The following is a 57,671-nucleotide window of genomic DNA, read 5'->3' as shown; positions in this document are numbered from 1 at the left end:
CGACAGCAGCGCCACCAGCGTCGTCGCTGCGGCGACGACAACCCGTATCTTCACGTAATCCCCTTCGGAGGCCCGACAATTCGGGCAATCGGTTATCGGGGGAGAACGCTAGCCGACATCCGGCTCCGGTCGTCAGTCCTTGTCGTCCACCTTGGCCATGGACAGCACGTCCAGGCGGCGGTCGAGTTCCTCGAGGGAGAGCTTGTCGCCGATCAGGCCGCGATCGATGACCGTCTGCCGAATCGTCTTGTGCTCCTTGAGCGCTTCCTTGGCCACCGCGGCGGCCTCCTCGTACCCGATGGCCGAGTTCAGCGGCGTCACGATGGACGGCGAGGACTCGGCGAGGCGGCGCAGCCGCTCCACATCGGCGACCAGGCCCACAATGCACTTGTCGGCGAACAGCCGGGAGACATTGGCCAGCAGGCGAATCGACTCCAGCACATTGCGCGCCATCACCGGAATGTAGACATTCAGCTCGAAATGACCATTCGCACCGCTCCAGGCAATGGTCGCGTCATTGCCGATGACCTGCGCCGCGACCTGCGTGACCGCCTCGGGCAGGACCGGATTCACCTTGCCCGGCATGATCGAGGAGCCGGGCTGCAGATCGGGCAGGTGCAGTTCGCCGAGGCCGGTGAGCGGGCCGGACCCCATCCAGCGAATATCGTTGGCGATCTTGGTGAGGCTGATGGCCACCGTGCGCAGCGCACCGGAGACCTCGACCAGGCCGTCGCGGGCGCTCTGCGCCTCGAAGTGGTTCTCCGCCTCGGCGAGCGCGTCCAAACCGGTCGACTTCTTCAGTTCCGCAACGACCTTCGCGCCGAATCCGTCGGGCGCGTTCAGGCCGGTGCCGACGGCGGTGCCGCCGATGGCCAGCTCGCCGAGGCGCGGCAGCGTGACCAGCAGTCGCTCGATGCCCGCGCTCACCTGCCGGGTGTACCCGCTGAACTCCTGACCGAGCGTGACCGGCACCGCGTCCATGAGATGCGTGCGCCCGGACTTCACCACATCCCGCCACTCGACCGACTTGTCCAGCAGCGCCAGCCGCAGATGCTCCAGCGCCGGAACCAGATCCTTCACCACGGCCTCGGTGGCCGCGAGATGCGTTGCGGTGGGGAAGGTGTCATTGGAGGACTGCGACATGTTCACGTCGTCATTGGGATGCACGGTGACGCCGTCCCGCGCGGCAATGCTCGCGATCACCTCATTGGCGTTCATATTCGAGCTGGTGCCGGAGCCGGTCTGGAACACATCGATCGGGAACTGGTCGTCATGCTGCCCGTCGGCGATCTCGCCCGCCGCCGCGATGATGGCATCCGCCTTGGTCTTGTCCAGCAGCCCCAGATCCCGGTTCACGGCCGCGGTGGCCGCCTTCAACAGCCCCAGCGCGCGAATCTGCGCCCGCTCCAGGCCCCGTCCACTGATCGGGAAGTTCTCCACCGCCCGCTGAGTCTGCGCCCGCCACAAAGCGTCGACGGGAACGCGGACCTCGCCCATGGTGTCGTGTTCGATGCGGTACTCGGTCTCGGTCATGAATTCGACCCTATGCCCGCCCGCGCCCCGAGTGGGCAGACACCCCTGAGCGAAAAACCACACGGCGCATCGGGAATACCCGATGCGCCGTGCAGGATTCGCGTGTGCCCGAGGATCAGGGCAGGGGCGGGGTGGCGTGCTCGTCGCCCACGAAATCGACCGAGGCGTACTCGCGGAGCTTGGTCAGGCGGTGGTAGGCGTCGACCATGCGGACGGTGCCGGACTTGGCGCGCATGACGATCGACTGGGTGGAGGCGCCGCCGCCGTAGTAGCGGACGCCGCGGAGGAGGTCGCCGTCGGTGACGCCGGTGGCGCAGAAGAAGACGTCCTCACCGGAGACCAGGTCCTCGGTGGACAGGACGCGGTCCAGGTCGTGGCCCGCGTCGATGGCCTTCTGGCGCTCTTCGGCGTCCTTCGGGGCCAGCTTGCCCTGCATGGCGCCACCCATGCAGCGCATGGCGGCCGCGGCGATGATGCCCTCGGGGGTGCCGCCGATGCCGATCAGCATGTCCACACCGGACTCGGGGCGGGCGGTGGCGATGGCACCCGCGACGTCACCGTCGGAGATGAGGCGGATGCGGGCGCCGGCGTCGCGGACGTCCTGCATGTACTGGGCGTGGCGCGGGCGGTCCAGGATGCACACGGTCAGGTCGGAGACCGAGGAGTTCTTGGTCTTGGCGACGCGGCGCAGGTTCTCCGCGATCGGGGCGGACAGGTCGATCACATCGGCGGCGTCGGGGCCGACGGCGATCTTCTCCATGTAGAAGACGGCCGACGGGTCGAACATGGCGCCGCGCTCGGCGACCGCGAGGACGGAGATCGCGCCGGGGGAGCCCTTGGCCATCAGGGTGGTGCCGTCGATCGGGTCGACCGCGAAGTCGAGTTCCGCGCCGGTGCCGTCGCCGACCAGCTCACCGTTGTAGAGCATGGGCGCTTCGTCCTTCTCGCCCTCGCCGATCACCACGATGCCGCGCATGGACACCGTCGCGACGAGCTGCCGCATCGCGTCCACGGCCGCGCCGTCGCCACCCTCCTTGTCGCCGCGGCCGACCCAGCGGCCCGCGGCCATCGCACCGGCCTCGGTGACCCGGACCAACTCCAGCGCGAGGTTACGGTCGGGTGCCTCGCGGCGGCTGGATGCGGGCGTGGGGGTCATTGTGGTGCCTCCTTGGTTGTCTACTGCTGCGTAAATTGTCGCATTGCGGTTGGACGGCCTAGGCAAGTACTAACGTTTCACTTCCGTGCTGGTCGCGGGCCTTTACGCCGAGCGTGCCGTGGCCGCGCCGCGCGACACGAGAGTGTGAGCAGGGTCGCAGCGCCCGCCCGTGGATACTTGGTCGCGTGTCGTACCAAAAGCCCCGGAGCCAGAACGACTACAAGGACCTCTTCTGGTCGTTGCTGCCGCTGGTGCTGATCTGCCTCGTCATCGCCGGCATCGCCAGCCAGTGCACCTTCACGGCCAAGGGCCCCACCCAGGGTCAGATTCCGCACCTGGACGTGAGCAGCGCGCTCGCCGAGGACGCACACAATATGCACTTCCCCATCCGCAATCCGGCGGTGCCCGGCGACTGGAAACCCAACTCGGGCAGCCGCGACACCATCACCGGCACCGGTGGCGGCGCGGTGAGCACCGTCGGCTACATCACGCCGCAGGGCACCTATATGCAGCTCACCCAGACCAATGCCACCGAGGACGCCCTCGCCAAGAAGATCGTCGGCACCCGGTACGCCACCGGCACCGAACAGATCGGCGACCGCAAATGGGTCGTCTACGGCGAACCCGGCACCGAACCCGCCTGGATCACCGACTTCGGCGACACCCGGGTGCTGATCAAGGGCGCGGGCAACAATGCCGCCTTCACCACCCTCGCCACCGCCGTCGGCACCGCACAGCCGCTGCCCGCCAAGTAATCAGCTCTCCTGATCCCGGTGCGCCAGCGCGTCTTCCACGCGCTTGCGGGCACCGGCGAGGTGTTCCTCACAGCGATTGGCCAGGGCTTCGCCACGCTCCCAGAGGGTGAGCGACTCGTCCAGATCGAGACCGCCCTGTTCGAGCATCTTGACGACATTGACGAGTTCGTCGCGGGCGCGTTCGTAGCCGAAGGCGGAGATCTCGGTGACGTTGGGGTCAGTCATTCGGGGTGGAATCCTTTCGGGGGCCTAGGGGTTGGGCCGCCAGCGCGGCGGCGGTGATCGCGCCGTCGGCGACGCGAATACGGAGCTGGGTGCCGGGCGGGGAATCCTCGATGGCCCGGACCACCTCGCGGTCCTTGCCCTGGACCCGTTGCACCACCGCGTAACCGCGGGCCAGGGTGGCGGCCGGGCCCAGGGCGGAGAGCTTTTCGCGGAGATGACGGGTGGCGGTGGACTCACCGGCGAGGAAGTAGTCGATGGTGCGTCGGGCCGAGGCGCGGTGGCGCTCGACCTCGTCGTGGCGCTGATCCAGCAGGCGCAGCGGGTCCGAGAGCACCGGGCGGGAACGGATCTGGGCGAGGGCGCGGGATTCGCGATCCACCCAGCCGCGCAGGGCCGCCGCCGCGCGGGCCCGGAGTTCTTGCAGCAGGGCGGCTTCGGCGGCGGCATCGGGGACTATGCGCTTGGCGGCATCGGTGGGGGTGGCGGCGCGCAGGTCGGAGACGTAGTCCGAGAGTGGGTTGTCGGGCTCGTGGCCGATCGCGCTCACAATCGGGGTCTTGGCGGCGACGATTGCGCGGCAGAGGGTTTCATCGGAGAACGGGAGCAGGTCCTCGACGCTGCCGCCGCCGCGGGCCAGCACGATCACATCCACGTCGGGATGGGCGTCGAGGGCGGCAATGGCGTCCAGGATCTGCGGGACGGCGGTGGGGCCCTGCACGGCGGTATTGCGGATCTCGAAACGCACGGCGGGCCAACGCGTGGTCGCGACCGTCACCACATCGTGCTCGGCGGCGCTGGCGCGGCCGGTGATCAGGCCGATGCGATTGGGCAGGAACGGAATCGGGCGCTTCAGGCGCGGGTCGAACAGGCCCTCGGCATCCAGCAGGGCCTTCAGCCGCGCGATGCGGGCGAGCAGTTCGCCGATACCGACGGGGCGAATCTCAGTGACGCGCAAGGAAATCGTGCCCCGGCCGGTGAAGAACGACAATTTGCCGTAAACGACCACCCGGCTGCCTTCTTGCAGCGGGACTTCCGATTTGCGTAGCAGGTCCGGATCGCATGTCACCGAAAGCGACATATCGGCGGCCGTATCGCGCAGCACCAGGAAGGCGGTGCGGGTGCCGGGGCGCAGATTCATCTGCGTGATCTGACCCTCGACCCAGACCGCGCCCAGCCGATCGATCCACTGCGACACCTTCACCGCGATGCTGCGGACGGGGTAGGGGTGCTCGGCGGAATTCGACGGGCGCTCCGCTTTCTCTGCGCCGGGGGGCTCGGTGCTCACCGAACCGATTCTGTCAGTGCCCACCGACGTTGTTCGTCAGGTGCCCCGGAAAACGCTCGGGTCCCTTGAAACGACAAGAGCCGACCATCCGGGTGTGTCACCCGACGGTCGGCGTCATTGAAGTTTCGGTTACTTGGCCTGAACGGTGGCGATGCGGTTGGTCAGCATGGTGACGAACGGGGCGCGGTCGCGGGTGCCCTGCTCGTACTCCAGCAGCGAGGCCAGATCGTCCACCGACAGCTGGCGCAGGCGGGCGCGCAGCTGGGCGATGGTCATATTGGTGTAGTCGAAGCGGGTGGCCACCTCGGGCTCGGTCACCGCGGCGCTGCCGTTGTGGCCATTGGTGGCAGCCTTCGCGGAGGCCACGGATTCCGTCGCGGGAGCCTCCGGTTCGGCAGCCTCCTGCGCGGCCGACTCGGGTTCGGCCGCAACCGGTTCGGCAATCGCCTCTTCCGGCTCGGATTCGGTGACAATCGGTTCGGCGACGGCCGGAGCCGGCTCCTCGACGACAGATTCGGGCTCGTCGAAGAGGTCGAAACGGCTCTTGCGTACCGATTCGGGGGCGGCGCTCGGAGTTTGCTCGTCGGCCTCATCCTCATCGAATGTGGCCCACTCCGGCTGCTCTTCCGGCTGGTTGACGAGCCGGTCGAAAACCGCGTCGCCCTTGAGAGCGAGGCTGGTCACGAACTGCTGGAAGTGCATGGTGGTCTGCAACATCTGGCTGATCGCGGTGATCGGGAAATTGATGGCGTTGGTCGGTAGCCGTCGGGTTTCCTCGAGGGCATAGACGGCAGCCCCGGCGGCGACCCGGGCCAGGAACGGAGGTCGGAACATGGTCCTAGCCTGCCCGAAACGCCGTGTGATGCAAAGGTGAGAACTCACGAAATGTGATTCTGCTGCCAACCTCCGGACGAATGCACGTCACCCCGCACCCGTATTCTGTGAAGCATGTCCTCGGCTATCCCTTTGAACGTCGGAATCGTACGGTCAGCGGCGGGTACTGCCGACGCTCCGAAGCGAGTACTCCTGGCTGAACCCCGCGGCTACTGCGCCGGTGTCGATCGCGCGGTGGAAACGGTGGAGAAGGCTCTCGAAAAGCACGGTGCGCCGATCTATGTGCGCAAGGAAATCGTGCATAACCGGCACGTGGTGGAAACGCTACGGGAGCGCGGCGTGATCTTCGTGGACGAGACCGACGAGGTGCCCAATGGCGCGCTCGTGGTGTTCTCCGCGCACGGCGTCTCCCCGGCCGTGCACGAATCCGCCGCCGAGCGGAATCTGCACACCATCGACGCCACCTGCCCCTTGGTGACCAAGGTGCATCAGGAAGCCAAGCGCTTCGCCCGCGACGATTTCGACATTCTGCTCATCGGTCACGAGGGGCACGAAGAGGTCGAGGGCACCGCCGGTGAGGCTCCCGAGCACGTGCAGTTGGTGGACGGCCCGGACGGGGTGGACAAGGTCACCGTCCGCGATGAGAACAAGGTGATCTGGCTCTCGCAGACCACGCTGTCGGTGGACGAGACCATGGAGACCGTGCACCGGCTGCGCGAACGGTTCCCGCTGCTGCAGGATCCGCCGAGCGATGACATCTGCTACGCCACCTCCAACCGCCAGACCGCGGTGAAGGCCATGGCCCCCGAATGCGATCTGGTGATCGTGGTCGGCTCGCGCAACTCCTCCAACTCGGTGCGCCTGGTCGAGGTCGCGCTCACCGCGGGTGCTCGCGCCGCGTATCTGGTCGACTACGCGCGCGAGGTGGATCCGGCCTGGCTCGAGGGTGTGCGCACGGTCGGCGTCACCTCGGGTGCCTCGGTGCCGGAGATTCTGGTGGAGGGCGTGCTGGATCTGCTGGCCGAGCACGAATTCGGTGAGGTCATGCCGGTCACCACGGCCAATGAGACGCTGGTCTTCTCGCTCCCGCGCGAACTCCGCACGGCTCGTTCGTAATTCGACTCGAATCACCGTACCCGCCGCGAAAACTCGCATGGGGTGCGGGGATTCGTGCTGTCCGGCTCGATTCCGGCCGCGAAAACGCGACGACCGGGAACCCTTCGCAGGATTTCTCGGTCGTCGGTATTTCGGCTCAGCGTTCGATGCGGCCGGAATCGCGTTCGCGGTAGCGCACATTCGGGCGCGGGTGCGGGGGCACCTCGGAGTTCGGGTTGCGTCGGCGGCGGCCCTCGGTCGGGGGATTGGCCGCGGCCTGGCGGTCGGGCGGGGGCTTGCGCTCCGCGCCGGGCTTGCGGTCGGCGGGCGGGGTGCGGTCGGCGGGGGGCTTGCGGTTGGCGGTGCGGCCCTCCGCGGGGGTGGCGCGATTGCCCGCGGCGCGGGTGCGGTCCGCCGCGGGCTGGCGGGCGGCGCGAGTGCGATCCGGGGCGGCCTGGCGATTGTCCGCGCCCACACGGGGCGGGCCATCGGCGGTCCGGCCGGACGGGCGGCGGGACCGGCGGGCATTGGCGGCCGGTTCGGCGGCGTCGGCCGCGGTGTCAGGGGAGACCCGGGAGCGTCGTCTGGCAGGGTCCTTGGGGTCTGTCGGCCGGGTGCGCTGGGCGCGGGCGGCGCCTGCGGCACGGGCGGTGCGAGCGCGGGCCTTGGCCTTGGCCAGGCCGCCGCTCTTGCCGCTGCCGGACGCACCCTCATGCTCGCGGCGGTGCAGCGCCACCCGGACCGCGCCGACGATCAGCACCAGCACCGTGGCCAGGGCCATGGTCGGGAAGCGATTCACCAGCGGGATGGCCAGATTCAGCAGGATTTCCTTGACCTTCAGGCTGCTCGCACTGCCCAGCAGCTGCTGATAGGCCAACGGCACCGCGATGAACAGCAGCAGCGGCGGCAACACCATGGTGGTGAACAGGCCCTTGTATCGGACCACCAGCGCGGCCAGCACGCAGCCCACCACATACAAAGTCGCGAAGGTACCGGTCAGGTCATCGCCACCGCCGCTCGCATCGATGAAGAATCCGATGAAGGCGCATGTCACCGCGATCAATACCGCGGCCCAGGCCGGGACGCCGGGAACCGACGGCAGGATCGACCGGTGCGAGGAAGGCACCTCGGTTCGCTCGCGCTCAGTAACTGCCACGTCAAGCACACTAAGGCATCAGACTGTTTCGCGAGGCAGACGGCACTGTGTCTGGATTGTCGGGCACTGTGTTTAATTTGCCCTCCGTTTCGCTCCGGGCTGTTCACGGCCCCCTATGTCTCGGTCCTTTCCCTCCTCCGCTCCTCCAAGGCGCAGGGAGGTGGAGCCGTTCCCTCCCCGCTCCAAGCGCGGGGAGGCGGAGCGCAGTCCAGAACCAAGACGGGCCGCGAACCCTGAGTGTTCAGCCGACGTTGTCGGTCGCTTCGGCGAAACCGACTGCGCGTGGCCAGGAGTCCACGGGGCGGATTTCGGGGACCTCGGCGTCGGCTACCTCCAGGTCATGTAGCTTTCGGGCGGTCACCATGACTCGGGACTCGACTGCGGCGACTGTGTGGTTGAAGGCGTCGACGGCCTTGCCGAGTTGGGAGCCGAGGCGGTCCAGGTGGCGGCCGGTGGTGCCCAGGCGGGTGTAGAGCTCACGGCCGAGTTGCTGGATTACGGCCATATCGGCGGTCATGGCTTCCTGTCGCCAGCCCAGGGCGACCGTGCGGAGCAGGGCCATCAAAGTGGTTGGTGTCGCGAGCACCACATTGCGGCCGAAGGCGTACTCGAGGAGGCCGGAGTCGGTGGTGAGGGCGGCATCCAGGAAGGGATCGCCGGGGACGAAGAGCACCACGAACTCGGGGGTCGGGTCGAAGGCTGCCCAGTACTCCTTGGCGGCCAGTTGGTCGATGTGATTGCGGAGGTGGCGGGCGTGCCGGGCCATATGGCCGTCGCGCTCGCGCGGGTCCTCGGTGCCCGCGGCATCCAGGTAGGCGGTGCACGGCACCTTGGCGTCCACCACGATGTGGCGGCCGCCGGAGAGGCGCACCACCAGATCGGGGCGGACCACGGTGTCGCCGCGGCGGGTGACCTGGGTGTCGAAATCGCAGTGCTTGGTCATGCCTGCCAATTCCACGACGCGCTCCAGTTGGATCTCGCCCCAGCGGCCGCGCACCTGGGGGGCGCGCAGGGCGGCCACCAGATGGCTGGTCTGCGTGGACAACTGGTGGGACATGCGCTGCATGCCCGCAACCTGTTCGCGCAGGCCGGAATACGCGTTGATGCGATTGTGCTCGGTTTCCTGAATGTGGCGGTTCAGGGTTCCTACCGCTTCGCGAAGCGGTTCCACCAATGCGCCGATGGCATGTGATTGGCGTCGTGCCGCATCCTCACTGGCCGCGCCGAGTGACTGCCTTAACAAGCGCTCGTTGTCGTGCATGGCAGACAGGCGGGCTTCGGCGACGGCCGCGCGCTGTCCCGCGCGCGCGGAGTGACCGAGCCAGCCCAGGGCCAACCCGGAAGCGAATACCAACAACAACGCAAACAGCATCGGTGCGGTCATGGGTGCAGATAGTGCCCTACGCCACCGACAAGTGGGTGAATCCGGCAACCGCTTGGCATCTTTCGTCCGAAATCTGGTCGAGATCTGCGGCGACCGATGGGCAATGCATCCGCGCAATTCAGACAACCCGCCCGGGTACCGATGTAGTTGTCGGAGGCATCGCCTACCGTTTTGCGACATGCGAATCCTGCACACCTCCGACTGGCATATCGGGCGCACCTTTCACGGTGTCGATCTGCTCGTCGATCAGGAGTCTTCGCTGATGGCCATTGCCGAATTGGTGGCGGCCGAGCGGGTGGATGTGGTCGTGCTACCGGGGGACGTGTACGACCGGTCGATTCCCAGCGCCGATGCGATCGCGGTCTGCAATCGGGGGTTCGAAGCGATCCGCGCGGCGGGGGCGACCATTGTCGCCACCTCCGGCAATCACGATTCGCCGACGCGGTTGGGGGCGCTGGGGAGTTTCGCGGCGGCGGGCGGGCTGCATCTGCGGTGTGGGATCTCCGAGGTGGCGCGGCCGATCCTGGTGTCCGACGGGCACGGAGAGGTGGCGTTCTACGGCATCCCGTATCTGGAGCCGGAGATCACCCGCGTGGAACTGGGCGTGCCGCAGGCGCGTTCGCATGCCGAGATTCTGGATGCGGCCATGGGGTTGATCCGTGCCGATCTGGGTGGGCGTGCCGGGGTCCGGTCGGTGGTGCTGGCGCACGCGTTCGTGGTCGGCGGGGAGGCGACCGGGTCGGAGCGGTCTATTTCGGTGGGCGGGGTGGAGACGGTGCCGCTGTCGGCCTTCGACGGCATCGACTATGTGGCGCTCGGGCATTTGCATTCGCCGCAGACATTGTCGGAATCGGTGCGGTATTCCGGTTCGCCGCTGCCGTATTCGTTCGGGGAGCGGTCGCATCGCAAGGCCGTGTGGATTGTGGAGCTGGATGCCGCCGGATTGACGTCGGTGGAGCGCAGGGAGCTGCCTGTGGTGCGGGGGCTGAGTCAGCTCAGCGGCACGCTCGAGGAACTACTCGGCGCGCCCGAGTATGCCGGGGCCGAAGCGGATTACGTCTCAGCCACTTTGACCGATACCGCGCGACCGGTGGATGCGTTGCGGAGGTTGCGTGATCGGTTCCCGCATGCCGTACACGTGGAATGGGTTCGGCCCGAAGGGAATCCGGAACTGCGCTATCGCGAGCGGGTGCACGGCCGCCGGGACACCGAGATCGCGCAGAGCTTCCTCACCGATGTGCGGGGCGAGCCGACGGCCGGGGAGATGACCTGGCTGGAGCGGGCGCTGGCCGCCGCCGTGCGGGAGAAGGACGGGCCGGTACGTATGGCGAATCGTGCCGCCGAAATCGAGGCGGCCGTGCGCGCGTCCTTGGACCCCAAGACTGATTCGGCTCCCGGCGTGGAGTTGGATGCCGAAACCGAAAGGGCCGCACGGGGGTTGGCTGCGGCCGAAGCCGGGCAGGCGGTGCGCGGCGCAGCCGATGAGGCACCGGGACTGTTCGATACCGGGGAAGACGGCGGCACCGCAGAGCTATCCGCGTGAGTGAGCGTAGCGAGCGAATCGAAGACACAGCGCGCATCGCGCATGCCGGAGCCGAGCGTCAGCGAGGTGGAGGCATGAGCTACATCGATCGCGGCGCGGTGAGGTGCTCGCGGGGTTCGCGCGTGCGCGGAGTTGTTCGGATGGCGGCTGTTTCGGCGTGTCCCACGGCCGGTGGCGGGCGTCGAGTTGTTGGATGGTGCGTAGCGGAGATGGGAAGGGGCGGCGCGTGCGGCTGCATCGACTGGAACTGACCGCCTTCGGGCCGTTCGCCGAAACCGCTGCGGTGGATTTCGATGAGCTCGGGGCCGACGGTTTGTTCCTGCTGCACGGGCAGACCGGGGCGGGTAAGACCACCGTGCTCGACGGGATTGCCTTCGCGCTGTACGGGAGTGTGCCCGGGGCGCGGGATGAGAAGCGGCTGCACTCCGATCACGCCGATGAGCAGACGCCGCCGCGCGTCATGCTGGAGGCGACACTCGGTGGTCGGCGACTGCGTTTGACGCGGTCCCCGGAATTCCAGCGCCCCAGCAAACGCGCGAAAACCGGTTGGGTGAAAGAGAACGCGTCCGCGACTCTGGAATGGCTCGATGGTCGCGGCCAGAACCTCTCCAGAATTCCGGATATCGGCGATGAGGTGCTGCGCCTGCTCGGCATGAGCGCCGACCAGTTCTTCCAGGTGGTCCTGCTCCCACAAGGCGATTTCGCCCGTTTCCTTCGCGCCGACAATGAGGAACGCGAAAAGCTCCTCGAAAAGCTTTTCGACACCGAACGTTTCGGCACCGCCGAACAATGGCTCACCGACAATCGCCGAGCCAGCTCCGCCGACCTGGAATCCCGCAAACAAACCATCGACCGCCTGATCGCCCAGGTGGGCACCGCCGCGGGCCTCCCCGCCACCGAAACCTCCGGCCCCCTCGAATCCGTCGACTGGTCCCGGCACCTCCTGACCACCGCCCGCGCTGATCTCACCGCGGCCACCACCGAACTCACCGAGCGCCAACGGGATTCATCCCGAGCCCAAGCCGCCCGCGAAGACCAGAGCCGCCTGCACGACCTGCACCGCCGCCGCACCGCCGCCCACACCCAGCTCATGGACTACACGGCCGCAGCCCCGCACCGCGAACAACTCCAAACCGAACTCGACAACGCCCGCCGCGCCGAACCGGTCGCCGAGGCGCTCAAAGAAGCCCGCGCCGCAGCCGTAACCCTGCGCCGCCGCCAGGACGACGCCACCCGCGCCGCCGAACAACTCGCCGACCGCCTACTGGAACCCGCCAGCGCCGAACTCCCCGGAACCGCTTGGGCCGCAGTTGATCTTGCTACGGAAGAACTCGTGGGCAGCGAGCTCGCGACCGACCTTGCGGACATCGAGTCGGTCGACGCAGGTGACGCGATTGTTGGCGACACGTACACCGGCTTGGTGTCGGTCGCACCTCCCGAATGGCAGGCCGCACCGGCGCAAGGTGCCGCAAGGGACCCTCAACTGGCCGATTTCGCGGACGATGCGGCCGAGGGACTCGCCCCCGCGCAAGGCGGCATCCTTCCGGGCACGCCGGGCACGCCGGGTAGCGATGACAGTTCGTTTGGGCGGGGGCGTGCGAGCGGGCTCGAGGCTGCTGTGCAGCGGTGGAGCGCGCAGGTTGGAGCGCTCGATGAAGTGCGGGCGGATGCGGAGTCGGCCACTCGGTTGACTCGGGAGTTGGCCGGGCTGCGGGAGGAGCAGCGGAAGTTGTCCGAGCGGGCGACCGGGTTGGCTCGTAAGCGGGGGGAGTTGCCGGAAGCTATTGCGGGGGCGCAGGTTCGGTTGCGGGGGGCCACGGATGCGGCGGCGGGGTTGCCGGTGTTGGAGGCCGAGTGTGAGCGGTTGCGGGGTGCCGCTACGGCGGCGGTGGAGTTGGATCGGCGGCGAAAGGAGTTGGGGGAGGCCAATTCCGGGTTCGAGGCGGCGCGGACGGCGCATTTGGATGCGCGGGAGCGGACGTTGACGCTGCGGGAGCAGCGGTTGGTGGGGATGGCGGCCGAATTGGCGGCGGGGCTGGTGGACGGGCAGCCGTGTGGGGTGTGCGGGTCGGCGGAGCATCCGGAGCCTGCTCGGGCTACGGCGCATGCGGTGTCGAAAGAGGCTGAGGAAGCGGCGGTTTCGGCGGAGCGGAAGGCAGAAGCCGCGCGGGATAAGGCCGGGCAGCGGGTATCGGAGCTGGAACGGGCCATTGAAGTGCTCGTGGAACGCGGTGGTGATGGGGACCGGGCGGAGCTTGCCGCCGGGCTGAATGCCGCCACCACCCGGTACACCGAGGCGCGGGGGCTCGCGGACCTGGTCGATAAGCTCACCGCCGAACTGGATCGGCTGCGTGCCGAGGAGACACGGCTTCAGGATGAGTTGCGGGAGTGCGAGAGCCGAACGAGCGCCACCGTTGAACGCATTGTGGCGACGGACCGCCGTCTTGCCGAACTGACCGAGCGGCTGCGCGTCGCCGCCGGTCTGGACGGCACGGTCGATCGTCGCCGCGCCCGGTTGGACGCACTGGTCGCCGATGCCACGGCGGTGCGCACCGCGCGCACCGAAGCCGCCACCGCCCGCGAACAGGTCGCCGCACTTGCCGTGCGGGTCGAAAAGCTTTCGTACGAAGCGGGTCTCGTCGATACCGTGCCACCCGTCATGGGGGAGTCGGGGCCGGATTACGCGGTGCTCGGGGAGTACGCCCGCGCCGTGGACGCCGCCTCCCGAACGGCAGCGCGGCAGGCCGAGATCGACGCGAGCCTCGTCGATGCCGATCGCCTGCGCGCCCATGCTGAAACGGTGCTCGCCGAACCCGAGATCCAGGCGGTCGCCGGTGTCGAGCTCGGTGATCTGACGGAGCTGGAAACCGCTGTGGCGCAGGCCCAAACCGAGTTGAACCGGGTCGTGGCGGCGCAATCCGGAGCCGCCCGCAGGGTCGAGCAGCTGGAAGAGCTCTGCTCGCAACTGTGGGCCGCCGTGGACCGCATCGCCCCCGTGCAGCGCGCCCACGACGAACTCGCCCGCCTCGCCGAGGTGGTCGCGGGCCGAGGCGAGAACAACCGCCGCATGTCCCTGCGCTCCTACGTCCTGGCCGCCCGCCTGGAGGAAGTGGCCCTGGCCGGTTCGGTCCGTCTGCGCCGAATGTCCGGTGGCCGCTACGAATTCGTGCACACCGACGCCGCAGGCCCGCGCGGCCGCCGAGGCGGTCTCGGCCTCGACATCCGAGACGACTACACCGGCAATATCCGCCCCGCCAAAACCCTCTCCGGCGGCGAAACCTTCATGGCCTCACTGGCTTTGGCCCTAGGCCTGGCCGACGTGGTAGCCGCCGAATCCGGCGGTCTGGTCCTGGACACCCTCTTCATAGACGAGGGCTTCGGCAGCCTCGACGCCGACACCCTCGACGCCGTCATGGGCGTCCTCGACGACCTCCGCTCCAACGGCCGAGTGGTAGGCGTAGTCAGCCACGTAGACGAAATGCGCCAACGCATCCCCAGCCGCCTCCACGTAATCCGCGGAAGGTCCGGCTCCCACTTGGAAACCAGCGTGGCCTGACGTGATCCCAAACGCCTCGACCGGCACACGGCGCGACGGATTCTGACCGCCGTGGTTCGGCCAGTTCGACGCGGATTTCCCCCGGGCTCGAACCTTGGTGGTGACCTCTGCGGCCGTGGCCGCGGAGAGTTCAGGCCGGGCGAGTGACGGGTGAGTAGCGGATTTGGGCTCGGGCTCGGGCCTTGGCGGCTTCCGCTTCGCGGTCCTTCGGCGGGGCGTTGGTGGTGAGGCCTGCGAGGAGGCGGGAGGTGGCGGCTGCTACCTCGGCTACGGCCTGGTCGAAGGCTGCCTGGTTGGCTTGGGAGGGCTTGGTGGAGCCGCTGATTTTGCGGACGTATTGGAGGGCTGCCGCCTCGACCTCGTCTTCGGTGGCCGGGGGCTCGAAGTTGTGGAGAGTGTGGATGTTGCGGCACATGGGTTCGAGGCTACGCCCGGGGGGTGACATTCAGGATGGTTGGTTTGCTTCGTGATCGAGGAGCCAGCGCTTGATGGGGAGGCCCCAGCGGAAGCCGCCGAGGGTGCCGTCGGTGCGGAAGACGCGGTGGCAGGGGACGAAGAGGGCAGCCGCATTGCGGGCGCAGGCATTGGCTGCCGCGCGGGTGGCGGCGGGACGGCCGGAGAGCCCGGCGTAGTCGGTGTAGGTGATGGGTTCCCCGGCGGGGACCTTGCGGAGGGTTTCCCAGGCGTGCATGAGGAAGGGGCCGGAGACCTGGCGGACCGTGATCGCGTCGATGACGGTGAGGTCGCCCTCGTGGTAGGCCTCGATGGCTTCGGAGACCGGGCCGAGGGAATCGCGCCACTGGAGAGTCGTGGGACGCAGGGTCGAGTGGATGACGCCGCGGAGGTCTTCGGGGTCGGCGGTCCAGCCGGAGGCCAGCACGGCATTGTCGGCGTCGACAATGGCCGTGAAGGGTCCGGCGGGCGTGGTGAGCGTGGTGAAGGTGGCGGTCGCGGTGGCGGATTCGGTGCTCATAGTGCGGTTCTCGCTTTCCGGGCGCCGGGAGCGCCTTCGGGGGCGGGTGCCGGATTGGCCAGGGCGTGCTTCCACATGTGCATGGTCAGGTAGGAGCGCCAGGGGGACCAGCGGGCGGTGTCGGTGAGGTCGATGCCGAGCAGGTTTGCGCCGCGGCGAACCACCAGGTCGGTATGCAGCAGGATGTCCGGATCGGCAAGCAGGCGCATGGTCACGTAGTCGGCGGTCCAGGGGCCGACGCCGTCCAGTGCGAGGAGGTCGCGGCGGAGTTCGGCGGACGTGCGCCCGGCGTGCAGGATCAGATCGCCGTCGGCGATGGCGCGGGCCGCGCCCACGATCGCCTCGATGCGGCGGGTGGGACCGGTGAGGACCTCGGCCCCGTGCTCGGCAATGGCCGCGGGCGTGGGAAACAGGTGCGGGATCGGGCCCGGAATGGATTCGCCGAGGGTCCGCACCAGTCGCGCGGTGTGGGTATTCGCCGCCGCGACCGAGATCTGCTGGCCGATCATGGTGCGCAACAGGAGTTCCGGACCGTCCATGCTGCCCGGCACCCGGATTCCCGGCGATAGCGGTGTGCTCCCGGCCATTCCGCCGTCCAGGGCCTCGTCGATGCCGACCGGATCCGCGTCCAGGTCCAGGAAGTGCCGGAGCCGGGCCACGGTGGGGGCGAGATCGCGCATGTCCTGTAGCGAGAGCGTGGCCCGGACGTGCCCGGGCTGCACGGACATGCGAATCGTGGTGTACCCGTGCGGGGTTCGCAGGCTGCGCGTGTAGGCATCGTTCTCCCACAGTTCCAGTCCGGGCACGGCGTGCGAGGAGAGGAACCACTCCAGCCAGGCCTTGTCGAATGGCTCCCGGTACGGAAGTCGCAGCGTGAGCAGGCCATTGGTGGTGGGCAGGGTGTCGCCATTGCGGCGGCGGGATTCCTCCCGCAGTGTCGTCGGGCTGACCACGAAAACCTCTCGCACGGTGTCATTGAACTGCCGGATGCTGGCGAATCCCGCCGCGAAGGCGATATCCGACATGGGCAGCCGGGTGGTCTGAATGAGCAGCCGGGCCGTATGCGCCCGGTGTGCGCGGGCCAGAGCCAGCGGTCCGGCCCCGAGTTCGCTGGTGAGCACCCGGGTGAGCTGGCGCTGCGAATAGCCGAGGGCATCGGCCAGGGCGGGCACGCCACCGCGTTCGATGACGCCGTCCGAGATCAGTCGCATGGCCCGTGAGGCCAGGTCGGCCCGGGTATTCCACAGCGGCGACCCGGGTGCCGCATCGGGCAGGCAGCGGCGGCAGGCCCGATAGCCGGACTGCTGCGCGGCCGCGGCGGTGGGTAGGAAGTTGACATTGGTTCGTTTCGGCGTAATGGCCGGACACGAAGGGCGGCAATAGATTCCAGTAGTGCGCACCGCAGTCACGAATTGCCCGTCGAACCGGGCATCCCGGGTTGCCACGGCGCGGTAGCAACGCTCGAAATCCAGATCGTTCGCACTCACACAAACCACCATCGCAGCCCGCCGCGAACTTCGCTAGCGGAAATCTGCCATGACCCTTCGGCGGAAATCCGACAGGGTGGGCCGCGGGCTCAGCAGCAGCGGTTTCCTGGATTGCGGCCCGCGGCGTCGTGCCGATCTTTCCAGTATTGCCGCTCGGTGGGGATGTCCGCGCCGGGATGGTGCATGCGCAGGTGTTCGGCGTAGCGGGCGTAGTCATTGCCGCCCAGGATCGAGTTGAACCACCAGAGGAACCCGCGCAGGGCCCGGAGCAGGGTGCGCCCCGCCGACCGCAGGAGGCCTGCGGTCGACGGGGCGTCGGGGCTGGTCATATCCGGATCAGTGCACCGAGGCCGCGCCCGGGGCCCGGATCTTGCCGGAGGCGATGAGGTCGTCCCATTCCTTCTGCACTTCCTTCTCCGCCTTGGAGGCGAGGAAGCCCTTGGGGCCGTAGATCTTCGACGGCTCCTCCGGGGATTCGGTGGTCTCCACGACCTCGCCCTCGACCGGTGCGGTGCCATTGCGCAGGATGCGCAGGCACACCACCGCGCCGACAATGGCGACGATCAGCACCAGCACCGCGAAGATGATCGAGAGCGTGCCCTGGATGAAGGTGTTCCGGACGATCTTGTCCATATCGTCCGCGGTCTTCGCGCTGGAGCACAGCTTTCCGGCGTCACGCGCCGTCGAGCAGATCTCGTGCAGCTTCCAGTACCCGATCTTCGGATCGGCGGAGAAGATCTTCTGCCAGGAGGCCGTCATGGTGACGATGAGGTCCCACACCAGCGGAATCGCCGGAATCCAAGCCCATTTCAGCAGGCCCTTCTTCACCACGATCACCAGCACCACGGTCAGCGCGACCGCCGCCAGCAGCTGGTTGGAGATGCCGAACAGCGGGTACAGCGTGTAGATGCCGCCCAGCGGATCGGTGACGCCCATGAGCAGCACCGAACCCCAGGCCGCCACCACGATGGCCGAGCAGATCCAGGCGCCGGGCCGCCACGACGGATCCTTGAACTTCTTCATCGGACCGCCCAGGTTGCCCAGCGAATCCGACATCATGAACCGCGCCACGCGGGTGCCGGCGTCGATCGTGGTGAGGATGAACAGCGCCTCGAACATGATCGCGAAGTGGTACCAGAACGCCTTCAGGCTGGAGCCGCCCGGGAACCCTTGCAGCACATGGGACATGCCGACCGCCAGGGTGGGCGCGCCGCCGGTCTTGGACAGCAGGGTGCCCTCGCCGATCGCGCTGGCCTCGTCCATGAGTTGCGTGCCCGTCACCGGATCACCGCTCAGGCCCATGCCATTGACCTTCTTGGCGGCCGCGTCGGCGGTGGCCTGTGCGATCTGCTGCGCGGTGGCGTCCGCGGCCAGATCCTTGGGCGCCGCGGTCAGACCGCCGGTGTTCATGGCGAAGTACAGGTGCTGGTCGATGACGCTGGCGGCGATGATCGCCATGACCGCCACGAACGACTCCATGAGCATGCCGCCGTAGCCGATCATCCGTGCCTGCGACTGCTTTTCGAGCAGCTTCGGCGTGGTGCCGGAGGACACCAGGGAGTGGAAGCCGGACAGCGCGCCACACGCGATGGTGATGAACAGGAACGGGAACAGGCTGCCCGCGAACGACGGGCCATTGCTATTGCTCGCGAACTGCGACACGGCCGGGGCCTCGAGCACCGGCCTGGTGATCAGCACGGCCGCCGCCAGCAGCGTGATGGTGCCGATCTTCATGAAGGTGGACAGGTAGTCGCGCGGGGCGAGCAGCATCCACACCGGCAGCACCGAGGCGATGAAGCCGTAGATGATCAGCATCCAGGCGATGGTGGTGCCGGACAGCATGAACAGGTCACGGCCCCAACCGGATCCGGCCACCCAGTTGCCGGAGATGATGGCCAGCATGAGCAAGGCGAAGCCGATGATCGACACCTCGCCGACCTTGCCGGGCCGGATGAAGCGCAGGTAGACGCCCATGAACAGGGCGATCGGAATGGTCATCGAAATCGAGAACACACCCCACGGGCTGCCGCCGTGCAGCGTCCCGTCCGCGCCCTTCGTACCGGCGAGGGCGTTCACCACGACGATGCCGAGCACCGCGAGCAGGATCATCATGATCACCAGCACGGCCACGATGGCGGCCACGCCGCCGACCACGCCCAGCTCATCGCGGGCCATCTGCCCGAGGCTGCGGCCTCGGCGTTTCACCGAGGCCCACAAGACCAGATAGTCCTGCACCGCACCGGCGAAGACCACGCCGACAATGATCCAGATGGTGCCCGGCAGGTAGCCCATTTGTGCCGCGAGAACCGGTCCGACCAGCGGCCCGGCGCCGGCGATGGCGGCGAAGTGATGGCCGAACAGGACGCGGCGGTCCATCGGCATGTAGTCGGTGCCGTTCTCCATGGCCTCGGCCGGAGTGGCGACATCGTCGCGCGGCTTGGTGATGTTCCATTCGATGATGCGCGCGTAGAACTGATACGCCAGCACATAGGTACAGACGGCCGCGATCACGATCCAGACGGCGTTCACGTTCTCGCCGCGCATGAACGCGAGGATCGCCCAGGCGATCGCGCCGAGCACGGCGATGGCGAGGAAGATGCCCTTTTTCTTGGGCGTCATGGGCGTCCGGTCGACGACCCCTACCGGAGGTAGGTCGGGATCCGTCCGGAGGTATTCGATGGTCGCCATGCGACAAACTCTCCCGTGGGGTACAGCGGTTCTAACTAGGAATGAGGACAACGTAGCGGAACCGATGCCCGTTTCGACCGGGTTTGAGCAGTCGTTGATCGGGAGGCGAATCGGTGTTGTTCCACCGTTCATCGGGTCTCGTGCCGGATATGGGTGGTCCGGGACGCGATGCTGGAGAGCGGGGTTACGCGGTCCGGCGTGGCGCAGTGCGAGTCGGCGTGTTCGCCTCATCCGCGTTGGTTGCCAAACGTATGCTGCCATGCCGGGTGGGATCTGCGTCACTCGGTCCCGGTCATTTGTCCGAGTTGGACAACGTCCGAAATGAGCAACTTCTGTATCGGCGACAGAGGAGTGCGGCCCCTGTACGAAGGACTGGAAACCCGTACCCACGGGCGGCGCACCATGCTCCGATCCGCCGCCCTGCTGCCACTGCTCGCCGCCGCGCCCGCGCTGAACGCCTGCGCCGGAGGCGATGACGACGCCGTCACCTTCTTCTTCCAGGCGCGGCCGGAGGAGGCGAAGGCGCGACTGTTCATCATCGACGAATTCCGCAGGCGGCGACCGGATATCAAGATTCGCACCATCATGTCCGGGCCGGACCCGCTCCAGCAGATGCTCACCTACTGCGCGGGCGGCAAATGCCCCGACGTGCTCATGGCGTGGGAACTGCTCTACGCCGGTCTCGCCGATCGCGGGGTGCTGGTCGACCTGCGCGAATTCCTGGACCGTGACCCGAAATACGCGGCCCGGCTGCGCGCCGACGGGTACGCGACATTGCGGGACACATTCCTATGGAAGGGCGGGCAGTACGCCCTGCCCGAGCAGTGGTCCGGGGTATTCCTGTACTACAACCGGAAACACTTCGCCGAAGCCGGAATTCGGCCGCCCACGAGCTGGTCCGACGCCTGGACCTGCGACGAATTCCTCACCGCCGCTCAGGCGCTCACTCGACGCGAGGACGACGGCCGCACCGGCCGCTGGGGTTTCGTCGACGCGTGGGTGCCGTACTACTCCGCCGCCCTGTTCGGCATGAACAATGGCGCGGAATGGTTCACGCCGCCCGTCCAGCCCACCCGCACCAATCTCGGCGATCCCCGATTCGCCGAGGGTCTCCAGTTCTACGCCGACCTGGCCGTCCGGCACCGCGTCGCCCCCAGCGTCGGTGACCGCCAATCGGTTTCGGCCCAGGACCTGTTCCGCAGCGGCCGCGCCTCGATGCTCATGGGCGGACACTGGCTCTACTCCGAATTCACCGGCCGCGACGACCTCGACTTCGATGTGACGGTCCTGCCCGTGGGACCGCACGGCGGCCCCGGCGCGATCACCGATGTCGGCAGCACCGGCCTGGCCATTGCCGCCGCCAGCCCCCGCCGCGAACAGGCCTGGGAATTCGTGAAATTCGCGACCGGGCCCGAAGGTCAATCCCTCATCGCCGCCTCGGGCCTGTTCGTCCCCGTGCTGAAATCCGCCATGAACTCTCTCGGATTCGCCGAGGCTCACAGCGAAATCCGCAATCTCGACGTCTTCACCGAAGGTCCCCTGCACTCCCGCCAACTCGCCGTCACCCCTCTCTGGGGCAAGGTCGAATCCCTCCTCGAACGAGGCTGCAACCGAGTACTGCGCGGTGCGGCCCAAGCTGATTCGCTCGCGGGCCAAACCGCCACCGACATTGACGAACTGTTGCGGGCCGCGACATGAGTGGACGTTCGGCGCTGGGGCGGCGGCGGGCCCGGGACGGGGTGGTGTTCGTCGCGCCGAATCTGATTGCGGTGGCGGTGTTTCTGCTGTTCCCGCTCGGGTTTTCGCTGTACTTGAGTTTTCAGTCGTGGGATTTGTTCAGTGCGCCACGGTTTGTGGGGCTGGAGAACTATCGGCGGCTGGTGTCGGAGGATCCGCTGTTCTATATCGCCTTGCGGAATACAGCGGTGTTCACGGTGCTGACGCTGGTGCCGACGGTGGGGATCAGCTTGGGGGTGGCGGGGTTGCTGAATCGGAAGTTGAAGGGGGTTGGGGTGTTTCGGACTCTGACGTTCCTGCCGCTGGTGGCCTCGACGGTGGCGATGGCGGTGGTGTTCCGGTTCCTGTTCGCCAGTGATGACGGCTTGATCAATGTGGCGCTGGGGTGGGTGGGGGTCGGGGCGGTGCCCTGGTTGACGGATCCGGATTGGGCGCTGGTGTCGCTGAGCGTGGTGACGGTGTGGAAGAGCGTGCCGTTCGCGACCGTCATTCTGCTGGCTGCCATGCAAGGGGTGCCGGAAAACCTTTATGAGGCAGCGCGAATCGACGGTGCGGGGGCGTGGCGGCGCTTCCGGTCGATCACGGTGCCGCTGATCCGGGGGGCGCTGTCGTTCGTCTTCGTGATCACGATCATCAATTCTGTGCAGGCCTTCGATCAGGCGTATGCGCTGACCGGCGGGAACGGGGGACCGGAGACCGGGACCTACGTGCTGGGGATCATGTTGTTCCAGAACGCCTTCCGGTTCTACGAGGTGGGGTATGCGGCGGCGCTGGCGTGGGTGGTGTTCGCGATCCTGCTGGCCTTGACCCTCGTGCAGCAGTGGCTGGCGCGGCGGGCGGAGGCGGAGCTGTGAAAGGCAGGCGGATCGGCGCGATCGTGCTGATCTACCTCGCATTGATCGTCGTCGCGTGGTGTGCGCTGGCTCCGATTCTGTGGGCGGTCTCGGCCTCGCTGAAGTCGGACGGTGACATCACCGATCCGTCGCCCCTGCCCGCGCATCCCCAATGGTCCAACTACAGCGAGGTTTTCGAGCTGATCCCCTTGGGGCGCATGCTGTTCAATACCGTCGTCTACGCCGCCTGCGTCACCGCCGGGCAGGTCTTCTTCTGCTCGCTGGCCGGATATGCCTTCGCCCGCTTGCGATTTCCGGGTCGCGAGGCCCTGTTCGTCGGCTATCTCGCCACCCTCATGGTTCCGCTGACCGTCACGGTCATCCCGCAATTCCTGCTCATGCGGGCCTTCGGCTGGATGGACACCCCGTGGGCCATGATCGTCCCCGGCCTGTTCGGCAGCGCCTTCGGCACGTATCTCATGCGCCAGTTCTTCGCCACGCTCCCCGCCGAATTGGAGGAGGCCGCGATCCTGGACGGCTGCACCACCTGGCAGGTCTACTGGCGAGTCCTGCTCCCGCACACCCGCCCCGCCGTCATGGTGCTCGCGGTCCTCACCTGGATCACCGTCTGGAACGACTTCCTCTGGCCGCTGATCATGATCCAGCGCAATGAATACGCGACCGCCACCCTGGGCCTGATCCGTCTGCAAGGCCAGTACAACACCGACTGGCCCCTCCTGATGGCCGCGGCCACCATCCTCCTGCTGCCCCTGCTACTCATCTACGCCCTGGCCCAGCGCGCCTTCGTGCGCGGCATCGCCATGTCCGGACTCGGCGGGCGCTGAGGGCGATACACCGGAGGTGACCCGGCTCCGGTTCCTCCCTGTGGCCACAGCGCAGTCGGTCATCCATGCTGGATGTGACTCGAAGGCGCTGCGGCCCCGACCTCGACCTGGCTCGCCACGTTCGCCAGCGCATTCAGCTCGAAATGAATTGAGAGGCAACTCGAATGACAGACCCGCGAACCCCCGCCGCCGCACTCGCCCCGGTATGGCGGGACGTGCTGGCTGACTCCCATCAAGCACTCATCGACACGGTGGAAGGCGTGGGCATGGACCAGTGGGAACTGCCCACGCCATGTGCGGAATGGTCGGTCACCCAGGTGGTCCAGCATGCCGCCGGTGATCAACTCGCCTACGCGAAGGCCCTCGGAGTCGGTGACGGACCCGACTACAACCCGTTCGAACCCTCCGGCACCATCGACGGCAGCCCGGCTGAATTCGTCGCCGCCGCAATCGGACAGACCGCCGCCGCCTGGACGATCGTCGGCGACGCCACCGAAACCGTCCCCACCCCTTTGCCGTTCGGCGACCTCCCAACCCCCGTCGCCGCCGTCATGTGCGCCCTCGACGCCGCCGTGCACGCCTGGGACATCGCCGTCGCCACGAAACAGCCCTCCCCACTGACCGAAAATCTCGCCGCCCACCTACTCACCGCAGCCCGCCGCTTGGTCGACCCCCTCCGCCAGTACGGCGTCTACGCCGCGATCATCGAAACCGACGGCGCGACCCCCACCCCCGTGGCCGACGAGTTGCTCGGCTACCTCGGCCGCAACCCCCGCGTCTGATCCCTCGGTACTTGCAGGGCTTCTCGACAGTTGCAGGGGTTGTATGGCCTGCAGCTGTCGAGAAGCCCTGCAACCTCCGGGGCGGACCGGGACGGCCGGAAGTGCGCAGGTAGACTCCTGTGCTCGTGAGTCTCACCCTTGGAATCGTCGGCCTGCCCAACGTCGGAAAGTCGACGCTTTTCAATGCGCTGACCCGCAATGACGTGCTGGCCGCGAACTATCCGTTCGCCACCATCGAGCCGAATGTCGGCGTGGTGCCGCTGCCGGATCCGCGGTTGGGCAAGCTCGCCGAAATCTTCGGCTCCGAGCGCGAACTGCCTGCCGTGGTGTCCTTCGTGGATATCGCGGGCATCGTCAAGGGCGCCTCCGAAGGTGAAGGCCTGGGCAATAAGTTCCTCGCCAATATTCGTGAGGCCGACGCCATCTGCCAGGTCGTGCGCGTGTTCGCCGACGACAATGTGATCCACGTCGACGGCAAGGTGGACCCGCTCTCCGATATCGAGGTCATCGAGACCGAGCTCATCCTGGCCGATCTGCAAACCCTCGAGAAGGCGATCGTCCGCCTCGAGAAGGAAGCCCGGATCAAGAAGGACCGCAAGCCGGTCGCCGAGGCCGCCCTCAAGGCGCAGGAAATCCTCAATGCCGGGCGGACGCTGTTCGCCGCGCAGAAGGAGATCGACACCGAGCTCCTCAAGGAGCTGTCGCTGCTCACCATCAAGCCCTTCCTCTATGTCTTCAATGCCGACGAGTCGGTGCTCACCGATGAGGCCAAGAAGGCCGAGCTGAAGGCCGCCGTCGCCCCCGCCGACGCCGTGTTCCTGGACGCCAAGGTCGAATTCGAACTCCTCGAACTGGATGACGAATCCGCGCTCGAGCTGCTGGAATCCATCGGCCAGACCGAGCCGGGCCTGCACGCCCTGGCCCGCGCCGGTTTCCACACCCTTGGCCTGCAGACCTATCTGACGGCCGGTCCGAAGGAATCCCGCGCCTGGACCATCCACCAGGGCGATACCGCCCCGAAGGCCGCCGGCGTCATCCACACCGACTTCGAACGCGGCTTCATCAAGGCCGAGATCGTCGCCTTCGACGATCTGGTCGCGGCCGGTTCCATGGCCGCCGCGAAAGCGGCTGGCAAGGTCCGGATCGAAGGCAAGGATTACGTCATGAACGACGGCGATGTAGTCGAGTTCAGATTCAACGTCTGACCCGGAGCTAGAGGCGCCGGCGGGACGCGAAGAACCGCCGGTGCGACACGCGGTGGCGGCAAAGTAAATTTGCGCGCCGCCTTCCTTGCTGTGCGCTGGTGTTCCGCTATCGTTCATCCCACTATTCGATGCTGCTACTGGCGCGCCAGGGCTGGTTCGTCGACTCCGGCCCAGAGCCAGGGTGAGTGGTGACCGTCGGTGGCGTAGTTGACCGTGACGGCTAGTGCGGTCGAGTGCCGCTGCGCCTGTGGTTGGTGCGATGACTGTGTTGCGACCGAGCCTGCCATGGCTTTGCCTTCCGCCCCCGCCAGGGCCGGCGCCTGCTGGCCTGATAGCGCATAAGCCTAGAACCGTGGCGCAGGGTGTGCAGCTGTTCTATGGTGCTGGCGTTCAGGCTTGCGGAATGCGTTGAGTGGTCATAGACGTTATTTCGTTTCGGAACTCGACGGGGGCTGGCGTCGCGTGACGGTGCTGGAGGCTGTTCTGACTGGAAGTGTTTGTGCGGCAGGCTGTTCGGCGGGATCGGTTTCTTGGTTCAGGATTCCGGCAGGCTCGACTGCATGGCTACTGCGGGATGTCAACGGGGTCGAATTCCGCAGCAGATGAGGCTCATTCGCACTACTTCGCCGCTGTGATAGATCAGCGCTCCAAGCGATTTCGTTTCGCAGGGTTCTGGCAGCGTTAGGATGTAGCCGTCGGTGGGAGGGGATCGGATGGCGCAACCAGACTCTGTGGCACCGCAGTCGGAAGTGGGACCCGGATCGCTGCTGTGGCGTTACGCAGGGGATTGGCGGTCGATACTCGAAGGGACTGCGGCTGGGGTGTTGCAGTTGATGTATCCGCCGCTGGGAACAGCAGTGGCGGAGCAATCAGAGTTCTTCGATGATCCGTTTGGACGCATCTATCGGTCGATACCGCAAATCTGGGCGACGATCTTCGCTGATGACCACGCTCTGCGGGGACTGCAGATCCGGGATCTGCATCGAGGTATCAAGGGCACGGTGGCAACCGGGGGGCGCTATCACGCGTTGGATCCCGAGACGTTCTGGTGGGCGCATGCGACATTCACCTGGCTGATCTTTCGTTCCGTCGAACTATATTACCCGCCAGGGGAACTGGATGACGACGGGCGCGAACAGTTGTATACCGAGACGGTCGCCTGGTATCGGCGATATGGCGTGAGTATGCGCGCGGTCCCGGTCAGCTATGCCGAATTCCAGTCAGAATTCAAACGATTCTGCGTCGAGAAGCTCGAGCTCACTGTCGCAGCGCGGCGTTCGCTCGATATCGCGGCCCTCAGTGAACCGAATGCCGTACCGGTGCTACCCGCCGCCCTGGTGCGGGCGATGCGGTGGCCGCTGCGACCGTGGTCGCGCGGCGCTGTAGTCGGCGGTTTGCCACCCGAGATCAGAGAACGCTTTGGATTGTCGTGGACCCTCGCCGATGTCCGGCGGGATCGGTTCACGACGGCGGTGATCCGGACTACCCTCCGGCTGCTACCCTACCGACTCAATCGAGTCAGCTTCTTCTGGGCAATCCGATTGCTCGGTGTCCGCACTCGGGCGCAGCGATTCACTCCGTGACCTCGTCAATTACCCGGACAATGACCAGCCTCTTCCTGGTGGGGTCCTCGGGCCGAGTTCGCCTATCGATGTCGGGATGCACACGACATTCGGCAAATTGTGTGTTCGGTGCTGTAGCTGAGCCGCGAACGCTTGTGGGCGACGTCCGCGTTGCCGTACAACCTCTGACAAGGAATGTTCCTCTCCCACGCCGTGACAGGTTGTTGAGATGGAATCGGTTGCACGGCAGGTACTTTTGAGGTTGAATCCGGTTCCTTGTGGGTCGTCGCTCGGCGAGTTGGGCGTGGGTCAGAAGCCGGATGTCAAGGGGGTCGAGTTCCGATTCAACGTCTGACCCGGAGATAGAGGCCCCGGCGGGACGCAAAGAACCGCCGGTGCGACACGCGGTGGCGGCAAAGTAAATTTGCGCGCCGCCTTCCTTGCTGTGCGCTGGTGTTCCGCTATCGTTCATCCCACTATTCGATGCTGCTACTGGCGCGCCAGGGCTGGTTCGTCGACTCCGGAGTGGGTGGCCGGCGCGGCACACTACCCGACGCGGGCCCCCGACCGCTTCCGAAAGATCGAGGGAACGTGCCTGTACCCCTTACTCTGACCGGCCGCCTGGTGCGGCTGGAACCCCTTGCGCCGCAGCATGCTTCGGGTCTTGCGGAGGCGGCCGCGGGGAATCGTGACGACTATGGGTTCACACCTGTTCCGCACGGTGTGGACGAGGCGCTCGAATACGTGGCGCAGGCATTGGCCGGGCACGCGTCCGGAACATCGCTGGCCTTCGCCATCATCGCGGTGGCGAGCGGGCGGGTGCTGGGCTCGACCCGGTTCACCCGCTTCGACTACTGGCAGGGTCCGGTGGTGTGGCCGCTGGTGCACGGGCTGCCGCCGGGGGATCCGCTGCTGGCCTCGCCGGATGCGGCCGAGATCGGCAATACCTGGCTCTCGCCCACGGCCCGCGGGTCCGGGGTGAACCTGGAGTCCAAGCTGCTCCTGCTCGCGCATGCCTTCGAAACCTGGCGGGTGCGTCGCATAGCGATGCGGGCGGATGTGCGAAACCTGCGCTCCCGCATGGCCATCGAACGCCTCGGCGCAACCAGCGACGGGGTGCGCCGCGCGCATTCGCGGGGTCTCGACGGCGAGGTGCGCAGCACCGCGTTCTACTCCATCCTGGACGAGGAGTGGCCGACGGTGCGGGCCAATATCGAGGGACAGCTGGCTGCGCGGCAGGTCCGGCAGCGGTTGATCGACGCCTAGCGCGATCATGCTCGGCGTCTATAATTCTGTTTCATTCGGTTAGACGCCAGCGACCGCAGCAACGCGCTGTTTCTCGAAGGAGAAGCGCATGCCCGACCCGATGCACACCAAGGTCTGCCTTTCGGACAGAGTCTCCGGTGCTCCGGTGCTCAGCCTGTTCCTCGTGCCCGAACCCCGCGTGCCCGGCGGCAGCATGCTGCACCTGGTGGAGCAGACGCCGTTGGTCGCGGGGCGCACGCGCCCCAACCCCACGCTCATCGACTGGTTGCAGGCGCAGCACGTCTCGCCCGCGATCAGCACCAGGTTCTACGCCTTCACGGCGGGGCCACACGACCCGCATCGGGTGCACGCGGTCCTGCACGATCACTTCATCGCCGATCCGGAGCCGCCGATCGGATTGGATATCGACGATCCGATCGAGCTCACCCGGCTGGCGGTGCTACCCGAACATCCGCTGGGCCCCAGGCGGATCGACGATTTCCACGATCGTGCCGTGCGCGGCGCCATGCTCGCGGTGTATCGGCACTTCGGGGTGGACAGGCGGATTCCGCTGGTCTATCACGGCTATGCCGAACCCGATGACGGCTGGTTCGAGGTACCGGCCGCCGAGGCCTGACCTCGGGGGCCCGACCTCAGTCGATCGGCACGATGGCCAGTAGCCACCAGGGCCGGACCGGGTACTGGAATCGGAAGTTCTGGATATACATGTGCTGTTCGCGCCGGGTCTCCGGCTCGAGCATGCGGAGGGTCCGCTCGACCACGCTGTCGGGGGTAACCGTGTTCTCCCACAGCTGATCCCACTCCGGCAGCCTGCGGCACATGGTGAGGATCTCCTCCCGGCGTTCCGGCCGCACCTCCGCCGACGACTCCCGGAACGTGGTCACCATGTGCTGCGCCTCGGTGTGCCAGTCGCCGAGGCGAATTCGGGCCATCGGCTCCAGCAGGATCGCCGTCAGCAGATTCGCGCCCGGTCCGGTGCCCGGAAACATCTGCCGGAAGGCGGAATTGGCGGCGACCACGTCGTAGGCACCATCGTGCAGGCAGGCCGGATGCCGAAAGCTGTGCAGCATCGCGAGATCGGCCGCCGGCGGCCGGGAGGGGTCGAACATTCTTGGCAGTGTGCGGCACAACTCTTCGTAGCGACTTCGTATCGGGTTAAGCCGAATCACAAGACTGGGTATTCCCGCAGAATTTCTGTCATATTGAAGATCCTGTTTGGTCTGGTTCAGAAGTGGGTATGGGGGCGGCACGACACCATGGCGGTGACGCGGATCGGGGTGCTGGGCCCGCTACACATCAGCATCGACGGCAGACGCGTGCCACCCGGCGCGCCCATGCAATGTGCGGTACTCGGGCGACTCGTCGCCGCGAATGGGCGAGTGGTGCCCACCGACCGCCTCATCGACGACCTCTGGCACGGTGCTCCACCCACCAAAGCCGTTGCCGCGCTCCAGGTTTACATTCACAATCTGCGCCGCGTCTTCGAACCCGACCGGCCGCGGCGGGCCCGCTCCCGCGTCATCGTCTCCGAATCACACGGCTACGCACTGAATCTGGAGCCCGGCCAGGTCGACGCCTGGCAGTTCGAACAGCTGCTACACGGCCATGAGGCCGCCATGCGCGATCCCGCTGGTCGGCCCGATCCGATCGAGCAGGTGCGCGTCCTGGACGCCGCCCTGGCCTGCTGGCACGGGAACGCCTTCGAATCCTTCACCGGAATGCCCTGGGCCGCACAGGAAGCCGCCCGGCTAGCCGCACTGCGCCTGACCGCCGCCGAACTGCGCGCCCAGGCCGCACTGGAGATGAACCGGCCCGCCGAAGTGGTGCTGGCGCTGCGGCCCATCTTCGAGGAACACCCCGGACGCGAGGAATGCGCGCGGCTGCTGGCCCTGGCCCAGTACCGGCTGGGGCAGTCCCTGGACGCGCTGGTCACGGTGCGCCGCAGCCGCGAATTCCTCACCCACGAATTCGGGGTGGATCCCGGCCCGGGACTGCGGGACCTCGAGACCGCCATCCTCACCCATTCGGTGGAGTCCGAGACGGCGTCCGTTCCCGCCTTCGTGCGCACGGCGCAGTCGACACCCGCCCCGGAACCGGATCCGCTGCCGGACAATGGCTATGCGGTCCAGCGCGATGCCGTGCTGAGCGCCGCGGAATCCGCCGCCGCCGGGCATATGCGACTGGTCTGGCTGGCCGGTGAGGCCGGAGCCGGGAAGACCACCCTGGCCGCCGCCATCACCACGCACCTGGCCGAACGGGGCTGGTCCATCGTGTTCGGCCGCTGCCCCGAGGTCGAGGACGCGCCGCCCGCCTGGGCCTGGGCCGAGGTGCTCACCGGCCTGGACGCCGCCGACCCCGAAACCTTCACCGCCGCCGACGCTTTCACCCTGGCCCGGCGGGTGGTCCGGTCCTGCCGCGAACGCTCTGCGAGCACGCCCATCATCATCGTGCTCGAGGATGTGCACGGTGCGGACACCGCGACACTGCAAGTGCTTAGGCAGGTGGTGAACTGGCTGCGTGACCGGCCCATTCTCATTGTCGCGACCCTGCGCGGCACCGAGGCCGGGCCGGGCGTCCGCGATACCGCGGCCGCGCTCGCGCAGTTCACCGCGGACCGGATCGAGCTAGACGGCCTGGACCTGGCCGGTACCCGGCAGGCCGCGGCCGCCGCCGGGCTCACCCAGCTCGACGACCGCACCGTGGAACTGCTGCGCCGCCGCACCGGCGGAAACCCCCTGTTCGTCCGCGAACTGGCGAAACTCGTTGCCAGCCAAGGCACCACGGACGGGCTGCCGGACAGCGTGCGCGACCTGCTGGGCCGCCGCATCGGCCAGCTCCCCGACGAGGTGATCGAACTGCTGCGGCACATGTCGGTCGGCGGCGAGGACAGCGACGTGAGCACCCTGGCCGCCTTCACCGGCCACACCGCCGACATGGTCATCGACCTGGTAGCCGCCGCCGAGGCCGCCCGCCTCCTGTGCGCGGAAGGCAGCGGCCGCATCACCTTCGACCACGCCCTGGTGCGAGAAACCGTCTACTACGGAATCCCGGTCCTGCGCCGAGCCCGAATGCACTGGGCCGCATTCGAACTGCTGTCCAGCGCCGGACCCACGAACACCCCGCCCAGCCTCCCCGCCGTACCGCGCGGCCGTGACATCGACACCCTCGCACACCACGCCGCCCTCGGCGCAAGCCCCGAAACCGCCCTCCTGGCCCTGGAATTCGTACGCGCCGCTGCCGAACAATGCGTGGAACGCCGCATGCGCGCCGACGCCGTCCGCCGCTGGCGATCAGTCCTTTCCTTGCACGAGCTGGCAGGCCATATCGCCCCGCCCGCAACGCGATCGGATCGCGCAGCAGCACGGGAATCAGCGGGCGACCTATCGACTATCGCGGTGCGGACGGACTGGACGCTGCGCGAGCCGGGCCGAGATGCGGCAGCGACCGGGATGCAGCCGGGGTCCATGGTGCGCGGGTCGGGTGCGGATATGGAGCTCGAGGTACGGGCTGGCCTGGTCGAATTGCTCGTGGCGCGTTGCGAACTGGTGACGGCGCTCGCTTATGACGGGCAGCATGTCGCGGCTCGTGCTCATCGGGAAGAGGCGCTGGCTCTGGCTGAGTACCTGGGCGGCACGGAGTTGCTTGCGCAGGCCGTGACGTGCTGGCCGACGCCGCTCATCTGGTCGGTGCATGACTGGCACACTCCGGATCCGGGGATTCGGGAACCGCTGCGCATCGCGCTGGGCGATCCGGAGCTGGCGGATACCACGCGGGTGCGGCTTCAGGTCACCAGCGTATTCGACTGTGCGCTGGACGATCCCGCGACCGCGCGGCTGGCGGCGAAGGCGGCGGCCACCCTGGCCGAGTCGATCGATGATCCGGATCTGCTGTGCACCGCCATCAATGCGCAGGCGTTCGCCGCCTTTGCCGCCGGTGGATTCCTGCGCGCCGAAGAGCTGAAACAGTATGCGGTGCGGCTGCTTCGGGTAAGCGCGGCGGCGGAGCTCACTGAATTCCAGGCGCTGGCACACTATCTCCTGTTCCGGGCCGCGCTCGCCGATGCCGATCTGGTCGCCGCCGACGAACATGGGCGCAGCGCAAGCGAATACGCCACCGACGGGCAGTTGCGGCATCTGCTGGATGCCATCGCACCGTTCGGGCTGGTGCTGGAGTTGTTGCGCGGCAGCCCCGACCAGGTGTTGCGCCTGCTCGACGCGGGTCCGGTCAATGCGGGGGATGTCGTGGCCCGCGCCGAGGCGGACGCCGAGGAGCTGTCCCGCGATCCCAATGCGCTGCACGTCGGCATCGCGGTATCCATCGGCTGGATGCGCAGGGACATGTCGCCCTATGTCGAGGAACTGCGCCAGCGCAATGCCGTCAAGCCCGAACTGTTCGTCTACGGGTACGCCCTGGGCCTGGTGGACTCCGGCCGGTTGGGTGAGGCCCGCCGCGTGCTGGCCGAGGCTCCGCCGCTCGGGCCCCAGTTCTGGTCCACCTTCACCGCGGTCCGGGGCCGCCTCGCCATCGCCCTGGGCGACCTGGCCGGTGCGCGCCTGATCTACGACGAGCTGCTGCCCTATGCGGGCACGATCTGTGGCCTGGAAACCGGAGCGGCGTCCCTCGGACCCATGGATTACGTCCTGGCCGACCTGGCCAATGCCCTCGGCCAGCCCGAACGCGCCGCCGAGCATCGCGCCGCTGCCGAACGACTCCATGCCCGGATACAGGACGATCTGGCCCGGCTGTCGAGCTCCGGCACCGTCCTGCTCGATCCGGCCAAGCTCGGCCCGGCCGGGCAATCCCGGTTGGTGCGGCTCGACTGAGGGCCCATTCCGGGTGCGCTCCGAATGCCCGGTGGCGGACCTCTCGAGCGTCGGAGGGCGATGGGCCGGGTCACGCCCGGGAACCTCTCGTGACCGCCGAACGTCGAAGTTCGTAGGGCCGATTCGCGGCCGGGTCATGGGAGGGCCGGATGAGCACGCTGGAGAAGGAGCCGACTCGTACTCGGCGCGGGAGCCTGCGCTGGATAGCGGTGGTCGTGGTGCTCTCGGCGGTCGCAGTCGGCGGCGTGGTGGGTGTGCGCTGGTGGCAGGACCATTCATCGGACGGGGCGATAGCGGGAGACCGCTACAAGTCATTTCCCGCCGTGGACCGAACCGGGCTCGACGAGACCCAGAGCCGCATTGTGGATGTGCTGGAACGGGAATTCAAGGCGCAGAACGCCGGAACGAAATACTCCGAGGGCATCGAGGAACAGTGGTGCAGCGACTTCGTGAGCTGGGTGCTGCGCGAGGCCGGGCGGCCACTGGCCAATCCGAATTCCGGATCATGGCGGATTCCCGGCGTGTACACGCTCGAGGAGTACTACAGGGGACAGCAACGTTTCGAGCCGCCGAACTCCGAATATCAACCGCGCGTGGGTGATGTGGTGATGTATGCGGCCAGCAGCTCCTTCCATCAGCACACGAATATCATTGTCGCTTCTGACGCGGACACCATCACCACGGTCGGCGGGAACGAATTCGGCAAGGTCAGCATCCATCGTTACCGTCCGGCGGACATTTCCGGGATCGTCGGATTCGGTCGTTTATGAACACGCCGGTTCCACATTCTGGAAACACATCAGCAGGAAGGTGGGCCGGAACGGGAGTTCCGCATACGATGGTGGCGGCGGTGCCCGGCAGCATCGCCGATCGATCCCTGTCCAGCTGCCCCCTCATCGGCTGGACAGGGGTCCCCGCCCGACCGAAAGTGACTGGATGACGCCGTCCGACGAACCGACCTGGATCGATTACGCCGAATTCGGCGAACGTTTCGTGGCGGCGGCGGTAACGGAATCCCGGATCGAGGCAGCGGTTTCCGGAATGGCCGGACGCGGGATGACCATCGGCCCCTTCGGAATCGGCCCCGCCGGACTGGCCCGCTTCGTGGCCAAGGGCAGCGTCGGCAAACCCACCGTCATTCGCCGCGGACCGCATGTGCACTTCGATGTCGGACTACCCGTGAAACTCCGGGTCGACGTCACCCTCGGCGGACAGCGATTACGCCTGGAAGCGGTCGTGGAAATCGACCTCACGCTGCACGCGCGCACCGCCGACCCACTCCTGGTCGTCATCGATATTCCACCGGTCACCAGCCGTGATGTCAGTTTCGTCATGCGGGCCCAGGCCATCGGCTCCGCCTGGGAACTGCTGCTCGACCCGATCGCCAAGATGGTGCAGCGCGAAGTCGCCAACCGCATCAATGGCATTCTCGCCGACCCGGATTCGCAGCGCGGGCGCACCTTCGACGTGGAAGCCATTCTCAATGGCACCAACTCGCCCTATCGCGGCCGACCCACCCACCAGTGGATCACCTACGACGAATTCGGGCACCGCTTCTTCGAACGCATCGTGACCGCCGACCGGGTGCGCGAAGTCGTCGAATCCATGGCGGGCAAGCCGATCGAGGTCGGGCCGATGCGCGCCGGCCCCGGCAATAAGGCGCAGGTCTCGGTGCAGGGCACGGTGCGACTACCCCGGGTCACCGCCGCGGCCGAACGCCCGGACGCCGCCCGCCCCGAACCCCGCATCGCCGAATTACCCCGCACCACAGAAGCATTGGCCGCCGACGCCGCGGCCGAGGAAAAGATCGACGCGGCCAAACGCGCCGGGCACGATCCCGCGCTGGTGACCTTCGATCTCACCATCCCGGTCAGCCTCGACGTCACCGTCGATGTGCTCCAGTCCAATCGCTATCGCGCCGAAGTGCAGGTGCCGGTCGCACTGACCGCCCGCGCCGCCGAACCCCTGCTGATCATCATCGACGCCGTCCCGCCTCGCGCGCAGGACATCGACCTCGAAATGACCGCCGAAGGCTGGCGCGCAGCCACTCTCGGCAAGCTCGCGGGAATGCGCAAACAGATCGCACAACAGGTGGCCGCGGTCGTCCGCGATGAGGTCGCGGACGTTTCCCGCCGCACCATCGACGTCGGGGCGCGCCTCGACGGCACCAGCGTCTGAGGATCCCGTCAGGCCGTACCGGTCGGGTTGAGGATGGTGAAGCGCCAGGCACCGTCCTTGCCGAGGCTCGCCACATTCGCGGTCGTGCCCGAGGCGGTGACGCGATCTCCGTCCGGTGTCGTCAGTCGCAGGATCCAATCGACGATCACCAGAGCCGTATCCTCGCCCACCAGAATGTGACGAGTTGTGTTGGTGATGTGCGGATTCGCGGCGATGGTCTGCTCGACCTCCTCCCGCAATGCGGCGCTGCCGGTGATCACCTCGCCGGTGACCGTGCGCATCGTCGCGTTCTCGGCGTAGAGCGCCAGGACCCGGTCGGCATCGTGGGCATTGAGCGCGTTCTCGAAGGCATGGGGGAGTAGCGCCGGATCGGTGGGCGGGGAAATCACGTGCCGCCGCAGGAAGGCGGTCAGGGGGTCGTTGATCCGGTCGGGATGGGTCAGGCTCGGCGTGTGTCCCGCATCCGGCACCACGATCAGATCCACGGCTCCCGGCAGGTGATCGTGGAGCATCCGGCCGAGGGGCAGCGGCACCGGCTGATCGGCCTCGCCGTGCACGATCAATGCGGGCTGGGTGATCTCGCCGAGGCGAGCGGTGAGATCATCGACGCCCATGAGTACGGCCACCGCATCGGCCAGGCGTTGCCGCGGCTGCGCATGCCAGGCGCGCAGCCAGTCCTGATGAATCTCGGGCTTGCCGAGCAGCAGGTCGAGCAGGACCGGGGCCACCGCATCGGGGCCGCCCGCCTCGAAACCCGCACGGACGCCGCCCATTTGGGCCAGGGCCTCCGGCGGCCATGCCACCGCCGCGGTGTCGATCAGGACCAGGGCCTCGACGCGTTCCGGCGCGCGGAGTGCGGCGCGCAGCGACAGGAATCCGCCCTGCGAGTGCCCGGCCAGGACGGCTCGTTCGATGCCGAGATGGTCGAGCAGGCCCAGCAGATCGTCGGCGGAGTCCCAATACGTGTACAGCGCACCATCGTCGTCGGTGCGGCCATGCAGCCGCTCATCCCATGTGACACAGCGGAATTCACCGCGCAGCGCCTCGACCTGCGGTGCCCACATCCGGTGATCCATGAGATTCCCGTGGCTGAAGACGACCACCGGCCCCTCGCCCCCGGTGTCCTCGAAGTACAACTGCTGACCATTGACCGGCGCGAAAGGCATCGGCTTGCTCCTTGCTGGGTAGAGACGGCTTGACGAACGACTCCAAGATGCCCGCCGATAGCCGAGCCGGATTGTTCGAAGGCGCACGGTCGCTTGTCGATGTGCGCACGGGAATCGGGCGGCCGCCCGGCGCGTTCTCCCCCAGCCGAGGCAAAGCGCCCTCGAACAGTCATCGGGTGGATGCGAAAGGACGGGCCGTGACCGTAGTTCTGCGGACGCAAGACCATGCGGCGGCGGAGCGGCGCGCGTTCTGGCAGGACCTGGTGTGCGACAGCTTCGTGCCGGTGCACGTCGAACCGCTGCACGGGGAGCCCTTCCACGGTGAGCTCACCGCCGATCGGCTCGGGGCCGTGCAGATCTCGGAGATTTCGGCCGATCCCAGCCGCGTGGACCGGACACCACGCCTGATCGCCCGTTCCGACGCCGAATACCTGCTCGTGGGCCTGATGCAGAGCGGCAGTGCGGTAATCCGCCAGGACGGCCGCGAAACCGTGCTGCGCCCAGGCGAAATCGCCTGTTACGACACCGCCCGGCCCTACACGCTGGTGTGCCGGGAGGATTTCTCCATGCTGGAGTTCATGCTTCCGCACCGGCTGGCGCACCTGGACAGTGGCCGGACCGGCGGGGTGACCGCGACCCGCTTCTCCGCGACCGAAGGAGTCGGCGCGCTGGTCTCGCCGTTCCTCACCCGCGTGGCCCGGCACTCGGGCGAGTACGCGGACAGCGCGGAAAACCTGTCCCACACCCTCGGTGACCTGCTCGCAACCATGCTCGCCGAGCGGCGTCCGGGCCTGGACGACGAGCTTCCCGACGCGCGCCGCACCACGCTCCTGCGCGTGCGCGCGTACATCGACCAGCACTTGGCCGATCCCGGACTGTCGCCCGAGCAGATCGCGCGGGCGCATCACGTATCCCTGCGCTACCTGCAAAAGCTCTTCGCCGACGAGCAGACGACCATCGCGGCCTGGATCCGGCAGCGCCGCTTGGAGGGCTGCCGCCGCGATCTTTCCGGCCCGTTCGCGGCCGACCGCACGGTGGCGTCGATCGCGGTCCGCTGGGGCTTCCTGGACCCGGCTCACTTCAGCCGCGTCTTCAAGGCGGCCTACGGCTCGAGCCCCAGCGATTTCCGGGCGCGCGGTGCGTGACTTGTGGTGCGTATGCGGCGCGTGAGCCTGGCGATTCCAATGTGAATATGGTGAAATGAGGGCACGTTCAGGGCTCCCGGCGCACAGATGATCTTGCTCAGCGCTTTTTGCTGATCTTGGTTATCGGGGAAGGTGCGCCGGCACGCCGCTTTTGGTTCTAACCGGTCATTTCAGGTGACTGGCAAGTTCGACCAGCGAGTGTGCCGAAGGAGTCCGCGATGCGTTCGAGCCATGTCAGCCGACGTTCTTTTCTGACCGGGACAGCCGCGCTCGCCGCCGGTGTCACTGCCGGACTGACACTTCCAGCGACTCCAGCCAATGCCAGGCAACCGCTGGGTACCCTCCTCGACTACGCGGGCGGAGTCCCCGCCGCCGCGGATATCAGTGATGACGGACATCTGGGCGTCATCCGCTACGTCTCCGATCGCCGCCCCGGTGCGGAATGGATGGCCGGAAAACCGCTGCTGGCAAGGGAAGTCGACCAACTCCGCGCCGCCGGACTCACGGTCGTGTCCTGCTATCAATTCGGCAAGGCCGCCACCGCGGATTGGCGCGGCGGTTACGAGGCCGGACTCAAGCACGCCGCCCGCGGCCTGCTGCTCCACAAGACGGCCGGTGGCCCCGACACCGCGCCCATCTACGCCTCGATCGACGACAACCCCAGCGATGAGGAGTTCGAGACCCTCATCCAGCCCTACCTACAGGGCTGGGAAACCGTCATAGGCCGTGATCGCACCGGCGTCTACGCGAACTCACCCACCATCGACTCGATTCGCGATGCCGGGCTGTGTTCGTACTTCTGGCAGCACAATTGGGGCTCGCCCAAGGGCTATGTCCACCCCGACGCCCACCTGCACCAGTTCGAGATCGACAAGCGATCCGTCGGCGGCATCGCCGTCGACGTGAACTCGGTGCTGGCCCCGCAGTACGGCCAGTGGTGGTGAGACTAGGTCTGGCAGTGGCAGGTCGGGTCGTTGACCAGGTCCGGCTCGTCCGCCACGACGCGTAGCGTCCGACGCCGATCCAGCTCGCTCACCTCGCCGCCCTCACCGAAGGCCTGGCGGTCACCCATCCACGAGAAGATGGACCACTGCGAGAACCCCGAGAACGCCGAGCCGAGGCTGGCGAACGAGGCCGACGAAATAAGGGACCCGAACGATCCCGCCGAACCGATCGACAGCACCGAGCCCACGCTGCCGATCGAGAGAATCGAATAGGCCGAGCCGATCGACAGGATCGATCCCTCGGAACGGATCGACAGGATCGATCGTCGCGAATGCAGTCCCCGCCCCATGCTTTTGATAGCGGCCATAGATAGCGGTCTACCACAGAAACCGGTCGACAAACAGATTTCCGGCTTGCCGTTGACGTGTCTCTCGAGCAGGCGAGACCCCGCCGCGAAACGTGGCTACCCCCTTGCAAAAAACGTGCCCCGCTGCGGAACGCAGCGGGGCACGTCTCTTACTTACTGCTTCAGGCGACGGTGAAGAATCCGACCGTCGGCAGGAACGAGCAGGTGATGGGCTGCGAAGCCTCATCGGCCTGGGTGGTCAGCGAGCCGGAGACCACGGCGACGACGCGACCGGAGCCGGTGGGCACGATGGCCGACAGGGTGGCGGGACCGTCCGGGTTGATCTTGGCCTCATCGGTCAGGTTCTGAATGCCGCTCGCGCGGGTGTCCAGGTTCAGCCACTGCACGGTCATCGGCGGGTTCTGGATCACCGTCGGCTGCTTGGTGCCGAGCGCGGTGAACACGAAACCGGCGGAACCGGCGGCCGGTCCGGGCGGGGGCAGGGTGGCCGGGCCGGGCACGGCCAGCGCGGTGCCGACCGAGTCGGAACCGGAGCCGATGCAGCCCTTACCCACGGTCGGCCACAGGAACTGGGAGATGACCGGGCCGTCCTTCGGCACGTCGACGCCACCGCCGCCACTGCCGTCCAGGAAGGTGATGATCTTGCTGAGGGTGTCCTTGACCGACTGCGGCAGGTTCAAGGAGGACAGGATCTGCTTGGCCTGATCGAGAATGGCCTGCTGTGGGCCGGAGGCCACGGGCGAGGCGATATCGGCGGGTCCGGCGGCGGCACCGATAATGGCCGGGACCAGGGAGGCGAGCGCCTCGACCGGAACGCCTTCCGGGATCATCGGAATGGCCGAATTGTTCTGCGGCGCGGGTGCGGGCGCTGCTTGTGCCAGGGTCGGAACGGCGACGGTGGCGCAGGCCGCCAGGGCCAGCGCGGACATTGTGAACCGCGATCCTCGGGTGCGAAGCACTGGTGTAGCCGTCCTTACCTTGAGTACATCTAGCAGCGATGGAGACATCGCTCCGCGCCACTGTAGGGACTAGGCCGTCGTGTTGTACAGCCACAGTGTGATCTTGGCGTCCTCGATCAGTTCACGCTATCGAACGTCCACTCGGATTGGGTGTTACTGATGGGGTCAGTGATGCAAATGTTACTGCCGGGGCCGCGTGTCCCGGAGAGACACACCGCACAGCGATTCGCCCGGTACGACTACTCTTACCGAAGCCCGCACGCCTGCCGCCCGAGCTGAAAGTCATGCCGTGAACCGACACCTCCGACTGGCTGCCGCGGCACTCGGCATCTCGGTGCTGCTCCGCCTGGCCTGGGTGCTATTGCTGCCCAACGGCATGAACTTCGTCGACCTGCACGTCTACGTCGACGGTTCGGCGAATTTCGGCTCGGGCCACCTCTATCAGTACACCGATTCCAGCAAGACGCCCGATTTCGCGCTGCCCTTCACCTACCCGCCGTTCGCCGCGCTGGTGTTCTATCCGCTGCACTTCCTGCCGTTCAGTGTCGTAGCCATCGCCTGGCTACTGCTGACCGTGGTGGCGCTGTTCGCGGTGGTGTGGATCTCGCTGGAATTCATTGTCGGCAAAGACGCGATGCGCGAACAGCATTGGCGCACCATGGCGGTGGCCTGGACGGCACTGAGCCTATGGCTGGAACCGGTGCGGTCGACACTCGACTATGGCCAGGTCAATGTGTTCCTGGTGTTGATCGCCCTGCTCGCGGTGCGCAGCACCAAGTGGTGGCTATCGGGAGCCCTGGTCGGCGCGGCCGCCGGAGTGAAGCTGATCCCGGCCGTGACGGGTTTCTATTTCGCGGCGCGGCAACGCTGGCTCACCGTGGTGTGGTCGGCCGTTGTCTTCGCGGGGACCATCGGACTGACCTACCTGATCTCGCCGGACGAGACGCACGAGTATTTCTTCGAACTGCTCGGCGACGCTTCCCGGGTCGGCCCGGTCGGTTCCGCGACCAATCAGTCGCTGCGCGGTACGCTCAGCCGCTTCGTCGGCCATGACGTGGTGTCGGGGCCGGTGTGGCTGGTGGCGGTGCTGATCACCGCGGTGCTCGCGATACTGGCCTGGCGCAGTCTGGCCGCCGACGACCGGATGGGCACACTGCTCATAGTGCAGTTGTTCGGCCTGATGGTGTCGCCCATTTCCTGGTCGCACCATTGGATTTGGCTGATTCCGGTCATGATGTGGCTGTTGTACGGCCCGCTGCGCGAGGCCGCGGGCGCACGAATTTTGGCAGGATTTTGGCTGTTCGTCACCTTGATCGGGGTGCCGTGGGTCCTAGGTTTCTTCCAAAGTTCAATTTGGACGATTTCCCGGCCCGGAATCCTGTCCTGGCTGGGCGCGGTGGACGTGATCGGCGTCCTGGTCTTCTATGTGTGGGTGATCCGGTCGGGCCGGTTCAGGACTGGGAATGGAGCCGATCGATCTCCCGAGCGAGAGCCACATCCAGCGCGGTGAGACCGCCCGCGTCATGGGTGGAGAGCGTGAAAGTGACTCGCCGCCAGCGGATATCGATATCGGGATGATGATTGGCGGCCTCGGCCGCACCGGCCACCCGGCGCACCAGCTCGATGCCCGCCAGGAATGAAGAGGCTTCCACGGTGCGGGTGATGCTGTCGCCGGTGCGGGTCCATTCCGGCAGGTCGATCAGGGCTTTGGCGAGGTCGTCTTCGGAGAGCTGCACGGGACTCATGGTCCCGGTCTACTCCGGATTCACGCCGCGCGTGCGGCTTTGAGGCCCTTCTTCAGCTCCTTGCCGTGGATACCCGCGGCTTCCAGCTTCTTCATCCGGCAGATGACCACGGGGCATTTGAAGCACCGCGTCTTCTTGCGGCAGCACTTTTTCTTCGGCTTCAGACCCGAAACGTCCTTCGCCTTGACCTTGCCCATGTTGGTTAGCTTAACCTAACTCGTACGCGCTAAACGTGTGAGCTACCCCAGGCGGTAGTCTGTAGGTCGCCGCATGCCCGGTGGAGTTCGCGCTTCGTAGAAATTTCAGGATTTCAGGCGCCGCCCCTTGCATGACCACCCGGGTCGGCACCAAACCCTTGCACCAGGAGGAATCAAACGTGTCGTCTGTCGAGTTCCGTAACGTGGCCATCGTGGCGCACGTCGACCACGGCAAGACAACACTGGTCGACGCCATGCTGCGCCAGTCCGGTGCCTTTGCCGAACGTGCCGAGCTTGTCGATCGAGTGATGGACTCCGGTGATCTGGAGCGCGAGAAGGGCATCACCATTCTCGCAAAGAACACCGCCGTGCACCGGCACAATGCCGATGGTTCGCTCACCGTCATCAACGTGATCGACACCCCCGGCCACGCCGACTTCGGTGGTGAGGTCGAGCGCGGTCTGTCCATGGTCGACGGTGTCGTCCTGCTTGTCGATGCTTCCGAGGGCCCGCTGCCCCAGACCCGCTTCGTGCTGCGCAAGGCCCTCTCGGCCTCGCTGCCGGTGATCCTGGTGGTCAATAAGACCGACCGCCCCGACGCCCGCATCGAAGAGGTCGTCGAGGAGAGCCACGACCTGCTGCTGGACCTCGCCTCCGATCTGGACGACGAGGCCTCCGAAGCCGCCGAGCTGGCCCTGGACCTGCCGGTGCTGTACGCCTCCGGTCGCGCGGGCAAGGCCTCGACCACCCGCCCGGAGAACGGCCAGAACCCCGACGCCGAGAACCTCGACGAGCTGTTCGACGTCCTCATGAAGTACGTGCCCGCCCCCAAGGGCGACGCCTCGGCCGCACTGCAGGCGCACGTCACCAACCTCGACGCCTCGCCGTTCCTGGGTCGTCTCGGCCTGGTGCGCATCCACAATGGCACCCTGCGCAAGGGCGCGAACGTCACCTGGATGAGCGCCGAGGGCAATAAGACCGTCAAGATCACCGAGCTGCTGCAGACCATCGGTGTGCAGCGTCAGCCCGGCGAGGAAGCCGTGGCCGGCGATATCTGCGCCATCGCGGGCATCCCGGAGATCATGATCGGCGACACCCTCGCCGACGTCGACAACCCGGTCGCGCTGCCGCGCATCACCGTCGACGAGCCCGCCATCTCGGTCACCATCGGCACCAACACCTCGCCGCTGGTCGGCCGGGTCAAGGGCCACAAGCTCACCGCCCGCATGGTCAAGGACCGCCTCGACAAGGAACTCGTCGGCAATGTGTCGCTGCGGGTTCTCGACATCGGCCGCCCGGATGCCTGGGAGGTGCAGGGTCGTGGTGAGCTCGCGCTCGCCATCCTGGTCGAGCAGATGCGCCGCGAAGGTTTCGAGCTGACCGTCGGCAAGCCGCAGGTGGTCACCAAGATGGTGGACGGCAAGATGCACGAGCCGTTCGAAGAGCTGACCATCGACTGCCCGGACGAGTACCTGGGTGCGGTCACGCAGCTGCTGGCCGCCCGCAAGGGCAAGATGGTCCAGATGAACAACCACTCCGCCGGATGGGTGCGGATGGAGTTCATCGTGCCGTCGCGTGGCCTGATCGGCTTCCGCACCGACTTCCTCACCGAGACCCGCGGCACAGGTATCGCCAACGCCAACTTCGACGGTTACGCGCCGTGGGCCGGCGAGATCCGCGCCCGCCACACGGGTTCGCTGGTGTCGGACCGTGCCGGTTCGGTCACCCCGTTCGCCATGATCCAGCTGTCCGACCGCGGCCAGTTCTTCGTGGAGCCGGGCGCGGACACCTACGAGGGCATGGTCGTGGGCATCAACCCGCGCTCGGAGGACCTCGATATCAATGTCACCCGCGAGAAGAAGCTGACCAATATGCGCAGCGCCACCGCGGACGTGTTCGAGACCCTCGCCAAGCCGCTGCAGCTGGATCTGGAGCGCGCCATGGAGTTCTGCACCGACGACGAGTGCGTCGAGGTGACCCCGGAGGTCGTGCGCGTGCGCAAGGTTATCCTGGGCGCCACCGAGCGTGGCCGTGAGCTGTCGCGCAAAAAGGCGCGTGACCGCGCCGTCCTGTAAGCAAGCCCGCCCTCTACGGGCGACCCGATCGAACCGACGGCGAGCCACCTCCGGGTGGCTCGCCGAACGTTATGGTCGGCTGCACTTGCGGGCTCTCGCCTAGGATCGCGATGGCAACGCGACTGTGGTCACCGCTACCTTCATGGTTCGCGGCCGTCTCGCTTCTGGACTGAGTGGAGCGGGGGAGCGAAGCGGAGGAGCGGAGGGAGGGAAGAAGTGAGACTTCAGGGCCGCGAACCCGCCCGGAGCGAAGCGGAGGGCAAATGAGACACAGCTGGCGTGCGGTGTTGATCATGGTGGCGACCCTGCTGGCGGTCGGCACCGGCTGCACCGCGAATCCACCGCCTCCGATCGAGAGCACCGACAGCCCCAAGACCACCCCGGCCAAGCCGGGGAAGAACTCGGTCGTGGTGGCGGTGGACGACATCGGGATCGGATTCAATCCGCATCTGCGCTCGCAGCAGTCCCCGGCCACGGCCGCGGTGGCCTCCATGGTGCTGGCGAGCCCGTTCCGGCCGGTGCCCAATCCGGCCACGCCCGGCGGCACCGACTGGGTGCTGGATCCGGCGCTCATGGTGTCGGCGGACGTGACCGCGCAGGAGCCGTTCACCATCACCTATCAGATTCGCAATGAGGCCTCCTGGTCCGATGGCGCGCCCATCGTGGCCGAGGACTTCAAATACCTGTGGCAGCAGATGATCACGCAGCCCGGTGTGGTGGATCCGGCCGGATACCGGCTCATCTCCGATGTCACCGCGGGTGGCGCGGGCGGGAAGACCGTCACCGTCACCATGAGCCAGGAGTATCCGGCCTGGCGGCAGCTGTTCGCCGACCTGCTGCCGCAGCATCTGGTGAAGGACTCCGGCTTCGAACAGGGTCTGGTGGACACCATCCGGATCTCCGGCGGGCAGTTCCGGATCAAGCAGGCCGATCGCGGCCGCGAGGAGATCCTCCTCGAACGCAATGACCGGTACTGGGGCAAGCCCGCGGTGCCGGATCAGATTCTCTTGCGGCGCGGCGGAACTCCCGCGCAGGTGGCCGAATCGCTGCGGGTCGGGGACGCGCAGATGGCGCTGGTGCACGGGGGAGTCGCCCTGCAGGCGCAGCTGGCGGCGATTCCGTCGGTGCGGACGGCCATCATGGCCCAGTCGCGGGAAATGCAGCTGGTGCTCAATGGGCGCAGCGGTGACCTGGCGGATGTGCGGGTGCGCAAGGCCGTGCTCGGGCTGCTGGATCAGGTGCTGCTGGCGACCGTCGGCGCGCAGACCGGCAGCTGGGTGGAACCCGTTCGCGCACAGGTGCTCACGCCGTCGGATCCCGGGTATCTGGTCACAGAGCCGCCGCGGCTGAGCCTCGAAGAGGTGTACGCGCTGCTGTCCGAGGCGGGTTTCGGGCGGGCTCCGGAGGTGCCCAACAGTGGGTCGCCGACTTCGCCTGCGCCGCAACCGCGTTCGATCGCCAAGAACGGGAAGTCGCTGACCATTCGGATCGGCGCGGTCGAGGGTGACGATTCGAGTCTTGCGGTGGCCAATACCGCGGCCGACCAATTGCGTAGTGCCGGAATCGATGTCATCGTGCGCAGCGTGTCGGCCTCGCAGCTGTACGGCAAGGATCTGACCGACGCCGGAATCGACGCCCTGGTCGGCTGGGAGCATGCCGGATCCGATCCGGCGACCGTGCTGGCCTCGCGCTACGGCTGCCCGCCCGTCGCCGAACCCGGTGTGAACAATGGGGATTCGACCGTCGCGGACGGGGCCAAGAAGGCGCCGTCCAATCTGTCCGGCGTGTGCGATCCGACCCTGCAACCGGCCATCGACGCCGCCCTGCGCGGCATCGACGTGGGCAAGGTGATCTCCGATGCCGAACCCAAGCTGTGGGAGATGGCGACCGTACTGCCCATCGTGCAGGACACCCAGGTCGCCGCGGCCGGGCCGCGGGTGGACGGGGCCTCGCTGAGCGGGTCGGTGCAGAACGGCATCTTCGGTGACGCCGCGAACTGGCGGCGGTTGCCGTGAGCGTGACCGGAGTCGACGCCGTCACGGGCGGGTTGCTGCTGGTGCACGCGCACCCCGATGACGAATCCATCACCACCGGCGGGACCATCGCGCACTATCGCAAGCGCGGTGTCCCGGTGACCGTGGTGACCTGCACCCTCGGGGAGGAGGGCGAGGTCATCGGCGAGGAGTTCGCGCAGCTGGTGGCCGATCAGGCGAATCAGCTCGGCGGGTACCGCATTCTCGAATTGACCAGGGCGCTGGGCGAATTGGACGCGGACGGGCGTTTCCTCGGCGGTGCGGGGCGCTGGCGGGACTCCGGGATGGTGGGGACGCCGTCGGCGCGGAATCCGCGCGCCTTCGTGAACTCCGGGGATGCCTCCGTGGACGCGCTGGTCCAGGTGATTCTGGAATTGCGGCCGCGCGTGGTGGTCGGTTACGACCCACGTGGCGGGTATGGGCATCCGGATCACATCCGGGCGCACGAGATCACCATGGCCGCGGTCGATGCCGCCGCCGAATGGGGCTGGCAGGTCCCGAAGGTCTATTGGACCGTGACCGACGGTTCCGCGCTGGTCATGCACACCGAGGCGCTCAAACGCCGCACCGTGGATCAGCTGCCGGGTGCGCTGCCGCGCGGCTGGCGACTCCCGAACGATGGCGAATTGGCCTGTGTGCCCAGTGATTCCGTCACCACCACCGTCGAGGTTTCCGATGCCCTGGCCGCCAAGCGGGCCGCCCTGCGCGCGCACGCCACCCAGGTGACTGTCGCGCCGTCCGGGCGCGAATTCGTGCTGTCGAACTATGTCGCCCAGCCGGTGCTGCCGGAGGAGCACTACATTCTGGTGCGTGGCGAGCGCGGTCCGGTCGGGCCCGATGGGCGGGAACACGATCTGTTCGCCGGACTGGAATGAGAGACTTAGCGCCGTGTACAACTGGGATCTGCAAAACGCCATTGCCGCGTTCGTCGAGAGCCAGCGCCCCTACTTCCAGGCGCAGCACGACCTCTATCTGTCGGTGCTGTACGGCTTCATCGATTTGCAGAGCAGCCTACTGACCCTGCTCGGCTTCCCGCCGGTGCCGTGACCGCGGCCGTCGGAGCCCGTCCGGGCGATTCCGAACTCACCGTGGTGGCCGGTCGCGGCTGGCTGGGCGCGGTGATCGGCGGTCTGCTGGCGGTGGACGCCCTCATCACGCTGGTGCTCGAGGTGCTGTTCCTGCCCATCTACGCGGGTCAGGCCCGGGTGCCCGGCTCCGAGCCGGTGCTGGCCATGGCCGCACCGCTGGCCTCGACCAGCATGACCGAGGGGGCCATTCCGGTTCCGGTCACCGTGCTGGTGGCGGCCATTGTGAACGTGCTGCTGGTCATGGGCATGTCGGTGGTGACCTCGAAGATTCCGGTCATGATCATTCCGCTCATGGTGTGGACGCTGGGCTTCCTGGTGTGCGCGAGCACCGGACCGGGCGGCGACATCATGCTGATGAGCGACTGGCCCACCATGCTCCTGCTGATCGCCGGACTGCTACCGGCGGGGCTGTATCTCTATTGGCGCGCCACTTCTCGGTACGGCACGCCCGCTCGCTGATTCTGCGGCGCGGTCACACTTCGCGTTCCCGCTTCGTCAATGTGTTGAAGGATCTTCCATTGACGAGAAGGAATCAGCATGGGATTCGAAAAGCTGCGTAACGCTGTACGGGGCCGCGTATTGGTAACGGGCGACGCCGATTTCGAGCGGGCGTCTCAGCCCTGGAATGTGGCGATCACGCAGCGGGTGGCCTGCGTTGTCGAGGCCGTCGACGCCGAGGATGTGGCCGCCGTGGTGCGGTTCGCGCGCGATGCCGGGCGGCCGGTGGTGACACAGCCGACCGGGCACACGCCCAGCCTGGATATCGAGACGGCCATCCTGTTGCGCACCGGGCGGTTGAACGGCGTCGAGATCGACGCGCAGGCGCGCCTGGCGCGGGTCGGTGCGGGCGTGCAGTGGGGACAGGTGCAGACCGCGGCGGCCGAGCATGGGCTGACCGGGCTCGCGGGCGGCAATCCGGTGGTCGGGGTGACCGGCTACACCCTCGGCGGTGGGCTGGGCTGGTTCGCTCGCAAGCACGGCTGGGCCTCGGAGGCGGTGCGCGCCTTCGAGATCGTGGACGCCGACGGGCGAGCGGTGCGGGTCACCGCCGACAGTGACGCCGACCTGTTCTGGGCATTGTGCGGTGGCGGTGGCGATTTCGGTGTGGTCACCGCGCTCGAATTCGAGCTGTTCCCGGCGGAGGGCCTGTACGGCGGCCGGGTCATGTGGCCGGGTGTGCGGCAGGCGGAGGTGTGGGAGGCGTTCAAGGAGCTGACCGCCGCTGCACCCGACGAGCTTTCGGTGTGGTTCGAGCGCTTCCAGTTCCCGGAGGCGCCCGAGATGGTGGCGATCGACATTGCCTACCTGGGTGATCCGGGGGAGGGCGAGCAGCTGGTGTCCGTGCTCGATCGGATCGGCGGCGCGATCTCCGATACCCGCGCCGCCATGTCGGTGGCGGACCTCGGCGCCATTACCGCCGAACCCACCAATCCGAGCCCTTCGATCTCCAGTGCGGAGCTGCTGGCCGATCTCGACGACGACACCGTGAAGGTGCTGCTCGGCGAATCCGTTGCGCCGCTGATCAATATCCAGGTCCGGCACCTCGGCGGGGCTCTCGCCCGGACCAGCCCCGAAGCGGGCGCGCGCGGCCCGGTGACCGCGCCCTACGTGGTCTACCTGCTGGGTCTCGGCCTGCCGCAACTGCGAAATGCGGTGGCCGCCAAGCAGAGTGCCATGGCCGATGCCCTTGGTGCGCACATCGTCCCCGGTAAGCCCTACACCTTCCTGGCCCCCGGCGAGCAGGCCGCGGCGGCCTTCGACGCCGCCACCATCGTCCGCCTGCGCGAGATCAAGCAGGCCCGTGACCCGCACGGTGTCCTCCGCGCCAACTTCCCGGTCCAGGCCTGATCCAGATTCCGCAAGGGAGCGAAAACTCATGAACATGACCGAAATTCACGGCACCGTCGCGCCCGGCTTCGACGCGGTGGCCCTCGAATACGCCTCGGTGGTCGCCGCCGAACGCGGTGAGGCCGGTTCCCAGCTGGCGGTCTTCCAGCACGGCCGCCAGGTGGTGGACCTGTGGTCCGGCGATGACATCACCGCCGACTCACTCACCGGCATCTACTCCTCCAGCAAGGGGGTGGCGAGTCTCGTGGTGGCCCTGCTGGTTCAGGAGGGCCTGCTCGACCTCGACCGCCCGGTAGCCGCCGACTGGCCCGAATTCGCCGCCGCCGGAAAGCAATCCATCACCCTCCGCGACCTCCTCGCCCATCGCAGCGGCATTGTCGGTGTGGACACGGGCACCAGCATCGACGAGTTGGCCGACGACCACGTCATCGCCAGTCTGATGGCCGACCAGCGCCCCCATTGGCGACCCGGAACCGCCTACGGCTATGCGGGATTCGTGGGATTCGCCATGGTGAACGAGGTAGTCCGCCGGGTCACCGGCCACAGCCTCCAGCAACACTTCGAGGAGCGCATCCGGGCCCCGCGAAACCTGGACGTCTACCTGGGACTCCCCGAGTCCCTCGAATCGCGCTACGTCCCCATGCTCCCGTGGCTGGCCACCCCCGACCAGGAAGCCCAATTCTGGTCCAATGTCCCAGGCCCGCACAGCCTTCTGGGAATCGCCTTCGCTCTCAACTCCACCCCACCGGTCGACCAGGTCGCCCTGGTCAACAACCGCCGACTCCGTACCCTGGGCCCGGCCTCCATGGGCGGCGTGGCCAGCGCCCGAGGCCTCGCCGCCCTCTACTCCGCGGCCATCACCGAAACCCCCAACGGCGCACCACTTCTCACCCGAGACACGATCGGCGAATTCGCCCAAGCCCACTCCACGGGTGGCGATCTGGTCAACGGCCCCGCCGACCAATTCGCCCTAGGCTTCCAAGCCTTAGGCCTCCTCCACCCCTTCCTCGGCGTAGACGCCTTCGGCCACACCGGCTCAGCAGGCTCCCTCGCCTACGCCGACCCCCACACCGGCCTATCCTTCGGCTACACCCGCCGCCGTTTCGCCTTCGCCTGGAACTTCCCCGAACACGCCCGCCTGGCCGCCGCCGTCCAGCGCTCCGCACTGGGATCCGTAGCCGCCCCCGCCGTCGTGGCCGCCGCCCCTCGACCGTGAATTCCGTTTAGGCGTGGGCGGTTTTGCCGCCGTCTATGACCAGTTGGGCGCCGGTCAGGAACGGCCGTGTCGACGGGTATAAACCTTTTCCGCCGAGATGTTTCATACCTGTAGTTGATTCGGGATGTTTCCGTTACTCTCTCGGCGAGGGAAGCGTGATGAATCGCTCATTTCCGGCGGTGTGGCACGAGGTGAGGCGCCTTGGCGCTCGGTAGCGGAGAGATTAACTGTGAGCAGTTGGCAGAATCTGCGCAAATCGCTCGGGCGGCAAGCGAATTCGAATGGCGAGAAGGTGCGCGGCTGGCTGGGCGTGCGTGCCCGGCTGCTGTCCATCGTCCTCATTTGTAGCACCACGCTTTTCGCGATCGGTGGTGGCGCGGCGGTCTACCTGGTGAAGAATGCCCGCGAATCCAAGCAGTGGGCCGAGCTGGCCAGCAGCACAACCACTCCCGCGATTCTCATGGTGTCGGCGTTCCAGGAGGAGCGGCGGCTGTCGTTATTGCGGCTGGCCGGGGACGGCGACGCGGCGCAAGGCCTGATCGCGGCGCGGCAGCAGTCGGATGCGGCGCTGGCCGCGGTGATCGCCAAGGGCGATGCCGCACGAGAACTGAATCCGGACGGCAAGGCCTCCGATATCGAGGGCTACAACAAGCTTTTCGCCATGGTGCCGACCCTGCGCGCCGGGGTCGACTCGCGGCAGCTGCCCGCGGAGCAGGTTTTCGGATTCTTCACCCAGGTGATCGGCACCATTATCGGCGCCTCCAATCTGGCCGCCCGGGTCGCGCCCGATGCCGATATCGCCGTCGCGCTCGGATACGGCGTGGAACCGCTGCGCGCCGCCGAAGCGCTGTCCCAGGCCGACTCCATCGGCGCGGTGGCCCTGACCACCAATGAGTTCACCGCGGCCCAATTGCTGGAGTTCAGCCATCGGGTCGGCGAATTCCGCGGCCAGGTCGCCTATACCGCGGCGGTGCTGAAGGGCAAGCGGCTCGACCAGCTGAACGCCATTACCGCTGGTCCCGCCTGGCAGCAGGTCCTCGCCATGCAGGACGCCATGCTGCTGCGCGGAACCGTCACGGGCAGTGAGGAGGTCGCGGACAGCACGGGGAAGGCCCGCGACACCAAACAAGAGGCCAAGCAGCCGGTGAAGACGGTCGAGCTGCCCGTCTCGCTGACCGTGTGGCAGGCGGTGTCCGGGCAGGTCAATATCGCCCTGCAGCAGTTGTGGGAGGACCAGAGCCGCGACGCGCACGTGATCGCGCGGGAGCAGGGTGACCAGGCCACCCGCGATTCGATCCTCGGCGGCCTCGCCGTCACGCTCATCGCCACCCTGGCCTTCCTGGCGGCGCTGCTGCTGGCCAATCGCTTCATCGGCCGCATGCGCCGATTGCGCCGCGACACCCTGGAATTGGCCGATGAACGCCTGCCGGAGCTGATTACGCGATTCGGCACCGGCGAGAATGTGGACCCCACGGCCGAGGTGTCGAGCCTGGACTTCGGCACCGATGAGCTCGGCCAGGTGGCCGATGCCTTCAACCGCGCCCACGTGGTGGCGGTCGCGGCCGCGGCGGGCGAGGCCCGGACCCGGCGCGGTATCAATGCGGTGTTCCTCAATATCGCGCACCGCAGTCAGGTGGTGGTGCATCGTCAGCTCGCGCTGCTGGACCGGGCCGAGCGCGAGGAGAAGAACGCCGAGCAGCTCGACCTGCTGTTCCAGCTGGACCATCTCGCGACCCGGGCCCGCCGCAATGCCGAGAACCTGATCATTCTCGGCGGCGAGCAGCCCGGGCGGCGCTGGCGCAATCCGGTGGCGCTGCTGGACCTGGTCCGCGGTGCGATCGCGGAAAGCCTGGACTACACCAGGATCGAGCCCGCTCGCCTGCCCGAGGTGAAGATCGCCAGTCACGCCGTCGCCGACCTGATTCACCTGCTGGCCGAGCTGATGGACAATGCGACCGCCTGCTCGCCGCCCGAATCGCCGGTCACCGTGACCGCCATGGTGGTGGGTCGCGGTGTGGCCGTGGAGATTACCGATCAGGGTCTCGGCATGGCGGCGGAGGAATACGCCGAACGCAATGCGACGCTGGCGAATCCGCCCGACTTCAGTGTGGCCACGTTGTCCGGCGATACCCGGCTCGGATTGTTCGTGGTCGCGAAATTGGCTGGACGGCATGGGATCGCGGTGCGACTGGCCGAATCCGTCTACGGCGGTGCGCGCGCGGTGGTGCTGATTCCGACGGTGCTGCTGGTGACCGGTGATCGGCATGCGCGGCCACTGAGCGGCGTTCCGGTCTCGCACGGGGTAGTCGGACCGGAAATGCCCAGTCCGCGCACCACCGATTGGTTCCAGGCCATTTCGTCGGCTCCGCGATTGCCGGTGCGCGAGCCGGGTTCGTACTCGATCTCGACCAGCCTGGCGCGTCCGCCCCAGCCCGAGCCATTACTTCCCGCTCAACCGGAGCCATTGCTTCCCGCCACATCGGAGCCGCTGCTCGCCTCCACCTCGGAGCCGCAGGTTTCCGCCCAGCCGGAGCCGCTGCTTCCGGCCGCCCCCGTGGCGCTCGGTACACGCCCGGGACTGCCACGCCGCCAACGTGTTTCGATCCCGAAGGAGGACACCGAGCCCAAGACCTCGGACACCACCCGTCGGCGCACCGCCGACGAGGCGCGCAATCGCATGAGCGCGATCGCCCAGGGCACCCGCCAGGGCCGTCGCCCGCGCACCGAATCCGATTCGAACCCAACGGAATAGACGAGAAGGCGACAATGACCACTTCCCAGCGAATCGATCTCGGCTGGCTGCTCGACGAACTGGTCAAGGGGCTCACCGACGCGCAGTCGGCGGTGCTGCTATCCACCGACGGACTGCTGCTCGGCTACTCGGCCGGGCAGGAACGCGCGGACGCCGAGCGATTCGGTGCGATGGCCTCGGCCCTGCACAGCCTGGCCCGCAGCGCCGGAGCGCATTTCCAGGCGGGCGGCGTGCATCAGACGGTCGTCGAACTGGATGAGGCGGTGCTGTTCATCACCGCCGCCGGAGCCAATGCCTGTCTGGCCCTGCTGGCCTCGGAGTCGGCCGATCTGGGGATGATCGCCTACGAGATGAATCAGACGGTGCAGCGCGTCGGAACCCATCTGGCGGTAGACCCCCGAGGCGGCAGCCAACAACCATGAACGACCCGCGCGAACACTGGTACGAGGAGGACGCCGGACCGCTGGTCCGGCTCTACGCCGTGACCCGTGGCCGCGGCCGCGCCGAACGGCCGGATCTGCACCTGGACACCTGGATCGTCGATGTTGCCCGCGGCACCACCCTCTCGCGGCCCGAACCCGAATACGCCGCCATCGTCCGGCTGTGCCGCAACCCGCTCTCGGTGGCGGAGGTATCGGCGCACCTGCACTTGCCGCTCACCCTGACCAAGGTGTTGATCGGCGATCTCATAGACGATGGGCGGCTGCAATTCCGGGAGCCGCCCGGCACGGACGGCGACACCGATATGGGGGTACTGCACGCCGTGCTGGCGGGCATCCGGGCCCTCTGATCGATTCCCGCACAGGAGAACCCGGATGCGGTGCCGCTAACTCAGCTGTGCCGCCAGCCGTTTGGCGTTCATGTAGGCGATCGCCTCGATGGACACCATCGGGTTGACGCCCGGCGCGGTGGGGAAGCTGGAGCCGTCGGCGACGATGATGTTCGTGACATCCCAGGTCGCGCCGTCCGGATTGGTGGCCGACATATCCGGGGAGCCGCCCATGCGGGCCGAGCCCATGATGTGCAGCGCGCCCACCGCGCACTGCCCGGGTCCGTAGCCCGCCTTGCGGCAGGCGGCGTCGAATTCGTCGATCGAGCCGCGCACGCCGGGCTCGTAGGACACTCCGGCCTGGTGGCCGGAGTAGATGCGCTTCGCCCCGGCGGCCTCGAGAATCCTTGCCGCGCCAACGATTCCGGTGTGCATATGCCCGGCGTCGTAGTCGGACAGCTTGTACTTGACGATCGCCTCGCCGGTCTTGTCGATCTCCACCGTGCCGGGATCGCGGTCGCGGGTGATGATGCCGATGGCGTTCGTGCGCGCGAACTCCAGCATGGACTCGCGATGCGCGCTCGCACCGCGCCAGCTCATGAAGCCGGTGGCCAGGCCCGGATGCAGTGGGCCGGTCTCGTAGATGACGCCGTAGCCCTTACCGTCCAGGTCCGCGTGCTCGCGGCTGATCCGGGTCTGGAGCCCGCCCTCCCAGGGGCGCAGCTCCTCGTCGAAGGTGCCGAACACCGCGGCGGCCGGATGTAGTCGCAGGTACTTGCCGATGTTCTTGTTGCGCAGGCCGGATCGCTGCAGCAGCGCGGGCGTCTGGACCGCACCGGCGGCCACCACCACCGCGCGGGCCTTGACGGTGATCGCCACGCCGTCGGAGGTGACGGCCGAAACCGCCTCGGCCCGGCCATTGTTCACCTCGATGCGGCGCACATCGGCATCGACCACCAGTCGCGCGCCGCGTTCGGCCGCATCGGAGAGCCAGGTCTTGGTGACCGACTGCTTCGCACCCAGGCGGCAGCCGTAACCGCAACGGCCACACTCGATCCCGGCATCACAGGCATCGGAGACATTGCGGGGCAGCACATCCAAATCCCAGCCGAGCGCGCGAGCACCGCGATCCAGGATCTCGTCGCGCTTGGACAGCGGCGAGTGCTGGTCATTGACGCCCAGGCGGTCCTGCACCACCTTCAGCGCATCGCCGTACTCGGCGTCGACGAAGTGCTTCGCGCCCAGGTCCGCCCATTCCTGGCGGACCGCATCGGGCGTGGCCAGGGAGGTGCTCCAGTTGACGACCGTGCCGCCGCCCAGGCAGCTGCCCGCGACCAAGGTGATCTGGCCTTCGGCCGAGGCGGCCGGTCCGCCCGCGTACAGACTGGTCAGCCCGCCGAGTTCGCCCGCGCCGAAATCCTGGTCGTCGTAATAGTTTCCGCGCTCGAGGACCACCACATCGAGCCCGGCCTCGGCGAGCACCGCGGCGGCCGTGCCGCCACCCGCGCCCGAGCCGACGATGACGACATCGCAGGTGAGCGTGGTGGATTCGGTGTAGCGCAGCGGGTTCAGCTTCGGTTTCGGCGCGGATTGCAGGGGCCCGGCCGGGGCCGGATAGCCGATCTTCTCCCATAGCGGGTTGGCTCCGGTGGGCCCGGGCGTCACATTGTAGGAGAGCAGCGAGGCGCCCTTGAGTGCCTGGAAGATGGCGCGCACCGGGGCGAGTCCCGAATCACCCAGGCGGATAAGGGCTTTCTCCCGCTGCTCCTGCGACAGTGTGGAGAACTTGCGCGGCCCATTGCCGGTGAGCAGCCCGGTCAGTCGCGAGTCCCACAGCCCGAGGAGTGTGGCCAGCTGTTTCTTCTCCGCCTCGCGCGGATTCCGGCCCAGGATCCGGAAGATGGTGTCGACAGCCCCCAGGTCTGTCGCGGCGGGCAGCGTCGAACCGTCGCCCGGCAGGAACGTATCGCAGATCATGCCCAATGCCGCGCGCTGTCCGGCTGTTGGTTCCATGACGAATCCACCCTTCATAAAGCTCGGTGATTTCTACCATGGGCCGTGAATATCCGCTTACTTTTAGCGGGTTAAACTGGCTAAAGTTCCTGAATCTCAGGTGAATGGGCAATTACTTCCTGGCGGAGCCGGGAATGCCCAGCTGTCCCGGGGTGACCGACTCGATGAGCGTCCACGTCTGATCCACCGGCAGGTCGATGACCTGGTACCGCTTCTTGCCCGCGGCGGAGGCGGCGACGACCGTCGCGACTCCGGCTCGACGCTGGAAGAAGGTCTGCCGAACGGTCCACCCGATGATCCCGGGCGCTTCCAGGCAGTCGCGGTCGCGGTCCAGGGAACCGCTGCGGGTGAGCAGCCAGATCGGGTTGTCATTGCTCGCGGGGATCACCGCGTGGCCGAGGCCGCGGTAACGGTCCCAGGCCAGCGCGAGGGCGACCGGCGCGGCCAGGATCAGCAGCGCCCAGATGAGCGTCGGAATATGTACTCCCGCAATCGATACCGCGATGAGTACCGCCGCCACCGCGGCCACCGGTCCGACCGCCCTGGTGTAGCGGCGGCGCAGCGCGGCACTGCCGTGCTGGGTGAGTTGTGCGGTGACCGGAGGCGGAGCCGTCAGACCGGCATCGGAGCCGGCGTCGTCGAGCGCCGCACTGTCGTCCAGCAGGTGAGCCAGGGTGTGATCGATGGCCGCACGGGGAGCCTGCGGCAGGATCTTCTGTCGCGCACCGGTTCCGGTCATGATGGCTTCCAGCTCGGCGGCTCCGGCCAAGCGGAGCAGCAGTGGCTCATTCACCGTCGCGCCACGCAGCCGAGCCAGATCGAGAGTGGTCTGGCGGGTGGTGAACAACCCGTGCCGCAGGTGCAGGGTCTTCCCATTGTCGACCACTTGCAGGCCGTAGTAGGTCATGAGATACCGGGCGCAGGCCGCCAGGCTGACGACCACGATCAGCGCGATGACCAGCAAGGCGATGAAGACCGCAATGGCTTGCAGGCCACGGTCTTCCACACCCTTGACGGCATTGGAGTCGAAGACGATCTGGGCGAAGCCGTACTGGAAGGCCAGACCGACAATGGGGGCGATAATGGCGAAGCCGGTCAGCGAGAGCGGGGCATAACGCACCCAATTCGGCTGCCAGTGCGCGATTTCCCGGGGCGGCCGGGTGGCCTCGTCCTCCGCACCTGATGTGGTGAGCGAGATCGGCCCATCGGCGAGGGGTGTATCCGGCTGGGCCTCAGCCGATTCCGCACCACCCCGTGTATGCGCGAGCAAGGCGGTCCGCAGATCCGGGACCAGCCGGGCATCCAGCGCGTCGAGTTTGAACTGCTCCCGCCGTTCCACATGCTGCCCGGTGCCGATGGACAGCACCGCCAGCCCGAGCGCCCGATGCAGCAGATCCGCCTCGACATCCACCGAGCGCACCCGATTGCGCGGGATCGAAAGCTTCTTGCGCTGCAGCAATCCCGTGCGCAGCTCGACATTGTCGGGTGTGATCCGATAGGTGGTGGTGAACCAGCGGGTCAGCGCCAGCCCGATGATCACAGCCACCACCGCCAGGCTCCACATGGGGCTGTCGGCGCGCGCCCCGGCGATCAGCGAGGCGAGCAGTACCGGGATATAGCGAATGGTCTCGGTCACCGGATGCACCAGCAGCATGCGCCGATCCAGCCGCTCCCAGGTCTCGGCCGCCAACCCCTCCGGGATCGGCGGCGCATCCGAAATCATCTGTGCGGCGGCCGGATCCGGTGATTCCGGACTCGTCGGCTGACTCATGTCGCATCCCCCCGATGCCGTGCCGCGATCTCGGTGAGCTGGGTGACCGTCCGTCGCGCGTCATCCACTGCGAGCGCACTGATGTGCACGGCTCCCGCCGAGGACGCCGTGGTCACCGTGACCGTCGCCAGCCCGAGCAGCCGTTCCAGCGGCCCCCGATAGGTATCCACCGTCTGCACCCGGGTGATCGGCGCGACCCGGCTCTCCTGAGTGAGCCACCCCGTCCGCGTATAGACGGCCTCATCGGTGATTTCCCACCGATGCACCGCATACCGCCACAGCGGAATCACCGCAATGCTGAATACGGCCGCCACCAGCACGATTCCGAGCACCACGAGCTGCACGGTGCGCCGATTCGAATCGAATGCCGCCCACACCAGCAGCCCGATCAAGGGCACCACCCAGGACAGCGCCGCACTCACCGCCCACAGCAGTTTCGCGCGTGGACTAGGACGCCAGGCGGGATCCGCCATGATGCCGCCGGGGGCGGTGCGCTCGGACATGCTGCCCATGCTTGCATGATTCCCCCGACCAGTGCGGCACATACAAAAGCCGACCGGTCCGATCAGCGCCGCCGATCGCTGAGGGAGCACTGGTGGCGGGGATTCGGACGAATTCCCGCCCCCACAGCTCCCACGCCCCGAACAAAAGCGGGGGGTTTGGGTAGAGGGCGCGGTGGGT

The 57,671-nt window shown here is 67.3% G+C and carries 50 protein-coding genes (1 of these 50 running past the window's edge); 28 read left to right on the top strand and 22 right to left on the bottom strand.

Annotated features, from left to right (window positions below):
- The 3 genes from AB0N05_RS01090 to glpX form a co-directional block, all read right to left on the bottom strand.
- On the bottom strand, window positions 1–54 hold the start of the coding sequence (locus AB0N05_RS01090) for a hypothetical protein (protein ID WP_364685785.1). The gene continues 555 nt to the left of window position 1, outside the view; the window shows 54 of its 609 coding nt (coding positions 1–54); it begins with the start codon at window positions 52–54; its stop codon lies off the left edge, out of view.
- Between the two features lie 78 nt (window positions 55–132).
- The gene (locus tag AB0N05_RS01085; protein WP_364685782.1) at window positions 133–1,533 is read right to left on the bottom strand and encodes a class II fumarate hydratase; all 1,401 of its coding nucleotides are present in this window, start codon (window positions 1,531–1,533) and stop codon (window positions 133–135) included.
- Between the two features lie 115 nt (window positions 1,534–1,648).
- Window positions 1,649–2,689, bottom strand: coding sequence for a class II fructose-bisphosphatase (gene glpX / locus AB0N05_RS01080; protein ID WP_364685779.1), 1,041 nt, complete (start codon window positions 2,687–2,689; stop codon window positions 1,649–1,651).
- 185 nt (window positions 2,690–2,874) lie between these two features.
- Here glpX and AB0N05_RS01075 point away from each other — a divergent pair, with 185 nt between their 5' ends.
- Window positions 2,875–3,444: a DUF4245 domain-containing protein gene (locus AB0N05_RS01075; protein ID WP_364685776.1), complete on the top strand. Its 570-nt coding sequence runs from the start codon at window positions 2,875–2,877 to the stop codon at window positions 3,442–3,444.
- Here the strand turns inward: AB0N05_RS01075 and AB0N05_RS01070 are convergent, their stop codons facing one another.
- From AB0N05_RS01070 to AB0N05_RS01060, 3 genes are all read right to left on the bottom strand, one after another.
- Complete coding sequence (locus AB0N05_RS01070) at window positions 3,445–3,669, bottom strand: exodeoxyribonuclease VII small subunit (protein ID WP_364685773.1); 225 nt, start codon at window positions 3,667–3,669, stop codon at window positions 3,445–3,447.
- Window positions 3,662–4,954, bottom strand: coding sequence for an exodeoxyribonuclease VII large subunit (gene xseA / locus AB0N05_RS01065; protein WP_364685770.1), 1,293 nt, complete (start codon window positions 4,952–4,954; stop codon window positions 3,662–3,664). The genes AB0N05_RS01070 and xseA overlap by 8 nt, the downstream gene beginning before the upstream one ends.
- Before the next feature lie 129 nt (window positions 4,955–5,083).
- The gene (locus AB0N05_RS01060; protein WP_364685767.1) at window positions 5,084–5,788 is read right to left on the bottom strand and encodes a lipid droplet-associated protein; all 705 of its coding nucleotides are present in this window, start codon (window positions 5,786–5,788) and stop codon (window positions 5,084–5,086) included.
- Between the two features lie 114 nt (window positions 5,789–5,902).
- Here AB0N05_RS01060 and AB0N05_RS01055 point away from each other — a divergent pair, with 114 nt between their 5' ends.
- The gene (locus AB0N05_RS01055; RefSeq protein ID WP_364685764.1) at window positions 5,903–6,904 is read left to right on the top strand and encodes a 4-hydroxy-3-methylbut-2-enyl diphosphate reductase; all 1,002 of its coding nucleotides are present in this window, start codon (window positions 5,903–5,905) and stop codon (window positions 6,902–6,904) included.
- Between the two features lie 136 nt (window positions 6,905–7,040).
- On the opposite strand, the gene AB0N05_RS01050 is transcribed toward AB0N05_RS01055, so the two are convergent.
- Window positions 7,041–8,039, bottom strand: a complete 999-nt coding sequence (locus AB0N05_RS01050; protein WP_364685761.1) for a DUF6542 domain-containing protein — start codon at window positions 8,037–8,039, stop codon at window positions 7,041–7,043.
- Window positions 8,040–8,280: 241 nt separating this feature from the next.
- A complete protein-coding gene (locus AB0N05_RS01045; protein ID WP_364685758.1) occupies window positions 8,281–9,423 on the bottom strand; it encodes a DNA recombination protein RmuC in 1,143 nt (380 codons plus the stop codon).
- 178 nt (window positions 9,424–9,601) lie between these two features.
- Between AB0N05_RS01045 and AB0N05_RS01040 the strand changes: the two genes are divergently transcribed.
- Together AB0N05_RS01040 and AB0N05_RS01035 are read left to right on the top strand one after the other, a co-directional pair.
- Window positions 9,602–10,966, top strand: a complete 1,365-nt coding sequence (locus AB0N05_RS01040) for an exonuclease SbcCD subunit D (RefSeq protein WP_364685756.1) — start codon at window positions 9,602–9,604, stop codon at window positions 10,964–10,966.
- 226 nt (window positions 10,967–11,192) lie between these two features.
- Complete coding sequence (locus AB0N05_RS01035; protein WP_364685753.1) at window positions 11,193–14,522, top strand: SMC family ATPase; 3,330 nt, start codon at window positions 11,193–11,195, stop codon at window positions 14,520–14,522.
- A gap of 130 nt (window positions 14,523–14,652) precedes the next feature.
- On the opposite strand, the gene AB0N05_RS01030 is transcribed toward AB0N05_RS01035, so the two are convergent.
- From AB0N05_RS01030 to AB0N05_RS01010, 5 genes are all read right to left on the bottom strand, one after another.
- A complete protein-coding gene (locus AB0N05_RS01030; protein ID WP_364685750.1) occupies window positions 14,653–14,937 on the bottom strand; it encodes a DUF2277 domain-containing protein in 285 nt (94 codons plus the stop codon).
- Between the two features lie 30 nt (window positions 14,938–14,967).
- On the bottom strand, window positions 14,968–15,495 hold the full coding sequence (locus tag AB0N05_RS01025; protein WP_364685747.1) for a methylated-DNA--[protein]-cysteine S-methyltransferase: 528 nt from the start codon (window positions 15,493–15,495) through the stop codon (window positions 14,968–14,970).
- On the bottom strand, window positions 15,492–16,994 hold the full coding sequence (locus tag AB0N05_RS01020; RefSeq protein ID WP_364685744.1) for an AlkA N-terminal domain-containing protein: 1,503 nt from the start codon (window positions 16,992–16,994) through the stop codon (window positions 15,492–15,494). Before AB0N05_RS01020 ends, AB0N05_RS01025 begins: the two co-directional genes overlap by 4 nt.
- Window positions 16,995–17,071: 77 nt before the next feature.
- Window positions 17,072–17,311, bottom strand: coding sequence for a YbdD/YjiX family protein (locus AB0N05_RS01015; RefSeq protein WP_364685741.1), 240 nt, complete (start codon window positions 17,309–17,311; stop codon window positions 17,072–17,074).
- A gap of 7 nt (window positions 17,312–17,318) precedes the next feature.
- Complete coding sequence (locus tag AB0N05_RS01010; RefSeq protein WP_364685738.1) at window positions 17,319–19,670, bottom strand: carbon starvation CstA family protein; 2,352 nt, start codon at window positions 19,668–19,670, stop codon at window positions 17,319–17,321.
- 402 nt (window positions 19,671–20,072) lie between these two features.
- Here AB0N05_RS01010 and AB0N05_RS01005 point away from each other — a divergent pair, with 402 nt between their 5' ends.
- The 8 genes from AB0N05_RS01005 to AB0N05_RS00970 all read left to right on the top strand — a co-directional run bounded on the left by AB0N05_RS01005 (window position 20,073) and on the right by AB0N05_RS00970 (window position 28,516).
- Window positions 20,073–21,368 carry a sugar ABC transporter substrate-binding protein gene (locus tag AB0N05_RS01005; RefSeq protein WP_364687407.1) on the top strand — a complete coding sequence of 432 codons (1,296 nt, stop codon included), beginning with the start codon at window positions 20,073–20,075 and terminating at the stop codon, window positions 21,366–21,368.
- Complete coding sequence (locus AB0N05_RS01000; RefSeq protein WP_364685735.1) at window positions 21,365–22,261, top strand: sugar ABC transporter permease; 897 nt, start codon at window positions 21,365–21,367, stop codon at window positions 22,259–22,261. Before AB0N05_RS01005 ends, AB0N05_RS01000 begins: the two co-directional genes overlap by 4 nt.
- Complete coding sequence (locus AB0N05_RS00995) at window positions 22,258–23,085, top strand: carbohydrate ABC transporter permease (protein WP_364685732.1); 828 nt, start codon at window positions 22,258–22,260, stop codon at window positions 23,083–23,085. Before AB0N05_RS01000 ends, AB0N05_RS00995 begins: the two co-directional genes overlap by 4 nt.
- A 164-nt stretch (window positions 23,086–23,249) precedes the next feature.
- Window positions 23,250–23,867: a TIGR03086 family metal-binding protein gene (locus AB0N05_RS00990; RefSeq protein WP_364685729.1), complete on the top strand. Its 618-nt coding sequence runs from the start codon at window positions 23,250–23,252 to the stop codon at window positions 23,865–23,867.
- 125 nt (window positions 23,868–23,992) lie between these two features.
- On the top strand, window positions 23,993–25,072 hold the full coding sequence (ychF, locus tag AB0N05_RS00985) for a redox-regulated ATPase YchF (protein ID WP_364685726.1): 1,080 nt from the start codon (window positions 23,993–23,995) through the stop codon (window positions 25,070–25,072).
- Between the two features lie 713 nt (window positions 25,073–25,785).
- Window positions 25,786–26,655 (top strand): oxygenase MpaB family protein, encoded by an 870-nt coding sequence (locus AB0N05_RS00980; protein WP_364685723.1) that lies wholly within the window; start codon window positions 25,786–25,788, stop codon window positions 26,653–26,655.
- 570 nt (window positions 26,656–27,225) lie between these two features.
- Window positions 27,226–27,900 (top strand): GNAT family protein, encoded by a 675-nt coding sequence (locus AB0N05_RS00975; RefSeq protein WP_364685720.1) that lies wholly within the window; start codon window positions 27,226–27,228, stop codon window positions 27,898–27,900.
- A gap of 88 nt (window positions 27,901–27,988) precedes the next feature.
- On the top strand, window positions 27,989–28,516 hold the full coding sequence (locus AB0N05_RS00970) for a hypothetical protein (RefSeq protein ID WP_364685717.1): 528 nt from the start codon (window positions 27,989–27,991) through the stop codon (window positions 28,514–28,516).
- A 16-nt stretch (window positions 28,517–28,532) separates the two neighbouring features.
- Here AB0N05_RS00970 and AB0N05_RS00965 read toward each other — a convergent pair whose 3' ends face one another.
- Window positions 28,533–29,009: a hypothetical protein gene (locus AB0N05_RS00965; protein ID WP_364685714.1), complete on the bottom strand. Its 477-nt coding sequence runs from the start codon at window positions 29,007–29,009 to the stop codon at window positions 28,533–28,535.
- Window positions 29,010–29,102: 93 nt separating this feature from the next.
- Between AB0N05_RS00965 and AB0N05_RS00960 the strand changes: the two genes are divergently transcribed.
- The 3 genes from AB0N05_RS00960 (at window position 29,103) to AB0N05_RS00950 (ending at window position 34,901) form a co-directional block, all read left to right on the top strand.
- Window positions 29,103–32,723 (top strand): BTAD domain-containing putative transcriptional regulator, encoded by a 3,621-nt coding sequence (locus AB0N05_RS00960; RefSeq protein WP_364685711.1) that lies wholly within the window; start codon window positions 29,103–29,105, stop codon window positions 32,721–32,723.
- 149 nt (window positions 32,724–32,872) lie between these two features.
- Complete coding sequence (locus AB0N05_RS00955) at window positions 32,873–33,493, top strand: CHAP domain-containing protein (RefSeq protein WP_364685708.1); 621 nt, start codon at window positions 32,873–32,875, stop codon at window positions 33,491–33,493.
- Between the two features lie 166 nt (window positions 33,494–33,659).
- Window positions 33,660–34,901 carry a hypothetical protein gene (locus AB0N05_RS00950; RefSeq protein WP_364685705.1) on the top strand — a complete coding sequence of 414 codons (1,242 nt, stop codon included), beginning with the start codon at window positions 33,660–33,662 and terminating at the stop codon, window positions 34,899–34,901.
- Window positions 34,902–34,909: 8 nt separating this feature from the next.
- Here the strand turns inward: AB0N05_RS00950 and AB0N05_RS00945 are convergent, their stop codons facing one another.
- Window positions 34,910–36,067: an alpha/beta fold hydrolase gene (locus AB0N05_RS00945; protein WP_364685702.1), complete on the bottom strand. Its 1,158-nt coding sequence runs from the start codon at window positions 36,065–36,067 to the stop codon at window positions 34,910–34,912.
- 197 nt (window positions 36,068–36,264) lie between these two features.
- Here AB0N05_RS00945 and AB0N05_RS00940 point away from each other — a divergent pair, with 197 nt between their 5' ends.
- Window positions 36,265–37,212, top strand: coding sequence for a helix-turn-helix domain-containing protein (locus tag AB0N05_RS00940; protein ID WP_364685699.1), 948 nt, complete (start codon window positions 36,265–36,267; stop codon window positions 37,210–37,212).
- A gap of 218 nt (window positions 37,213–37,430) precedes the next feature.
- Complete coding sequence (locus tag AB0N05_RS00935; RefSeq protein WP_364685696.1) at window positions 37,431–38,156, top strand: glycoside hydrolase domain-containing protein; 726 nt, start codon at window positions 37,431–37,433, stop codon at window positions 38,154–38,156.
- Between the two features lie 2 nt (window positions 38,157–38,158).
- Here AB0N05_RS00935 and AB0N05_RS00930 read toward each other — a convergent pair whose 3' ends face one another.
- On the bottom strand, window positions 38,159–38,524 hold the full coding sequence (locus AB0N05_RS00930) for a hypothetical protein (protein ID WP_364685693.1): 366 nt from the start codon (window positions 38,522–38,524) through the stop codon (window positions 38,159–38,161).
- A 161-nt stretch (window positions 38,525–38,685) separates the two neighbouring features.
- The gene (locus tag AB0N05_RS00925; protein ID WP_364685690.1) at window positions 38,686–39,453 is read right to left on the bottom strand and encodes a hypothetical protein; all 768 of its coding nucleotides are present in this window, start codon (window positions 39,451–39,453) and stop codon (window positions 38,686–38,688) included.
- Between the two features lie 319 nt (window positions 39,454–39,772).
- Between AB0N05_RS00925 and AB0N05_RS00920 the strand changes: the two genes are divergently transcribed.
- Window positions 39,773–40,993, top strand: a complete 1,221-nt coding sequence (locus AB0N05_RS00920) for a mannosyltransferase (RefSeq protein WP_364685687.1) — start codon at window positions 39,773–39,775, stop codon at window positions 40,991–40,993.
- Here AB0N05_RS00920 and AB0N05_RS00915 read toward each other — a convergent pair.
- The gene (locus tag AB0N05_RS00915) at window positions 40,935–41,228 is read right to left on the bottom strand and encodes a 4a-hydroxytetrahydrobiopterin dehydratase (protein WP_364685684.1); all 294 of its coding nucleotides are present in this window, start codon (window positions 41,226–41,228) and stop codon (window positions 40,935–40,937) included. The two genes, AB0N05_RS00920 and AB0N05_RS00915, sit on opposite strands and share 59 nt — an antisense overlap.
- 20 nt (window positions 41,229–41,248) lie before the next feature.
- Window positions 41,249–41,425 (bottom strand): hypothetical protein, encoded by a 177-nt coding sequence (locus AB0N05_RS00910; protein WP_364685681.1) that lies wholly within the window; start codon window positions 41,423–41,425, stop codon window positions 41,249–41,251.
- A gap of 179 nt (window positions 41,426–41,604) precedes the next feature.
- Between AB0N05_RS00910 and typA the strand changes: the two genes are divergently transcribed.
- From typA to AB0N05_RS00860, 10 genes are all read left to right on the top strand, one after another.
- Window positions 41,605–43,500 carry a translational GTPase TypA gene (typA, locus tag AB0N05_RS00905; protein ID WP_364685678.1) on the top strand — a complete coding sequence of 632 codons (1,896 nt, stop codon included), beginning with the start codon at window positions 41,605–41,607 and terminating at the stop codon, window positions 43,498–43,500.
- Window positions 43,501–43,763: 263 nt separating this feature from the next.
- A complete protein-coding gene (locus AB0N05_RS00900; RefSeq protein ID WP_364685675.1) occupies window positions 43,764–45,515 on the top strand; it encodes an ABC transporter family substrate-binding protein in 1,752 nt (583 codons plus the stop codon).
- Window positions 45,512–46,408 (top strand): N-acetyl-1-D-myo-inositol-2-amino-2-deoxy-alpha-D-glucopyranoside deacetylase, encoded by an 897-nt coding sequence (gene mshB / locus AB0N05_RS00895; protein ID WP_364685671.1) that lies wholly within the window; start codon window positions 45,512–45,514, stop codon window positions 46,406–46,408. Before AB0N05_RS00900 ends, mshB begins: the two co-directional genes overlap by 4 nt.
- A gap of 13 nt (window positions 46,409–46,421) precedes the next feature.
- Window positions 46,422–46,580, top strand: a complete 159-nt coding sequence (locus AB0N05_RS00890; RefSeq protein WP_364685667.1) for a hypothetical protein — start codon at window positions 46,422–46,424, stop codon at window positions 46,578–46,580.
- Entirely contained in the window at window positions 46,577–47,080 is a 504-nt protein-coding gene (locus AB0N05_RS00885; protein WP_364685664.1) for a hypothetical protein, read from the top strand. Before AB0N05_RS00890 ends, AB0N05_RS00885 begins: the two co-directional genes overlap by 4 nt.
- A gap of 78 nt (window positions 47,081–47,158) precedes the next feature.
- A complete protein-coding gene (locus tag AB0N05_RS00880; RefSeq protein ID WP_364685661.1) occupies window positions 47,159–48,469 on the top strand; it encodes an FAD-binding oxidoreductase in 1,311 nt (436 codons plus the stop codon).
- A 34-nt stretch (window positions 48,470–48,503) separates the two neighbouring features.
- Window positions 48,504–49,685 carry a serine hydrolase domain-containing protein gene (locus AB0N05_RS00875; RefSeq protein ID WP_364685658.1) on the top strand — a complete coding sequence of 394 codons (1,182 nt, stop codon included), beginning with the start codon at window positions 48,504–48,506 and terminating at the stop codon, window positions 49,683–49,685.
- A 229-nt stretch (window positions 49,686–49,914) separates the two neighbouring features.
- Entirely contained in the window at window positions 49,915–52,437 is a 2,523-nt protein-coding gene (locus AB0N05_RS00870; RefSeq protein WP_364685655.1) for a nitrate- and nitrite sensing domain-containing protein, read from the top strand.
- A gap of 14 nt (window positions 52,438–52,451) precedes the next feature.
- Window positions 52,452–52,859, top strand: coding sequence for a roadblock/LC7 domain-containing protein (locus AB0N05_RS00865; protein WP_364685652.1), 408 nt, complete (start codon window positions 52,452–52,454; stop codon window positions 52,857–52,859).
- On the top strand, window positions 52,856–53,227 hold the full coding sequence (locus tag AB0N05_RS00860; RefSeq protein ID WP_364685649.1) for a DUF742 domain-containing protein: 372 nt from the start codon (window positions 52,856–52,858) through the stop codon (window positions 53,225–53,227). The genes AB0N05_RS00865 and AB0N05_RS00860 overlap by 4 nt, the downstream gene beginning before the upstream one ends.
- Before the next feature lie 36 nt (window positions 53,228–53,263).
- Here the strand turns inward: AB0N05_RS00860 and AB0N05_RS00855 are convergent, their stop codons facing one another.
- The 3 genes from AB0N05_RS00855 to AB0N05_RS00845 form a co-directional block, all read right to left on the bottom strand.
- Window positions 53,264–55,219: a GMC family oxidoreductase gene (locus tag AB0N05_RS00855; RefSeq protein WP_364685646.1), complete on the bottom strand. Its 1,956-nt coding sequence runs from the start codon at window positions 55,217–55,219 to the stop codon at window positions 53,264–53,266.
- Window positions 55,220–55,331: 112 nt separating this feature from the next.
- On the bottom strand, window positions 55,332–56,990 hold the full coding sequence (locus AB0N05_RS00850; RefSeq protein ID WP_364685643.1) for a PH domain-containing protein: 1,659 nt from the start codon (window positions 56,988–56,990) through the stop codon (window positions 55,332–55,334).
- On the bottom strand, window positions 56,987–57,493 hold the full coding sequence (locus tag AB0N05_RS00845; protein WP_364687405.1) for a PH domain-containing protein: 507 nt from the start codon (window positions 57,491–57,493) through the stop codon (window positions 56,987–56,989). Before AB0N05_RS00845 ends, AB0N05_RS00850 begins: the two co-directional genes overlap by 4 nt.
- Window positions 57,494–57,671 lie beyond the last annotated feature (178 nt).

The sequence above is a fragment of the Nocardia sp. NPDC051030 genome (assembly GCF_040683015.1).
Lineage (GTDB): Bacteria > Actinomycetota > Actinomycetes > Mycobacteriales > Mycobacteriaceae > Nocardia.
The sequence above is the reverse complement of the archived record's forward strand: the minus strand, read 5'-3'. Positions and strand labels throughout refer to the sequence as shown.

Coding starts and splice junctions, on each gene's coding strand:
- AB0N05_RS01085 (WP_364685782.1), bottom strand. CDS start 1,533: ATGACCGAGACCGAGTACCGCATCGAACACGACACCATGGGCGAGGTC.
- glpX (WP_364685779.1), bottom strand. CDS start 2,689: ATGACCCCCACGCCCGCATCCAGCCGCCGCGAGGCACCCGACCGTAAC.
- AB0N05_RS01070 (WP_364685773.1), bottom strand. CDS start 3,669: ATGACTGACCCCAACGTCACCGAGATCTCCGCCTTCGGCTACGAACGC.
- AB0N05_RS01060 (WP_364685767.1), bottom strand. CDS start 5,788: ATGTTCCGACCTCCGTTCCTGGCCCGGGTCGCCGCCGGGGCTGCCGTC.
- AB0N05_RS01055 (WP_364685764.1), top strand. CDS start 5,903: ATGTCCTCGGCTATCCCTTTGAACGTCGGAATCGTACGGTCAGCGGCG.
- AB0N05_RS01045 (WP_364685758.1), bottom strand. CDS start 9,423: ATGACCGCACCGATGCTGTTTGCGTTGTTGTTGGTATTCGCTTCCGGG.
- AB0N05_RS01040 (WP_364685756.1), top strand. CDS start 9,602: ATGCGAATCCTGCACACCTCCGACTGGCATATCGGGCGCACCTTTCAC.
- AB0N05_RS01030 (WP_364685750.1), bottom strand. CDS start 14,937: ATGTGCCGCAACATCCACACTCTCCACAACTTCGAGCCCCCGGCCACC.
- AB0N05_RS01025 (WP_364685747.1), bottom strand. CDS start 15,495: ATGAGCACCGAATCCGCCACCGCGACCGCCACCTTCACCACGCTCACC.
- AB0N05_RS01020 (WP_364685744.1), bottom strand. CDS start 16,994: ATGGTGGTTTGTGTGAGTGCGAACGATCTGGATTTCGAGCGTTGCTAC.
- AB0N05_RS01015 (WP_364685741.1), bottom strand. CDS start 17,311: ATGACCAGCCCCGACGCCCCGTCGACCGCAGGCCTCCTGCGGTCGGCG.
- AB0N05_RS01010 (WP_364685738.1), bottom strand. CDS start 19,670: ATGGCGACCATCGAATACCTCCGGACGGATCCCGACCTACCTCCGGTA.
- AB0N05_RS01005 (WP_364687407.1), top strand. CDS start 20,073: ATGCTCCGATCCGCCGCCCTGCTGCCACTGCTCGCCGCCGCGCCCGCG.
- AB0N05_RS01000 (WP_364685735.1), top strand. CDS start 21,365: ATGAGTGGACGTTCGGCGCTGGGGCGGCGGCGGGCCCGGGACGGGGTG.
- AB0N05_RS00990 (WP_364685729.1), top strand. CDS start 23,250: ATGACAGACCCGCGAACCCCCGCCGCCGCACTCGCCCCGGTATGGCGG.
- AB0N05_RS00980 (WP_364685723.1), top strand. CDS start 25,786: ATGGCGCAACCAGACTCTGTGGCACCGCAGTCGGAAGTGGGACCCGGA.
- AB0N05_RS00970 (WP_364685717.1), top strand. CDS start 27,989: ATGCCCGACCCGATGCACACCAAGGTCTGCCTTTCGGACAGAGTCTCC.
- AB0N05_RS00965 (WP_364685714.1), bottom strand. CDS start 29,009: ATGTTCGACCCCTCCCGGCCGCCGGCGGCCGATCTCGCGATGCTGCAC.
- AB0N05_RS00955 (WP_364685708.1), top strand. CDS start 32,873: ATGAGCACGCTGGAGAAGGAGCCGACTCGTACTCGGCGCGGGAGCCTG.
- AB0N05_RS00950 (WP_364685705.1), top strand. CDS start 33,660: ATGACGCCGTCCGACGAACCGACCTGGATCGATTACGCCGAATTCGGC.
- AB0N05_RS00945 (WP_364685702.1), bottom strand. CDS start 36,067: ATGCCTTTCGCGCCGGTCAATGGTCAGCAGTTGTACTTCGAGGACACC.
- AB0N05_RS00935 (WP_364685696.1), top strand. CDS start 37,431: ATGCGTTCGAGCCATGTCAGCCGACGTTCTTTTCTGACCGGGACAGCC.
- AB0N05_RS00930 (WP_364685693.1), bottom strand. CDS start 38,524: ATGGCCGCTATCAAAAGCATGGGGCGGGGACTGCATTCGCGACGATCG.
- AB0N05_RS00925 (WP_364685690.1), bottom strand. CDS start 39,453: ATGTCCGCGCTGGCCCTGGCGGCCTGCGCCACCGTCGCCGTTCCGACC.
- AB0N05_RS00915 (WP_364685684.1), bottom strand. CDS start 41,228: ATGAGTCCCGTGCAGCTCTCCGAAGACGACCTCGCCAAAGCCCTGATC.
- AB0N05_RS00910 (WP_364685681.1), bottom strand. CDS start 41,425: ATGGGCAAGGTCAAGGCGAAGGACGTTTCGGGTCTGAAGCCGAAGAAA.
- AB0N05_RS00900 (WP_364685675.1), top strand. CDS start 43,764: ATGAGACACAGCTGGCGTGCGGTGTTGATCATGGTGGCGACCCTGCTG.
- AB0N05_RS00880 (WP_364685661.1), top strand. CDS start 47,159: ATGGGATTCGAAAAGCTGCGTAACGCTGTACGGGGCCGCGTATTGGTA.
- AB0N05_RS00875 (WP_364685658.1), top strand. CDS start 48,504: ATGACCGAAATTCACGGCACCGTCGCGCCCGGCTTCGACGCGGTGGCC.
- AB0N05_RS00865 (WP_364685652.1), top strand. CDS start 52,452: ATGACCACTTCCCAGCGAATCGATCTCGGCTGGCTGCTCGACGAACTG.
- AB0N05_RS00860 (WP_364685649.1), top strand. CDS start 52,856: ATGAACGACCCGCGCGAACACTGGTACGAGGAGGACGCCGGACCGCTG.
- AB0N05_RS00855 (WP_364685646.1), bottom strand. CDS start 55,219: ATGGAACCAACAGCCGGACAGCGCGCGGCATTGGGCATGATCTGCGAT.
- AB0N05_RS00850 (WP_364685643.1), bottom strand. CDS start 56,990: ATGAGTCAGCCGACGAGTCCGGAATCACCGGATCCGGCCGCCGCACAG.
- AB0N05_RS00845 (WP_364687405.1), bottom strand. CDS start 57,493: ATGTCCGAGCGCACCGCCCCCGGCGGCATCATGGCGGATCCCGCCTGG.